Here is a 56,807-nt window from a genome sequence, read left to right on the forward strand (position 1 = left end):
CCCCCTACCGCCGAGTGGATACCTGATTGCGCTATAGGTGCGAACAGCGCAACTGGGGATCCACTCGGCGGTAGGGGGAGGGGTCAGCCGAGCGGGGAGGCCTGGTCGTGCGGGGTGCTCGCGCGGTCCGGGGTGAGCGGATCGCCGCCGGCGGTGCCGCGCCACAGGGCGATCCCGCGCATGCCGTGGAAGACCACCAGGGTGGCCGCGGTGCCCAGGGCGATGCCCGCGAACTGGATCCCGAACGCATCCCACGTGTAGTCGGCGATGCCGATGATCATGGCCACGGCCGCCGTCGTGAGATTCACCGGGTGGGAGAAGTCCACGCGGTTCTGCACCCAGATGCGCACGCCGAGCATGCCGATCATGCCGTAGAGCACCGTCGCGGCACCGCCCAGCACGCCCGGCGGAACCGTGGCGATCGCGGCGCCGAAGACCGGGAAGAACGACAGCAGCAGGGCCACGATCGCCGCGACCCAGTAGGCGGCCGTCGAGTAGACCTTGGTCGCGGCCATGACGCCGATGTTCTCGGCGTACGTGGTGGTGCCGGAGCCGCCGCCGGAGCCGGCCAGGATGGTCGCGAGGCCGTCGGACATGATCGTGCGCCCCAGCACGGGATCCAGGTCCTGACCGGTCATCAAGGCCACCGACTTCACGTGCCCGATGTTCTCGGCCACGAGCACCAGGATCACCGGCACGAACAGCCCGATCAGCGAGACGTGGAACTCCGGGGCGTGGAACTGCGGCAGCCCCAGCAGGCCCTCGGCCTCCCAGGCGGCGCTGATCGCTGAGAAGTCGACCTCCCCGCGCACCACCGCCGTGAGATACCCGATCACCACGCCCACCAGGATGGACAGCCGGCCCAGGATCCCGCGGAAGAGCACGGACGTGAGGATGATCGCCAGCAGGGTCACCAGCGCCGTGGTGGGCGCGAGCATGAAGTTGTCCTTGGCCGCAGGGGCCAGGTTGAAGCCGATCAGCGCCACGATCGTGCCCGTGACCAGCGGGGGCATCAGCGCTGAGAGCCAGCCGGTGCCGGCCACCTGCACGATCACGCCGATCAGGAACAGGGCGGCGCCCGCCATGACCACGCCGCCCAGCGCGCCGCCGGGGCCGTACTGGCCGATGGCCGCAGAGATCGGGGCGATGAACGCGAACGACGAGCCCAGGTACGACGGGACCAGCCCGCGCGTGATCACCAGGAACAGGATCGTGCCCAGCCCGGAGAAGAACAGGGTGGTCGACGGAGGGAAGCCCGTGATCAGCGGGACCAGGAAGGTCGCCCCGAACATGGCCACCACGTGCTGGGCACCGATGCCGATGGTGCGCGGCCAGGACAGCCGCTGCTGCGGGTGCACGACGGCGCCGGCGGCCACGTTGCGGCCGTCTCCGTGCAGCGACCAGCTCAGCCCGGCGCGGGCCAGGAAGCCGTGCTCGGCAGTGGCATCACCTGCGCGGCGGGCTGTTTCGGGGTCACGAGACGAATCGGAGCTGTAGGACGAGTCGGGGCCGGAGCGGTGCTGGTCCGGCCGGGGAGCGGAGCTGCTCATGGGCGATCTCCTGGAGGAGGGAGGGAAGGCACGGGCCGCGAAGGCGCTCGCGCGATGATCGCGGATCAGAGTAGCCCGCGGCCGGGATCCGCGACGGCCCCGACCGCGACGATGCGGCGGCCGTCGGGAAGTCGTGACGTCGTCGCGGCCTGTCGGGGGAAGGCGGCTCAGCCGAGCAGGTGCACGAGCGCGGTGAGGACGAAGCCCAGGCCGACGGCGATGAAGAAGCAGCTGGCGATCACGTCGAAGCCCGAGCGGAAGCGGTCGATCACCGGGGCGAGTCGCCGCTGCGAGGCCGCCAGCGCCACGAGCCCGAACCACACGACGGTGAGCACGATCAGGGTCCCGACCACGATCGCCGTCTGGAGGCTGACGATCCTGCTGGTGAGGAACGGGGAGAAGATCGCCCCGAAGAACACGAGCGCCTTGGGGTTCGACAGGTTGGTGGCCAGGCCACGCAGATAGGCATCCGCTCCGGCAGGAGCGGCCGTGCGGTCCCGTCCGACAGCCTGCTGCTGCGCGGTCGTGGCGTCCGAGGAGGCGCCGCGTCGGCGCGCGGCCCGCCAGGACCGCAGACCGGTGGCGCCGATGAGGATCAGCATGAGCCCGCCCAGCAGCTCGAGCCAGCTCATCAGCCAGGGCAGAGCCTGCAGCAGCGCGGAGAGCCCGAACAGGGCGCCGAGCAGCCAGACGGTCGCCCCCGTCGTGATGCCGAGCGCCGCCAGCAGACCGGCCCGGCGCGAGCGCGTGATGGACTGCTGGAGCACCAGGACCATGTCCGGACCGGGTGCGGCCACGGCGACCGTCCAGATCAGTGCCAGGCCCGGCAGCTGGGCGAGCTCCATGCGATCAGCCTCTCGAGCGCTCGCGCAGCAGCCACTGCGCCAGGGTGTCCAGCGCGATGCCGATCAGCCCGATGAGGAGGATGACCACGAGCATCTCGTCGTAGGCCAGGCGATCGCGAGCATTGAGGATCTCATAGCCGAGTCCCGAGGACACGCCGAGCATCTCGGCCGGGACGATCACGACCCACGCGATGCCCAGCGCCAGGCGCACGCCCGTCATGGTGAAGGGGCGGATGCTCGGCAGCACCACGGTGCGCAGGATCTCCGGGCGGGTGGCCCCCAGAGTCCGGGCCACTCGCACATGCAGCGGATCCAGCGCGGCCACGCCGGAGGCGGTGTTCAGCGCGACTGGCCAGACCGCCGCGATCGCCAGTCCGCACAGCAGCCGCCACAGGCTCGTGGCAGCGTCCTGCAGCACCACGCAGCACACGTGATCGCGCCATGCATCGCCCAGGAAGCGCTGGATCCCGCCGACGGACTGCGCCGCCGCGGCCGCGTTGAAGGGATCGACCACCGTGTATCCGCCGATCACCCCGTTGTTCAGGGCGGGGAGCATGTCCGAGGGCGCCATGGGCAGCAGCTGCACGGTGCCCTCGTCCGCCGACGGATCTGTCGAGGTGCTGCCGCCCTGCGACGCCGTGTAGGCCGCACCAGCGCGCCCCATCGCACCTGATGGGCTGCGCTGGTGCGGCTTCAGCGCTGTCCAGCCGGCAGGCACGCCGCCCGGGCAGCCGATCCCTCGAGGGGACGCGGTTGGTGACGGATCTACACCCCATCACCGCTGAGGGGGTGCAGATCCGTCACCAACCGGGCATGCGAGGTCCAGGACGCACAAGGGCGCCCCCCTCGAGACCGAGGGGGCGCCCTTGTGCGTCGTCAGTTCCGAAGGATCAGCCGATCACGCCGTCGACCAGCGCCTTGGCCTCGCGCTGCACGAGCTTGAGGTGCTCCTCGTCCACGAAGGACTCGGCGTAGATCTTGTAGACGTCCTCGGTGCCCGACGGGCGCGCGGCGAACCAGGCGCGGTCCGTGGTGACCTTGAGCCCACCGATGGGCGCGCCGTTGCCGGGAGCCTCGGTGAGCTTGGCCGTGATGGGGTCGCCGGCCAGGGTCTCGGCGGTGACCTGCTCGGGCGACAGCTTCTTCAGCGCCGCCTTCTGCTCGCGATCGGCGGGGGCGTCGATGCGCTGGTAGACCGGTGCGCCGTACTGCTCGGTGAGCTCCGCGTAGCGCTGCGACGGGGTCTTGCCGGTCACCGCGATGATCTCCGCGGCCAGCAGCGCCAGGATGATCCCGTCCTTGTCGGTGGTCCACACGGAGCCGTCCTTGCGCAGGAACGACGCACCGGCGGACTCCTCGCCGCCGAAGCCCAGGGAGCCGTCGAGCAGGCCCGGCACGAACCACTTGAAGCCCACGGGGACCTCGACCAGACGGCGGCCCAGGGACTCGGCCACGCGGTCGATGATCGTCGAGGACACCAGCGTCTTGCCGATCCCGGCGTCGGCGCGCCAGCCGTCGCGGTGGGCGAAGAGGTAGTCGATCGCCACGGCCAGGTAGTGGTTGGGGTTCATCAGCCCGGCGTCCGGGGTGACGATGCCGTGACGGTCGGAGTCGGCGTCGTTGCCGGTGGCGATGTCGTACTTGTCGCGCTGCTGGATGAGCGAGGCCATGGCGCTGGGGGAGGAGCAGTCCATGCGGATCTTGCCGTCCCAGTCCAGGGTCATGAACGCCCACTGGGGGTCGACCTCCGGATTGACCACGGTGAGGTCCAGCCCGAAGCGCTCGCCGATCTCCTTCCAGTACGCGACCGAGGCCGAGCCCATGGGGTCCGCGCCGATGCGCACGCCGGCGCGCTTGATGGCCTCGAGGTCGATGATCTCCGGCAGCGCGGAGACGTAGCTGTCCAGGTAGTCGAACGACTGGGTGGTCTCCGCGGCACGCGCCTCCTCGAGCGGAATGCGCTTGACGTCTGCGTTGCCGCCCTCGAGCAGCTCATTGGCGCGATCGGCGATCCAGCCGGTGGCGTCGGTGTCGGCGGGGCCGCCGTGGGTGGGGTTGTACTTGAAGCCGCCGTCGGCCGGCGGGTTGTGCGACGGAGTGATCACGATGCCGTCGGCGAGATCGCGCTCGCGGTCCTTGTTGTAGGTCAGGATCGCGTGCGACAGCGCCGGGGTGGGCGTGTAGCCGTCGCGGGAGTCCAGCAGGACGGTCACGCCGTTGGCGGCCAGCACCTGCAGGGCGGTGTCCTGGGCCACGGCGGAGAGCGCATGCGTGTCCTGGCCCATGAACAGCGGGCCGGTGGTGCCCTCCTGCGCGCGGTACTCCACGATGGCCTGCGTGATGGCGGCGATGTGGGTGTCGTTGAACGAGGACTTCAGGGAGGACCCGCGGTGCCCGGAGGTGCCGAAGGCGACCCGCTGGCCGGGATCCGAGAGATCCGGGGTGCGCGAGGCGTAGGCCTCGAGCAGCTCGGAGAGGTCGACGAGGTCTTCGGGAAGGGCGACGGTGCCCGCGCGATCAGTCATGCCTCTCAGAGTAGTCAGCCCACGTGGGGCCGGTCACGCGATTGACCGAGTTGTGGTCAGTTCGTCCGGTACCGCTCAGAGCTCGTCCAGCTGCGCCCGGGACGGGTACGACGGCTGCGCGCCCTCGCTGCGCGTGGCGATCGCGCCCACGCGCATGGCCAGCTCGACGGCCGCCGGGAGCTCGGTGCCGGCGGCCAGCGCTGCGGCCAGCGTTCCCGTCACGGAGTCGCCTGCGCCCGTGGTGTCGACCGCCTGCACCCGATGACCGGCGACCCGCTGCGCCTGCGTCCGCCCGTCGCGGGTGCGCAGCAGGACCGCGCCGTCCGGGCCCAGGGTCACGACGGCATCCGCCACTCCGGTGGTCTCGGCCAGGCGCTGCCCGGCGCGCTGCCACTGCGAGTCGTCGTCGGGGATCTCGGTGCCGCTGAGCTGCGTCATCTCGTGGGCGTTGACCACGAGCAGGTCGGTGCGCTCTAGCAGCTCGGGCTCGGGCTGGCGGAAGGGGGAGGGGTTGAGCACGACCGTCACGCCGGCGTCGTGCGCTGCGCGGGCGGCGGCGATCACGGTCCCGGCCGGGATCTCGAAGGTCAGCGCGAGCGTGCGCACACCGTCGAAGAGCTCCGGGGTGATGCGCTCCGGGGCGACCTCTCCGTTGGCGCCGGGGGAGATGACGATCGTGTTCTCGCCGTCCTCGGAGACGGTGATGACGGCGGTGCCGGTGGCGGTGTCTGACAGGGATGCGACGTGGGCGGTGTCCACGCCGTGGCCCTCGAGCGACTCCAGGAGCATCTGGCCGTGGGGGTCATCGCCCACCGCGCCGACCATCCGCACACGGGCGCCGAGCCGAGCCGCCGCGACGGCCTGGTTGGCCGACTTGCCGCCGGGAGCCGTGCTCAGCGGGCCGCCCTGGACGGTCTCGCCCGGCTCGGGATGGCACTGGGTGCGCACCACCAGATCGGCGTTCAGCGAGCCGATGATGACGACGTCGCCGTCGGTAGCAGGGTAGCGGTCGGTCATCGTGCGGCTCCTGGCTGGTGGCTGTCGTCGGTGTCCTGCGTTCCGTCGTCGGAGGTCTCGACCATCTCAGGGATGCGCCGATGGGCTTCCGGCACGGCGCCGTCGCGGACCTGCAGCCGAGCCGTGGCCTCCAGGACGAGCTCCCAGAAGCCGTCGACGTCCAGGCCCGTGGCGGCGGCGGTGAGCAGGTCCGGGTCCTCCGGGCCGCGCCGGTCGACGACGGTCATGCCGGTGGTCAGCTCGCCCGAGCACTCGATGTCGATCGGCGCGCGGCGCAGCGTCAGCAGCTCGGGGCGGATCACGGCGGCGACGGCCACGGGGTCGTGGCAGGGCGGATCCGAGAAGTCCTGGTTGTCCTGATAGGCCGCCCGGTAGCTGGAGATGAGGTCCACGGCGATCTGTCCTGCGTCGGTGCCGAGATCCGCGAACGATCGTTCGACGTCCTGCGTGGCCACGGCCTGGTGCGTGACGTCCAGGCCCACCATGGTCACCGGCCAGCCTGCGGCGAAGACGATGCGCGCGGCCTCCGGATCCACGGCGATGTTGAACTCGGCCACGGGCGTGATGTTGCCGTCGGCGATCGCCCCGCCCATGAGCACGACCTCGCGGACGCGCTCGACGACCTCCGGGGCCTTCTGCGCCGCCAGCGCCAGATTCGTCAGCGGGCCCAGGGCGATCAGCGTCAGCGTGCCCGGCTCGGCCGCCCGGAGCTCGCGGATGATGAGGTCCACCGCGTGCTCGTCCGACAGCTGCGCCTGCGGCTCGGCCAGTACGAGCTGTCCCAGGCCGGTGTCGCCGTGCACGTGGCCGGCGGTCTGCGGCTGGCGCTCGAGCGGATCCGCGGCCCCGGCTGCCACCGGCGCGCCCAGGCCGATGGCCTCCGTCAGCGCCAGTGCGTTGCGGGTGACCTTCTCGAGGGTCTGGTTGCCGCCCACCACGGTCACCGCGGTCACGTCCAGCTCCGAGCTGCCGTGGGCGAGCATGAGGGCCAGGGCGTCATCCACGCCCGGATCGCAGTCGATGATCACGCGTCGTCGAGTCATGCCCTCAGTATCCAACTCGGCACCGACGCCCGCATCTGCTCTCGTCGTCCGGCCCCTGGCCCCTCGCCCCGATGCACATCCGCCCACCCGCGAGCGGCCGATTCCTCACCGTCTCGACGCGCAATCGGTGCAGAATCTCCCGCTCGATGAGGGAAGGGTGCGGAATCGACCGGTCGCGGGGAGATGAGTGAGGTATGAGGGCCTCGGGGAGCGCGTCGCTGCGGGGCCGCTCGAGGAGCGGGTGCCCGTGGCAAGTGCCCGCCGCGACGACGGCAGCCGTCAGCGGCGGGATTCGGGGCTGCGGCTCGGGTCGCTGGGGATCACGCGGTTCACGATGGCAGTCACGATCAGCGCGATCACGATGACGGCGGCGATGCGCAGGAACGAGTTCTGCACTCCGCCGAGCAGGAGGTTGGCCACCACCAGGGTGATGACGATGGTGACCAGGGTCGACAGGATTCTCATGCCATCACTGTCTCATGATCGCCCTCGGCCGCACAGGGCTGCCCACACGCGGTCGGATGCCGACGCTGCGGCCGGATCAGCGCGCGAGCGCCTCGCGGATGGGGGTGTCCCCACGGCCGTACTCGATGAACTTCCCGACGGTCTCCGTCATGTCCAGGGCGTCGACGATCGTCTGGGCGACGTCGCTGCGGGAGATGTTCCGCTCCCCGTTCGGTCCGGCGGACTCGCGGTCGCCGCCGAACTCCTCGAGGGGGCCGAGTCCGATCGTGCCGGTCGGCTCGTCGTCGGTGAGGAAGCCGGGGCCCAGGATGGTCCAGTCCAGGTCGGAGCGGCGCAGGGTCTCATCCGCCTCCGCCTTGGCCTGAACGTAGGGGTAGAACCCGTGGTCCTCGCTCAGGCCGTGCTCGAGCGTGGAGCCCTGGTAGGAGACCATCACGTAGCGCTTGACGCCTGCGCGCTGCGCGGCGTCGATCGAGCGCTGGGCGGCATCGCGGTCCACGGCGAACGTGGTCTCCGGGCCAGCCCCGCCTGCTCCGGCGGCCCACACGACGGCGTCGTGGCCGGCGATCGCGGCATCGAGCTGCTCGGTGCTCGCCTCCTGCAGGTCGAGGACGAGCGGCGTGGCGCCGATGGCTTCGATCCCCGTCTTCTGGTCGGCGGAGCGGATCACCGAGGTGACCTGGTGCCCTGCCTCGACCAGCTTGCGCCCGGCGATCATGGCGACGGCTCCGTGGCCGCCCAGGATGACGATCTTCGACATGGCTCCTCCTCAAGGATGCGTGTGTCCAGGACAACGGAGTCCTTCAGCGCACTCCACGGGGCCAGCCGATGCAGGCGACGGGGTCGGCTCAGCTCAGCAGGCGCCGCCGATCATGCCGAGGCCGCAGAAGGCATGGACCACGCAGAGCAGGAGCACGAGCGCGGCCGAAGCGCGGCAGGCTCAGAGTACGCCCCTGTGATGCACATCACTCCGCATGACGGCGTGGGTCAGTCGACCTTGATCTCGCCCATCTCGCCCCAGCCGTCGGCGCTGATCTGCTCGGAGATGATCTGCGGGGTGGCGGTGAGGTACTGCGGGAACTCCTGCTGCATCTTCTTGAAGTGATCGGAGTTCACGTGGGCCTCGGCGGCGTCGTCGTCGAAGCCCTCGACCAGGACGAACTCGTTGGTGTCCGCCACCGAGCGCGACCAGTCGAAGAACCGGTTGCCGGGCTCGGCGCGGGTGGCCTCGGTGAACTCGCGGGAGATCTCCGGCCAATGGGCCGAGTGCTCGGGCTTCACGGGGAACTTCACGACGATGAAGATCATGGGGGTCTCCTTCTGCGGTGGGACGGGTTCGGGGATCACGCTATCGCACGGAAGCGCTCCTGGGGCGGGGCGGCCAGGCACTCGCGGAGGGCTGGGTCGAGCCCGGAGGTGATCCGGTCGGCGAGCACGAGCAGTCCGATCTCCGCACCGGGCCGGCCGATGAGCTGGATCCCCATGGGCACCTGAGCGTTGGTGACCTCCGAGCGCACGATCGTCGTGGGGACGACGACGGCGGGCAGTCCGATCACATTGATCAGCGAGGTCCAGGGGGTGTAGCGGCACTGGCGCTCGTAGTCCTGATCGGCGGAGGCGGGATCGGTGGGCTGGAAGCCCTCCCACCACCAGCCGTGGGGCCTGGGCGTCTGGGCCAGCGCCGGCGTCATCACGACATCCCAGCGGTCCCAGTCCTGCAGCGCGCGGCGCTCCATGTCCCGCAGCGTGCGGATGGCTCTCACCAGATCAGATGCCGTGCGCTGGCCCGCGCGGCGGCGGTACTCCTGCGCCAGCCCGGTGAGCAGCGGCTCCTGCTCGGGACTCAGCGGCGCAGCGCCCACGGAGGCGGTCCACAGCTGGAAGAAGGCCTCCGGGTAGGCGGGGTCGTGGCGGATGTCGGCGTCCTGGACGTCGTGGCCCGCTGCGCGCAGGACGTCGACGCCCGCCTGCAGAGCCTCGGCGGCCTGCGGGGACACCGGCGTGGGGTGCGCGGCCTCGAAGGCCGAGGAGATGCTCACGCCGATCGACAGCGACCGGCTGCCCCACGGCGGCTCGCCCTGCTGCGCAAGCCGCACGGCCTGCTCCGCCGGCCCCGGCCTGGCAGGAAGGTCCGACGGCGGCCCCCACGGATCCCGCGCAGCCGCAGCCCCCGGCGAGCAGACGGGTCGGAAGCTGCGATTGTCCCCGACGGCTCCGGGTGCGGGCTGGGTGAGGCCGTCGAAGACCAGTGCGGCATCCAGGGCCGTGCGTGCGATCGGCCCGTTGACGGCGAGCATCCCGTGATCGCGCAGACCGTCTCCGGTGGGCACCGTGCCGCGGCCGGGCTTGAGCCCGATCAGCCCGCAGGCGGCCGCGGGGATGCGGATGGAGCCGCCGCCGTCGGAGCCCACGGCAGCGGGGATGATCCCGGCGGCCACCGCGGCGGCCTGCCCGCCGGAGGAGCCCCCGGGGTCGGCCTGCAGGTCCCACGGATTGCGGGTCACCGGTCCCAGCAGGTTCTGGCTGTAGCAGTTGAGCCCGAACTCGGGCACCTGGGTCTTGCCCAGCAGCTGCGCGCCCAGGGCGCGATGCAGCTGCGCGGTCTCGTCGTCGGCCTCCGCGACCGGCGCGCAGTCCCGCCCCTCCGCGGCCACGGCGCGGGAGCCCGAGGTCGTGGGCTGGCCCTGGACGTCGTGCAGGTCCTTGAGCGGCATGGGCATCCCGTGCCAGCGTCCGCGCTGCGCGGCAGGCAGGGCGTCCAGCGCGGTGGCGCGCTCGTCCGCCGCCTCCCCAGACTCCAGGTGCACGAAGGCGCCCAGCGCAGGGCCGTGCTGGTCCGACTCCGCGGCGCGCGCCCGACGCAGTGCGGCAGCGGCCACGTCCCGGGCAGAGGCGCGACCGCACTGCAGGGCATCCTGCAGGGCGGTCGCGTCGGTGAGCGGGAGGCTCAGCTCCACGGGTTCTCCATGCCCATGTACTGGACCTCCGTGTACTCCTCGATGCCCTCGGCTCCGCCCTCGCGGCCCATGCCGGACTGCTTGATGCCGCCGAACGGGGTGGCGGCATTGGAGATCACGCCGACGTTGAGCCCCAGCAGGCCGAAGTCCAGTCGATCACCGATGCGATGGGCGCGCTTGAGGTCCTCGGTGAAGACGTAGGAGGCCAGGCCGTACTCGGTCGAGTTGGCCAGGGCCACGGCGTCGTCCTCATCCGTGAAGGTGAGGATCGGGGCGACGGGGCCGAAGATCTCCTCGCAGGCCGCACGGGCGTCGCGGGGGACGTTCGCCAGGACGGTGGGAGCGTAGAAGTAGCCCTTCTCGCCGATGCGCTCACCGCCGGTCAGCACCGTGGCGCCGCGCTCGACGGCATCGTCCACGAACGAGGAGATGGACTCGAGCGCCTTCTTCTCGATCAGCGGACCGACCTCCGAGCCGTCCTCGGTGCCGTCGCCGACCTTCTGGGCGCCGATGGCCTCGGCCAGGCGTCGGCCGAACTCCTCGGCCACGGACTCGTGGACCAGCATGCGGTTGGCGGAGGTGCAGGCCTCTCCCATGTTGCGCATCTTGGCGGCCAGGGCACCTGCCACGGCCTTGTCCAGGTCAGCGTCCTCGAAGACCAGGAAGGGCCCGTTGCCGCCGAGCTCCATGGAGGTGCGCAGCACGTTGTCCGCGGCGGCCTTGAGCAGGTTCTTGCCCACGCCGGTGGAGCCGGTGAACGAGACCTTGCGCAGGCGCTCGTCCTGCATCAGCGGCTCGGAGATGGAGGAGGCCGAGGCCGAGGGCACGACGCTGAGCACGCCGGCGGGCAGACCAGCATCCAGCATGATCTGCGCGAAGTACAGCGAGGTCAGCGGGGTCAGGCGCGCGGGCTTGAGCACCATGGTGCAGCCGGCGGCGACCGCGGGGGAGATCTTGCGCGTGGCCATGGCCAGCGGGAAATTCCAGGGCGTGATCAGCAGCGCCGGGCCCACGGGCTTGTGGCGCACGACCATCCGCAGGTTCCCCTCCGGGGTGTCGGCGTAGCGGCCGTAGTGGCGCACGGCCTCCTCCGAGAACCACCGCAGGAACTCACCGCCGTAGGTGACCTCTCCCAGGGCCTCCGCGAAGGGCTTGCCCATCTCCAGGGTCATCAGCAGCGCCAGGTCCTCCCGGCGCTCCTGGACCAGGTCGAAGGCGCGGCGCAAGATCTCCGAGCGCTCGCGGGCCGGGGTGCGGGCCCAGTCCTCCTGTGCGGCCGAGGCCGCGTCCAGCCCGGCCAGCGCGTCCTTCTCGGTGCCCGAGGCGATGGAGGCCAGGACCTCGCCGGTGGCGGGGTTCTCGACGTCGAAGGTCTCGCCACCGGAGGCATCGCGCCAGGTGCCCTCGATCAGGATCCCCTTGGGGGTGCGCTCGAGCAGATCGCGGATGATCTCCTGGCGCTGGTCGGGCGAGGCATCGGTGAAGGAGGACTGCGAAGCGGTCATGGAGTACAGCCTTTCGACAAAGTGAGCGCGCCGGTTCGCGGGCAGTATCCCTGGGCCGTCAGCCGGTGGGCGCGGATTCAGCTGATCGCTGTGTTCTGCCTCTCAGCCTAGGGGGTCTCGCTGACAGCACAAGGCTTCCCGGAGGAGGTCTCAGCCCTTGATCTCGGAAGGATCCAGGGGCTCGGCGGCGGGGCCGTCGTCGTCGGAGTCCACGGCCTTGGGGCCCAATGAGGCGTCCTGCCAGCTCAGCGCCGTCCAGGTGCTGCCATCGCCCTCGATCACGACCACTCCGGTGTTGCCCAGTCCCTCCCGCGCAACGAACGCGGGGCTGAGGTTCCGGCATCGCGAGGCGCTCCAGGCGCGGATCATGGCGCCGTGCGAGAACAGGGCGGCCGTCTGCACACCGGAGTCCAGGACCTCCTGCACGACCTCGTCGAAGCGGCGCAGGACGTCGTGACCGTCCTCCCCGGAGCCGGGAACTGCCTCGTGCATCCGGCCCTGCCCCCAGCCGAACACCGTGCTCAGGTAGGTGTGCACGGAGGCGTCGTCGCCGGCCATCTCCAGGTCCCCGGCTCCGATCTCGCGCAGGCCCGGGCGGATGGCGGGCTCGAGGCCCAGCGCGTCGGCCAGCGGCCGAGCCGTGAGCTGGGTGCGCACGAGGCTCGAGGCGTAGAGGGCTTCGATCCCAGCGCCGGCCAGGGCCTCCGGCAGCGCCTCCGCCTGCTGCCGGCCGAGCTCGGTCAGGCCCGGGCCGGGCTCGCCCGTGTCCAGCAGGCGCTGCACGTTGGACGGGGTCTGCCCGTGGCGGATCAGGTAGAGCCTCATGGCGGGCGGGGTCCTCTCGTCGGTGGTCGTCTCCACTCTACGGAGCGGGCCCGGCCGCGGGCTCAGCCGTCGCGGCGGCGCTGCAGGGCCGCCTTGAGCTCCTCCTCGGCCTCCGGGCCCGGGCGGATGCCGCGCGGCAGGCGCAGCATCAGCACGACGCCGGCGAGGAGCCAGACGCCGAGCATGAGATACGACTGCCAGGCCAGCGTCACGGAGATCGGGGTGAGCCCGGGGATGTAGACCAGCAGCAGGGCCGCGCACAGCACGGCGGCCACGCCCCCGATCACCACGCCGCCGCGCCTCTTGCCGCCGATGCGCAGCGGGCGGTCCATCTGCGGCTGCGTGCGCCGCAGGATCACGAACGTGACCGCCACGAGACCGTAGGTCAGCACGATCAGGGGCGAGCTGGCATCGACCGCCCAGTTGAGCATGGGGGCCCCGAAGAACGGCGCGATCGCCGAGAGCACCCCGATGAACAGCAGCGCGTTGACAGGAGTGCGGTGCCTGGGGTGCATCTTCCCGAACCAGCGGGGCAGCATCCCGGAGTTCGCCATGGCCCACAGCAGCCGCGAGGCGCCCATGAGGAACGCGATCCAGGAGGTGATGATCCCGGCCAGCCCCCCGGCGATCACGACCTTGCCCCACAGGGCGCTGCCGGTCAGGGCGGCGAAGGCATCGGCGGTGACCAGCTTCAGCCCCGTGAGCTCGGAGGCCGGCAGCGCCATGGACGTGCTGACGATGATCGCGACGTAGAACGCGACCGCCATGAAGACCGAGACCACCACGAGCCGGCCGATCTTCCGCGGCGGGATGTCGATCTCCTCGGCGGACTGGGGGATGACGTCGAAGCCCACGAACAGGAACGGCACCGCGCCCAGCACGGCCACGAACCCGACGGCCCCGCCGGTGAAGTGCGGCTGCAGGTTGGCCGGGTCGCCGCCGAGCGCGCTGCCGCCCAGCAGCAGGACCGCCATGAGGATCAGGAAGCACACGACCCAGGTCTGGACCAGCCCGGCCAGCTTCACCCCGCGGATGTTGATCCACATGATCACGAGCGCTGCGATGGATCCGGTCAGCGCCCAGGTCAGGTGGACGTCGAAGCCCGTGATGCTCCACAGGCGGATCTGCTCGAGCCCGGGGAAGATGTAGGACGCGGTGGTGGGGGTCGAGACGGCCTCGAAGAGCACGACGGAGATATAGCCCCCGGCGATGGCCCAGGAGCCGATCATCGAGGCTCGGGGGCCCAGGCCGCGCAGGAGGTAGTTGTGCTCGCCCCCGGCCTGCGGCATGGCGGCGACGAGCTCGGAGTAGACCAGCCCCACGAGCGCCATCAGGATGCCGCCGCAGATCATGGCCAGCAGCGCGCCCACCGTGCCGGCGCTGTCGATCCAGCCGCCCGTCAGGGTGATCCAGCCGAAACCGATCATGGCGCCGAAGCCGATGAACAGCGCATCCAGGGAGCCCAGCGCCTTGACGAAGGCCCCCTCCTGCTCCGGGGCGTCGTCTCGGTCCTTCGTCATCGACGTCCTCCTGGACTCGGGTGATCGTGAACTGGAGCACATCCTATGTTCAGCCGACTGCGAATCCTGCCTCGGCTCCATGGACCGAGCCCCAGGCCGCTCCCTAGGTTGAACCCATGACTGATTACGCCGTAGTGAATCCGGCCGACAACCAGAAGGTGCGCGAGTTCGAGGCGCACACCGACGATCAGATCCGCCAGATGCTCGACCGCGCCCATGCGGCGCAGCAGGCCTGGCGAGAGACCCCCATGCGCGAGCGTGCGGAGACCATGGCCGCGCTGGCCTCGCTCTACCGCAGCCGCAGCCGGGACCTGGCCTCGACCCAGGCCCGCGAGATGGGCAAGCCGCTGAGCCAGGGCATGGCGGAGATGGAGCTCGTGGCGAGCATCTACGACTACTACGCCGAGAATGCGGAGTCGTTCACGAAGCCCGAGGAGTACCAGGCCAGCACCGGCGGCACCGCCAGCGTGGAGCTGCAGCCCACGGGCACGATCCTGGGCATCATGCCGTGGAACTACCCGCACTACCAGGTGGCCCGCCTGGCGGCGCCGAACCTGATGCTGGGCAACACGATCCTGCTCAAGCACGCGGCCATGGTCCCCGAGTCCGCCCAGGTCCAGGAGGACCTCATGCGGGAGGCCGGGTTCCCGGAGGGCGTCTACCAGAACGTCTTCGCCTCGAATGAGCAGATCTCCGAGATCGTCATCCCGTCGCCGGTCATCCACGGCGTCTCCGTGACCGGCTCCGAGCGGGCGGGCAAGTCGGTGGCCGCGACCGCGGGCGCGAATCTCAAGAAGGTCGTGCTCGAGCTGGGCGGCTCCGATGCCTTCATCGTCCTGGACGACAAGGACATCGACCGCGTGGCCAAGGAGGCCGTGTTCGCCCGCGTGAGCAACAACGGCCAGGCCTGCACGAACTCCAAGCGCTTCATCGTGGTGGAGGAGGCCTACGACGCCTTCGTGGAGGCCTTCGCCCGCCGGGTGTCGGAGATCGAGCTCGGCGATCCGCAGGACGAGGGCTTCTTCCTGGGCCCGCTGGTCACCACCTCGCAGCGCGACGAGCTCGCCGAGCAGCTGAAGGACGCCGTGGACAAGGGCGCCAAGGTCGAGGCCGGCGGCACCGTCCCGGACCGCGACGGCGCCTGGATCGAGGCCACCGTCCTCACCGGCGTCACCCCGGACATGCGCGCTTACTCCGAGGAGCTCTTCGGCCCGATCGGCGTGGTCTACAAGGTCCCGGACGCCAACGCCGCGATCGAGCTGGCCAACGACTCCTCGTTCGGGCTGGGCGGCATCGTCTTCGGATCCGACGTCGAGCAGGCCACCGAGGTCGCCCGGCAGATCGAGTCCGGCATGGTCTACGTCAACGGCCAGGCCGAGACCGCCCCGGACCTGCCCTTCGGCGGCGTGAAGCGCTCCGGCGTGGGCCGCGAGCTCGGCCCCTGGGGCATGCGCGAGTTCGCCAACACCAGGCTGGTGCACACGCCGAAGGCCTGATCCTCTCGGCCCTCACTGCGGCCCCCGCCCGGCTCGTGCCGGGCGGGGGCCGCTGTGTCGTCGGGGACCCCGATTAGGGTGAGGGGACGACGCCGGGGCCGTGCGCGGCTCCCGCAGCCACCGCGCCGCAGGGGATAGGCCCCGGGCGCCGAGATGAACTGGAGGATCGCCATGGACAACGTGGACAACCTGCCCAGCGCCGATGTCACCGATGTCCCCGAGGACGCCAAGGTCCTCGACGTCCGCGAGGACTTCGAGTGGGAGGCCGGGCACATCGAGGGTGCGCAGCACATCCCGCTGGGCGAGCTCTCGGCCCGCTACGGCGAGGTTCCCATGGATGAGGACGTCTATGTGATCTGCCGCTCCGGCGGCCGGTCCCTGAAGGCCACGGCCTTCCTGGCACAGAGCGGCTTCGATCCGATCAACGTGCTCGGCGGCATGGGCGCATGGGCGGATGCCGAGAAGCCCATGGTCTCGGAGACCGACGACACCCCCTCGGTGAAGTGACGCCCCGGAGACCATGAGCATCGCGTTCCTGGGTCCCGCCGGGACCTTCACCGAATCGGCGCTGCGGCAGATCGAGCCGGATCCCGCTCATCACCTCCCGGTCGCCTCGGTCCCCGCGGCCCTGGCGGCGGTGCGCGACGGGCGGGCCGCCTCGGCGGTCGTGCCGATCGAGAACTCCGTCGAGGGCGGCGTGACCGCCACGCTGGATGCGCTCGCCGAGGGCACCGAGCTGCGGATCTGCGCGGAGATGCTCGTGCCGATCCGCTTCGCGCTCGTGGCGCTGAGGCCCATGGAGCTGGCCCAGGTCCGGGCCGTGGCCACGCACTCGCATGCGTGGGCCCAGGTCAGAGGCTGGGTGCAAGAGAACATGCCGGAGGTGGAATACATTCCGGCATCGTCCACCGCGGCCGGCGCCCTGGGGCTGCTGGCCTCGGGGGAGTCCGCGGGCTATGACGCCGCGATCTGCTCCCCGGCGATCCTCGCGGCCCATCCCGAGCTGACCGTGCTGGCCGATGACATCGGGGACAACCGGGCCGCCGTCACCCGCTTCGTGCAGGTGGCCGAGCCGGGCGAGCAGCTGCCGGAGCGCACGGGCTCGGATCGCACCACGCTCGTCATCCCTCTGTGGAGCGACCGCGCCGGCGCCCTGCTGGAGATCCTGGAGCAGTTCTCCACCCGCGGGGTGAACCTCTCGCGCATCGAGTCCCGGCCCACCGGCGCCTCGCTGGGGGACTACTTCTTCTCGGTCGATCTGGACGGTCACATCCTGGACGAGCGGGTCTCGGAGGCCGTGGTGGGCCTGCGGCGGATCTGTCCGACCACCCGGTTCCTGGGCTCGTACCCCAGGGCGGAGCAGGGCGTGACGGAGGTCGAGGGCCGGCACACGGACGGAGCCTTCCGCCAGGCGAGGGACTGGGTCCAGCAGCTGCGCGAAGGGCGCTGAGCCGACTCCCTTCCACCGGCCGGCAGGCGGATACGCTGAGCCCTTCGGTGCTCGATGACGAGCGCCCCGACATACGCAAGGAGCCGAGACATGGTCGAGGAGCTCGAGGGCTGGGAGCAGACCCTCACCGCAGGTCCGCTGCTGCTGATCGCCGCCGCGGCGATCGCCGCCCTGCTGGTGCTGATCATCAAGCTGAAGATGCACGCCTTCGTGGCGCTGATCGTCATCAGCTTCCTCACGGCGGTCGCCGCGGGCATCCCGTTCGGCGCGGTCGTGCCCGTGATGCTCGACGGCTTCGGCGGCACGCTGGCCAGCGTGGCGCTGCTGGTGGGCCTGGGCGCCATGCTCGGACGGCTGCTCGAGACCTCCGGCGGCGCCCAGGTGCTGGCCGAGAAGCTGATCTCGATCTTCGGCGAGAAGCGGGCCCCGCTGGCGCTGGGAGTGGCCTCCCTGCTGTTCGGCTTCCCGATCTTCTTCGACGCCGGCCTGGTCGTCATGCTGCCCGTGGTCTTCGCCGTGGCCCGACGACTCGGCGGCTCCGTGCTGCTCTACGCGCTGCCGTCGGTCGGCGCGTTCTCCGTGATGCACGTGTTCCTGCCGCCGCATCCGGGGCCGGTCACCGCCTCCACGTTCTTCGAGGCGAACGTCGGCCTGGTCCTGCTCGTGGGCCTGGTGGCTGCGCTTCCGGCCTGGTACCTGTCGTCGTACCTCTTCGGCAAGGTCATGGGACGGCGGATCGATCTGCCTGTGCCCAGCATCCTGGGTGAGGCCGAGGCGGTGCAGAACCCGCCGAAGACGGGGACCGTGGTCCTCATCCTCCTGCTGCCCATGCTGCTGATCTTCCTCAACACGGGGCTGTCCACCCTGCTGAAGTCCGGGGCCATCCCCGAGGGCGTGGGGGAGCAGGCCTGGTTCCAGCTGCTGGTCTCCCTGGGGGCCACGCCGGTGGCGCTGACGATCTCGCTGCTGGTCGCGGCCCTGCTCGTGGGCAAGGCCCGCGGGGTCAGCGGCAGCGCGATCGAGAAGACCTTCGAATCGGCTCTGGGCCCCGTCTGCTCGGTCATCCTCATCACGGGAGCCGGCGGCATGTTCGGCGGCGTGCTGCGCAGCTCGGGCATCGGCGACGCCCTGGCCGACGCCCTCACCGACCTCGGCATCCCGATCATCCTGGCCGGGTTCATCATCGCCGTGATCATGCGCGTGGCCCAGGGTTCCGCGACCGTCGCGCTGACGACCGCCGCGGGCCTCATCGCGCCCGCGGTGATGGCCGCCGAACTCGGCGGGCTGCAGGTCGCAGCGCTCGTGGTCGCGGTGGCCGCCGGCTCCGTGGCGCTGTCCCACGTCAACGACTCCGGCTTCTGGCTCGTGGGCCGCTTCCTGGAGATGGACGTGCGCACGACCTTCAGGACCTGGACGGTGCTGGAGACGATCATCGCCGTGGTCGGCTTCCTGATCGCCGCGGCCGTCTACGGCCTGGCCGGTCTCCTGTAGCCCGCCCCGGCGTTCTGCGGAAGGCTCAGCGCTCGTCGTCGGCGCTGCGGCGGCGGTGGAAGTCCGCCTGGATCGCAGGCTCATGCTCGGGGTGGCGAGCCTGGGTGTCGTCGTCGATCAGATCCAGGGACTCGCGCACCATGGTGGGCGGAACCCGCAGCTTCAGGGCCGCGGGAAGGGTCTCGGCCTCGAAGGCCACCACATGGCCCACGGAGTCGCCGTCGAGCTCGCCGCTGGTCGGCTCGGCGAACTCGGCGCGCACCTTCCGGCACTCGTAGTGATCGAGCTCGGGCAGCGGATGGCGGTGCTGGGTGATCACCTTGCCGGCCAGCCGCGCCCAGCCGAGCAGGTGGCGCGGGGCGATCACCACCACATCCATCTTGCCGTCGTCCAGCTTGGCGCCGGGGACGAGCACGAGCCCGCCGGTCAGGGTCCCGCAGTTCGCGGCCATGATCGAGCGCACGCGCCGCGACTGCCAGGGGCCGTCGTCCAGGCTGAAGCGCGCCCACGCCGGGGACATGAGCACCCGGCGCATCCCTGCCTCGCCGTAGGCCATCCATCCGATCCTCTTCTTGAGGCGGTCGCTCGTGTGCTCCATGATCTCGGCGTCGAACCCGACCCCGCCCATGACGCACAGCAGCTTCTCGTCCATGGTTCCGTCGTCCGATTCGGTGCGGAAGGCGACCATGTCGAGGGCCTTGTCCTCCCCGAACAGGGCGACATCCACGGAGTGGTGGATGTCATCCAGGTGGGCGCCCAGGTTGCGGGCCAGGAGGTTGCCGGTGCCCATGGGGATCAGCCCCAGCGGCGTCCCGGTGCCGGCCAGGACCTCGGCCACGGTGCGCACGGTGCCGTCGCCGCCGGCGGCGAGCACCACATCGGCGCCCCATTCGAGGGCCTCGCGGGTCATGGACGTTCCGGGGTCATCGGCCCGGGTCTCGAAGAACCGGGGCTGCGGCCATCCCGCTTTGCGGCAGGCCAGCGTGGTGTGGTTGATGGCATCGTCCGCCCCGGCCTTGATGGGGTTGACGACGACGGCCACGTGCTGGACGTGGGGCTGGTCCAGGGACTCGGACACGGCAGGGGCTCCTGAGCTTCGCAGTGGTGGCGGATCGGGACGGCGCACGGCCTGCGATCGACTGAGAGCGACCACCGTAGCGCGCAGCTATGACAGCCAGCCGGGAAAGGCCGACTCCGCTACCCTGGCCCGGTGATCGATATCAACATGCTCCGCGAGAATCCCGACAAGTTCCGCGCCTCGCAGGCCGCCCGCGGCGCCGACGAGTCCGTGGTGGACCGCGTGCTCGAGGCCGACTCCGCCCGCCGCTCGGCCATCACCGAGTACGAGACGCTGCGCGCCGAGCAGAAGAGCTTCGGCAAGACGGTCGCCCAGGCTCAGGGCGAGCAGAAGCAGCAGCTGCTGGCCGAGGTCAAGGACCTCTCCGATCGCGTCAAGGACGCAGATTCCCGGGCCGATGCCGCCCAGGCCACGATCGACGACCTGCTCAAGGCCCTGCCGAACCTGATCATCGACGGCATCCCGGCAGGCGGCGAGGACGACTTCGCCGTGCTCAAACACGTGGGTCAGCCCCGGGACTTCGCAGCCGAGGGCTTCGAGCCGCGCGATCACCTGGAGATCGGCGAGCTCGTGGACGGGCTCGACATGGCCCGCGGCGCCAAGGTCGGAGGCTCGCGCTTCTACTTCCTCAAGCGCGACATCGCGCGTCTGGAGACCGCTCTGCTGCGCATGGGCCAGGACCTGGCCATGGACAACGACTTCATCGCGCTGACCACCCCCACCCTGGTGCGCCCGGAGATCATGGCCGGCACCGGCTTCGACGTCGAGCACGACGACGAGATCTACCGCCTCGAGAAGGACGACCTCTACCTGGTCGGCACCTCCGAGGTCGCGATCGCCGGCTACCACGCCGATGAGATCATCGACCTGTCCGACGGCCCGCTGCGCTATGCCGGATGGTCGACCTGCTACCGCCGGGAGGCCGGCTCGGCGGGCAAGGACACCCGCGGCATCATCCGCGTCCACCAGTTCAACAAGCTGGAGATGTTCGTCTACTGCACCCAGGATCAGGCCGAGGCGGAGCACGCCCGCCTGCTCGAGTGGGAGGAGCAGATGCTGCAGGCCTGCGGGCTGTCCTACCGGGTGATCGACACCGCCGCAGGCGATCTCGGCACCTCCGCTGCGCGCAAGTTCGACTGCGAGGCCTGGGTCCCCACCCAGGGCCGCTATCGCGAGCTGTCCTCGACCTCGAACTGCACCACCTACCAGGCCCGTCGCCTCAACATCCGCGAGCGCCTGGCCGACACCACGACGGCCGACGGGAAGGCCAAAAAGGGAGGGACGCAGATGGTCGCCACCCTCAACGGCACGCTGGCCACCACGCGCTGGCTCGTGGCGATCCTGGAGACGCATCAGCAGGCCGACGGCTCCGTCGTGATCCCGGAGCCGCTGCGCCCGTACATGCGCGGCCAGGAGGTCATCCAGGTGCGCTGAGCCCCTCAGGCGCCTGCTGGGTGAACGTCCCGTGAAGCGGCGGGTCGTCGTGGTGTCGGCCACGGCGGCCCGCCGTCGTGCTGTGGCAGGCTCGGGGGATGACTCAGACGCAGCGCCCCGACACCGACGATCGGGCTCACGAGAAGCCGCACGACGCCGATGGCACCCTTCCCCAGCCCCAGGACCCTCAGCAGGATCCGCCCCACGCCCCGGATCACGGGACGGCGCCGTTCCCCGAGCCCGACCGCGAGCCGGTCGGCAGCGACTGGCGGCTGCAGGAGGGCGTGCGCTACCTCGTGTGCCTGGACGTGGACGGCACGCTCGTGGATCACGACGGACGCATGTCGCAGGCGGTGCTGGACTCGGCGCGCGCCGCGGCCGCAGCGGGGCACCATCTGGTGATCGCCACCGGGCGCTCGCGCGGAGCCACTCTGCCCGTGTGCGAGAAGCTCGGGCTGGAGTCCGGCTACGCCGTGTCCTCCAACGGGGGCATCACCATGCACCTGTCGAGCGAGCACGAGGACTGGTACCGCGTGATCGACGCGGTGACCTTCAACCCCGAGAAGGCGCTGCAGGCGCTGCGGGAGGTCCTGCCCGCGGCCAAGTACGCGATCGAGACCGCCGACGGCAGCTTCTACTCGACCGAGCGCTTCCAGGACGGGTCCTTCGGCATCGAGGCGATCCCCACGGACATGCGCGGGCTCGCCGAGCTCGACGCCGTGCGGCTCGTGGTCAGCAGCTCTGCGGAGGAGCCGGAGGACTTCGCCGAGGCCATCGACCGCTCGGGCCTGCACGGCGTGGCCTACTCCGTGGGCTGGACCTCATGGCTGGATGTGGCGGCCAACGGCGTCTCCAAGGCCAGCGCGCTGGAGCAGGTCCGTCGCCGCCTGGACGTCGATCCCGCCCACACGGTCGCGATCGGCGACGGGCACAACGACATCGAGATGCTCGAGTGGGCGGCCCGCGGAGTGGCCATGGGCCAGGCCCCGGACGAGGTCGTGGAGGCGGCGCGGGAGGTCACCACGAGCGTGTACCAGGACGGCGCCGCCCGCATCCTGCGCTCCCTGCTGCCGCAGGGCTGAGCCGCAGCCCGGGCTCCGGGCGAGCCGCTGCGATGGGGCTGCCGCTCGCCCGCGGCGGCCGGATCAATCAGCTCGACGGCTCGGGCGCCGGAAGCGCCAGCTCCGGCAGCAGGCGGGCCAGGACATCCCGCATGGCGGTCTCGGGGCGCCGGGCCTGGGCCATCCAGGGGGTCTGCGAGCTGACCGACGTGCTGCCGTCGGCTGACCACACGGTGGCCTGGGCGATCAGTGCGGCGCGAGACGGTGCGCGGGCCGGGGCGCCCGGCGGCCGCAGCATCGTACCCGAAGCTCTGAGATGCGGATCACAGGTCAGCGCGCTGATGAGCCAATCCGCGCAGATGAGCATTCACCCGCCTATGGTGAACGGGTAAGAGGGGCCCAGCCCATCTGCCGGTTCCGCCCCGGCAGCTCCCAGTCTCCGGAGGGACCGACCCGTGTCCGACTATCTCGCTGAGCGCTGGCAGGTGATCCTGTTCTCCAGCTGGCAGCACCTGTGGCTGGTGATCCAGTGCCTGGCGCTGGCCACCGTGCTGGCCGTCGCGATCGCGCTGCTGTGCTACCGCTCCCAGCGCCTGTCCGAGCTGGCCAACAGCGTCACCGCGATCGGTCTGACCATCCCCTCGTTCGCCCTGATCGGTCTGCTGGTCGCCCCGCTGGGCTTCGGCATCGCCCCGGCCATCGTCGTGATCACCTTCTACGCCGCGCTGCCGATCCTGCGCAACGCGGTCGTGGGCCTGGCCGGCGTCCCGGACACCGTCGTGGAATCCGCCCGCGGCATCGGCATGAGCCGGCTGTCCACCCTGCTGCGCGTCGAGCTGCCCATGGCCTGGCCGGTCATCCTCACCGGAATGCGCGTCTCGGGTCAGATGGTCATGGGCGTCGCCGCGATCGCGGCCTGGGTCCTGGGCCCCGGCCTGGGCGGCTTCATCTTCTCAGGGCTCTCCCGGCTGGGCGGAGCCAACGCTCTGGCCTCGGTGCTCACCGGCGTCATCGCTGTGATCGTCGTGGCCTTCATCCTCGATCTCCTCCTCGCCCTGCTGGGGCGCCTGACCACCTCGAGAGGTCTCCGTGTCTGATCCGCGCAGCTCCGCCCAGAACACCGCCCCCGAAGCCCGCTCCGAGGTCACCGGCGTCCCGATCCTGCTCGACGGCGTGACCAAGCAGTACGGCACGCGCGCCAAGCCGGCGGTCGACCACCTGACCCTCGAGATCCCGGCAGGCTCGACCGTGATGTTCGTGGGCCCGTCCGGCTGCGGCAAGACCACGACGCTGAAGATGATCAACCGCCTGATCGAGCCCAGCCAGGGCCGGATCGTGATCGACGGCGAGGACGTCACGACCATGAACGGCGATGAGCTGCGTCGGCGCATGGGCTACGTCATCCAGGCCGGCGGCCTGTTCCCGCACATGACCGTGGCCGCGAACATCGGACTGGTCCCCAAGATGCTGGGGTGGGACAAGCAGCGGGTGGCCGAGCGCGTGGACGAGCTGCTCGATCTGGTCTCCCTGGACCCGGCGCTGTACCGGGACCGCTACCCCAAGCAGCTCTCCGGCGGGCAGCAGCAGCGCGTGGGAGTGGCCCGGGCCCTGGCCGCGGATCCGCCCGTGCTGCTCATGGACGAGCCGTTCGGCGCGGTCGATCCGATCACGCGCGCTCGTCTGCAGGAGGAGATGATCTCCATCCAGCGGGAGCTGCGCAAGACGATCGTGATCGTCACCCATGACATCGACGAGGCCGTGAAGCTCGGCGACTGGGTGGTCGTGTTCGACGAGGGTGCGCACATCCAGCAGTACGACCGCCCCGAGCGGATCCTGGCCGAGCCCGCCAACGACTTCGTGGCCGACTTCGTGGGCCGCGGCGCCGGTCTCAAGGCGCTGGGGCTGTCCCGCGTGCGGGACATGCCGCGCCGCGAGGCCGTGACGCTGACCCCCGAGGACTCCGTGCAGAGAGCTCTCGAGCGCGCCGGCAGCGCGGGCCACGGGCACGTGGTGATCGTGGACGGCTCCGGGCGCCCGCTGGCCTGGCCGTCGCTCGAGCAGCTGAGCCGGGCTCAGCAGCTGCCCAGCCGCCTGGATCCGGACCTGCCGATCGTGGGCGAGGACGCGACCCTCGAGGACGCGCTGAACACCATGCTCGTCTCCCGGGTGGGCGCGGGCCTGGTGGTCGGCGCCCGCGGGCGCTTCGAGGGCGTCGTCGACCTGGACGCGGTCATGGAGTCGCTGCAGTCCCAGCGCACCGCGACCGGCTCGGGAGCGGCCCCCGTGGGCTCGAACGACGCCGACATCCGCGTCTCGCGCGACGACGACACCGGCGAGATCCGGGTCATCACCGAGGAGGACCCGCATGGCGGCTCGAGCGCGGCCGAGCCGGAGGAGGCTCGACGATGACGGCCGCGGCAGATCTGGGCAGCGCCTCCGGGATTCAGGCCGACCGGGGCCGGCTGCGCTCGCTGATCATCTACCCGGTCGTGCTGCTGGCGGCCCTGGGCGTGCTGATCCTTTGGCTGAGCCAGGCGGATCTCACGGAGACCGAGCTGGTCACGCTCGCACCGGGACCGCTGCTGAACGCGACCCTCGAGCACCTGCGCCTCACCGCGATCGCCACCGTCGTCGTGCTCGTGATCGCGATCCCGCTGGGCATCCTGCTGACCCGAGGGCCCATGCGGCGCTGGACCGGGGTGATCATGGCGATCGCCAACATCGGCCAGGCGGCCCCGGCGGTGGGCCTGATCGTGCTCTTCGCCATGTGGATGGGCTTCGGCTCCACGGCCGCGATCGTGGCGCTCGTGGTCTACGCGGTGCTTCCCGTGCTGCGCAACACCATGGTCGGACTCGACTCGGTGGATCAGTCGCTGGTCGAGGCGGGCAGGGGCATGGGCATGTCCGCGCTGTCCGTGCTGTGGCGCATCGAGCTGCCGCTGGCGGTGCCGCTGATGCTCGCCGGCATCCGGACCGCGCTCGTGCTGGTGGTCGGCACAGCCACCCTCGCCACCTTCGTCAGCGCCGGCGGCCTGGGCGTGGCGATCACGACCGGTGTGAACCTGGACCTGCCCCGAGTCCTGATCACTGGATCGGTGCTCGTCTCGCTGCTGGCGCTGGCCATCGACTGGCTGGGACGGGTGGTCGAGCACATCGCCCGTCCCCGGGGGCTGTGAGGCCGCCGTGGGCGATGTCAGCAAGCAGCACCAGAATCGGAGCACGGAGGCCAGGATGACCACGACCACCACCAGCGGATCGAGGACGCGAGCCGGGCTCCGCTCGCCGCGTCGCCGTCGGGCCCTGTCCGCGGCATCGCTGGCCGCGGCGGCCGCCATGGCTCTGTCCGGCTGTGGTCTGTCCCCGTCGGCCTCCTACGTCCCGCAGTTCGAGGAGGGCTCCATCACCCCGGTCGAGGGCGCCGAGGACGTCCCGGTCACGGTGGTCTCCAAGAACTTCACCGAGCAGCTCATTCTGGGCAAGATCCTGGTCCTGGCCGCGGAGGCCGCCGGGTACCAGGTCACCGACCAGACCAATGTGCCGGGCTCGCAGCCGGTGCGCCGCATGATGGCGGAGGGCGAGGGCGATCTCACCGTCGAGTACACCGGCACCGCCTGGATCACCTACATGGGCCATGAGGAGGGGATCCCCGATCCCCAGGAGCAGTGGCAGGCCGTGGCCGACGAGGACCGGAGCAACGAACTGATCTGGGGCCCGCCGGCCGAGTTCAACAACACGTACGCCCTGGCGGTGCGCTCGGAGTTCGCGCAGGAGCACGGGCTCACGACGATCTCCGACCTGCGCAGCCTGCCCGTCGAGGACCGGACGCTGTGCGTGGAGGCCGAGTTCAACTCCCGTCCGGACGGGCTGAATCCCCTGCTCGAGCACTATGACCTGGCACGGGACAGCGACCAGATGCCCGAGGGCAACATCGGCCTCTACGACACCGGGGCGATCTACACGGCCACGGACCACGGCGACTGCAACGTGGGCGAGGTGTTCGCCACCGACGGTCGAATCCTCTCGCTGGATCTCACCGTTCTCGAGGACGACCGGAAGTACTTCCCGGCCTACAACGGCTCGGCGGTCTACAACGAGCAGACGCTCGCGGAGTCCCCGGAGCTGGCAGAGGTCATGGACAGCATCATGGCCGAGCTCGACAACGAGACGCTGCAGGAGCTCAACGCCCAGGTGGACGTGGAGGGCCGCGAGCCGGTCGACGTGGCCTTCGACTGGATGGTCTCCGAGGGCTTCATCTCCGAGCCGGCCGGCTGAGCCGGTGGCGCGGTCGGCTCTGCCGGCTCAGTCGTCGCCGGGGGGCCAGAACCGCGGCTCGATGTCGATCGAGCGGGCGATCAGCTCGTCCTCCAGCACCTCCCGGCAGATCAGGGGCAGGCACAGGGAGCCGATGCGGTCGGTCTCGTCGAAGCACACGCGCATCTGCGGGAAGCCGCGCCGGTAGCGCTGCAGGTCCCTGGCCAGCTCCACGATCTCGATCAGGGCGTCCTGTCCGGCGAGCACCCAGAAGCTCTCCCGGTCCATGAGCTGGAACAGCCCCACCGCGCCGCCGTGGCGGGCGGAGTCCAGCCCCCCGAACGAGGGTCGAGCCACCCAGCCGCCGGAGTGCGGCATCTGGGGGTCCTGCGCCGAGCCTCCCATGAGCGGGGCGATGGGGTCGTACTCCCAGCACCGGGCCTCTCGCAGCCACTGCGGGGGCTCGGGCACCAGGACGTCCGCGTCCTGGTCGCGCCAGTCGACGGAGTCGTCGTCGAACGCGGCGAGGTGCAGGGTCTCCCAGAAGCGGTGCAGGGGCAGGTCCGCCCTCACGCTGTTGAGCAGGACGCCCTCCAGGTTCATGCCGCCGGTGGCCGAGACGGTCGTGGCGGTCTGGACGTGCATCCGCTGGAGCATGCGATCGATCTCCGCCAGGTGCAGCGGCTCGCCGAGCACGACCGTGGTGCCCTGGTGCTCGAGCACGTAGGGCACCCGCTGGGGGACCTCATCCGATCGGCTCATCACGGGTTCATGCAACCACAGCGCACCGACAGCACAAGGGGCGACGACGGCCGACGTCGGGCTCCCTCAGCAAGAGGACAGGCCCCGCCTCCCGTCGCGACGGGAGGCGGGGCCTGTGCGCTGGGCGCGAATGGACTCAGTTCTGCTCGGCCTCGGCGGCGGAGTCGTAGTGCGAGGCCTCGAAGCGCTCCTGCGCCTCGCGGACCAGGCGCTCGGCCTCGTCCTTGCCGGACCAGCCCTCGCCCTTGACCCACTTGTTGGGCTCGAGATCCTTGTAGCGCTCGAAGAAGTGCTGGATCTCCTTCTGCTTGAAATCCATGATGTCATCCAGGCCCTGGATGTGGTCGTAGCGCTTGTCCGTGGACACGCACAGGACCTTGGCGTCGCCGCCGGCCTCGTCGTTCATGTTGAACACAGCGACCGGGCGGGCCTCCACGATCACGCCGGGCATGATGTCGACGTCGAGCAGGACCATGGCGTCCAGCGGATCGCCGTCCTCGCCCAGGGTGTCCTCGAAGTAGCCGTAGTGCTCCGGGTATCCCATCGACGTGAACAGCACGCGGTCCAGGCGGATGCGCCCCGTCTCGTGGTCGATCTCGTACTTGACGCGCGATCCCTTGGGGATCTCGATGGTGACGTCCAGCTCCATGGCTGCTCCTCGTGCTCCGTCGGGGTTCTCTGACTCGTTCGCCTCTCAGGGTAGCGGCCCGTGCGCCCGCCGCGCAGGTCGGGCCTCGGCGGCGCGCGGGCGGGATCGGCACAATAGGGGGCGTGAGCACCCCACAGGATCCCCGCCGCGACCGCCCTGTGCCCGGCGACGAGCCCCAGGACGGCCCCTCCCGACGCCGCAGCCCCGTCGCCGCGGTGATCGCCGCCCTCGTGGTGCTGGCGATCGCGGCCTCGCTGATCGTCTCCGTCCCCGGGGCCTTCGGCGGCCAGGACGACGCCGACGCAGATGTCACCGTGCCGGACCCGGCCGCGCCGCGGCAGGACCAGCCGGGAGGCTATCTGTCGCAGCAGACCGAGGACGGGATCCGGGCGGCGATCGAGGACTCCACCGCGGGGTCTGCAGGAGTCATGGTCATCGATCCCGGCTCGCACGACGTCCTGTTCTCGGACGGGGAGGCCGAGGCACTGGTGCCGGCATCCAACCAGAAGATCCTGACCCACTTCTCGCTGCTGGCGCACACCGGTCCGGACCAGCGCCTGGCCACGACCGCAGTAGCCGGCCAGAGCCCCAACGAAGTGGTCCTCGTGGCCGGCGGGGACACCCTGCTGGCGCCCGGGGACGGCGATCCGGAGGCCGTCACGGGTCGGGCGGGGATCGCCGATCTCGCCGAGTCCACCGCGCAGGCCATGGCAGGGGAGGTGGATCCCGAGAAGCCCGTGCGGGTGGCGGTGGACACGAGCATCTTCTCGGGCCCGTCCCTGAACCCCGCCTGGGAGGACGGCGACATCGAGTCCCAGGAGATCGGGCCGATCAGCCCCATGGCCTTCGGCTCCCATCAGGTGCCCGGGAAGGAAGGGGTCTACGACGAGGACCCGGTCGCCTCGGTGACCGAGGCCTTCGAGCGCGAGCTCGGCTCGCAGCTCGAGGAGCAGGTGGGCCAGGAGGTCCGCGTCGAGTCGGCCGGGGAGCAGGACACGTCCGCGGACCCGCTGCTGCCGTCCGAACAGCAGGAGGGCGTCACGGAGCTGGGCCGCGTGGAGTCGGCCACCGTGCAGGAGCAGGCCGGGCGCATGATGGGCGAGTCCGACAACCGCCTGGCGGAGGTGCTGGGCCGGGTGGCGGCCCGCTCGGCCGGTCACGACGGCAGCATCGAGGGGGCCCAGCAGGCCGCGCGGGAGGCCGTGCTCGAGACGCTGCCGGAGGAGGAGGCCTCCAAAGCGGACGGTCTGCGCATCGTCGACGCCTCCGGGATGACCATGGACGACCGCGTGAGCGCCGACGTCCTGGGCCGCCTGCTGCTGACGGCCGCCGCCGATGATTCGGGGCGGTTCGCTCCCATGATCGAGGCCTTCCCCGTGGGCGGGGCCACCGGCACGCTGGCCGAGCGCTTCGACGACCCCGACGAGTCCGAGGCGCGCGGTGTGACCCGCGCCAAGACCGGGACCCTCAACGTGGTCACGGCGCTGTCCGGGCAGACGATCCGGGCGGACGGCAGCCCGGCCGTGGTGGTCGTCCTCTTCGACGACGTCGAGGACACCGACGCCGCCCGCGATGCCGCCGACCGGATCCACGCGATCGTCGCCGCCGACGGCTCCTGAGCCGCGCCGCCCCCGCGCCCAGCGCTGTCGGGCGCCTGTGATCCCATAGCGCCATGAGCACCTCCGAGTCGTCGTCGAGCACGCAGCGCTCCGGGCTGATCCACTGGCCGAGCGCGGCCCGGATCGCGGCGCGCACCGCCCCGCCGGGGCCCACCCCGGAGCCCGAGCAGCTGCGGACCGCGGTGGACTCGATCCGCGGGCACGCCGAGGCCTCGGTCGATCACGTCCACGCGATCTCCGGTCTGGCGGCGGCGCGCGGGCTGGATGACGCCCCGGTGGTCGTCGTGGACCGCGCCGGCTGGTCCCGGGCGAACACGGCGACCTTCGAGCTGCTGCTCGAGCCGGCGCTGAGCGAGCTGCGGCGGGCGCGGGCCGACCGCCTGGACCGGGGCATGAACGCCGAGCTGATCCAGTCGGTCGCCGCCCGGGCGGCCGCGGCGGAGGCCGGCGGGCTGATGGCCTACCTGTCCACCAAGGTCCTGGGCCAGTACGACCCCTATGCGGGGATGGTCTCGGAGGACGCCGCTCGGCGCTTCCCGGGCGGGCGGCTCATGGTCGTGGCCCCGAACGTGCTGCAGATCGAGCGGGAGCTGAACGTGGATCCCGACGACTTCCGCCTGTGGGTGTGCCTGCACGAGCAGACGCACCGGGTCCAGTTCGCGGCCGCCCCGTGGCTGCGCGAGCAGATGATCCGGGACATGCGGGAGCTGACGGTCTCGCTGTCCGGGGACGCCGACGCCTTCGGGCGCAGGCTGTCCGCCGTGGGCTCCTCAGCCGGGGCCGCCGTGAAGCGCATGCGCCGTGGCCGCGGGCAGGAGGCGCAGGATCCGGACTCGCTGCTCGGTCCCCTCAGCGCGGCGCTGGATGAGCGGGAGCGGGAGATGCTCGAGCGGACCACCGCCGTCATGAGCCTGCTCGAGGGCCACGCCAACTGGGTCATGGACGGGGTGGACTCCTCGATCGTCTCGTCGGTGAAGACCATCCGCCGGCGCTTCGAGCGCCGCGCCGATCTGCGCGGGCCCCTGGACCGGGCCGTGCGCCGGCTGCTGGGCCTGGAGGCCAAGGCCGCGCAGTACGTGCAGGGCCAGCGCTTCGTGACGGAGGTCGTGGAGGCCGTGGGCCGCGACGGCTTCAACCGGGTCTGGCTCGGCTCGCAGAACCTGCCCTCGGCTCGGGAGATCCGCCACCCGCAGGAGTGGGTCGATCGGGTCGCCTTCTGAGGTCTCAGAAGGCCGATCGAGTCCCGTTCGTGACCTGACTGTGACATAATTGCAAAAGTGAGCACCGAGAACATCGACCAGCAGATCAAGCTGTACGGCCAGCCGCTCTCCGAGCGATTCGGGGCGGTCGTGGGCGCGTACGGCATCACCCAGCGCCGCCTCGCGGAGGTCCTGGGGCTGTCCGCTCCCATGCTCTCGCAGCTGAACTCCGGACGCCGCATCAAGATCGGCAACCCGGCGGTCTACGAGCGCCTGGTGATGCTCGAGCAGCGCGCCGGCACCTCGGACATCGAAGAGGTGCTCAGCACGGTCGAGAAGTCCCAGCCGGTGCTGACCACCACCCAGATCCAGACCGGGATCCACGGCGAGTCCAACGCCGTGTCCGCCCTGGCCTCGGTGGTTCCGGTCGCCGAGCTCGAATCCGCGCTGAGCGCCCTCGGCGAGACCACGCCCACGCTGTCCAAGGTGCTCGAGCTCGCCCTGCGGGAGGCCCGCCACCACGAGTCGGCGGCGGGGCTGAACTGACCCAGAGGGGACGGCGCGGCCGACTGTCGCAGGACGTCGCCCTCGCCCGCCGAGCCGTGCTCAGCACGGTCGAGACCGCCTTCCCGCCCGCGCCGGCCCCAGTCGCAACGCAGAGCCCGGATCGCGCGGAGGCCCCGGGCCTGCTGCTCGTGGGCCTGTCCGGCGGACCCGACTCTTTGGCCCTGTCCGCCGCCGCCGCCCACTGGGCGCGCAGGGGCCGACTGCGCGTGGGGGCCGCGGTGATCGATCACGGCATGCAGGAGGGCTCCGCCCTGGTCGCCGAGCGCGCCGCTGAGCAGGCCCGCGAGCTCGGGCTGGATCCCGTGGAGATCCGAGCGGTCGAGGTCCGCGAACGCGGCGAGGGGCCCGAGGCCGCCGCGCGCGCGGCCCGCTACACGGCCCTGCACGAGATCGCCGCCGCCCACGGCGCCCGAGCGATCCTGCTGGGGCACACCCTCGACGACCAGGCCGAGTCGGTGCTGCTCGGGCTGGCCCGCGGCTCCGGGCCGCGCTCGCTGTCCGGCATGCCGCGCGTGCGCGACGACGGCCCCGTCCCCGTGCTGCGCCCGCTGCTCGAGCTGCGCCGCCGCCAGACGGAGGCGATCTGCGCGGCCGAGCAGCTCGAGCCCTGGCACGATCCCGCGAACGCCGACGAGACGATGCTGCGCGCCCGCGTCCGGGCCGCGGTGCTTCCCGAGCTCGAGCGCCAGCTGGGTCCCGGGGTGGCCGAGGCCCTGGCCCGCACCGCAGCCATCCTCGGTCCGGATGCCGAGCTGCTCGAGCAGCTGTCCCTGCAGGTGCTCGAGCGCGCCGTCGTCGTCCCGGACGAGCCGCCGCACAGAGGCTCGGAGGTCGGGCCGCAGCGCGACGGGGCGGCCGTCGTCGTCCTGTCCCTGGCGGTCCTGCAGTCCGAGCCGCAGCCGCTGGTGCGCCGCGCCCTGGCGCAGGCCTGCATGCGCGCCGGAGGGGAGCGGCCCACGCACGAGCGGCTCACCGCCCTGCACGAGCTCGCCTCGGGGCACGGGGAGGCCGGACCCGTGCAGATGGCGGGTAGGGTGGCCGCGTACAGGCGCCGACCCAGCTGCGGCGGCGGCCGAGCAGGGACGCTCGAGCTGGTCCTCCAGCCGCGCTGAGCGGCATGCGGCCGCAGGCTTCCGCGTCTCCCGCACCGGCCCCGACCGCACGACGGCCCGGCCACAGGCCTGCCGCTGCGTTCCTCGACGACAGCGGCACGGAGGCGGACAAGGAGAGCCGTGAAGCCCGAGCATGCGCAGGGGGACCTCACCGAGGTCCTGCACACCAAGGAGGAGATCGATCAGCGGGTGGCCGAGCTGGCCGCGCAGATCGATGCCGACTACGGAGACAGCGACGTCCTGCTCGTGGGCGTCCTCAAGGGCGCCGTGATGATCATGGCCGATCTGTCCCGCGCCCTGGCCGGGCAGTACCCCATGGACTGGATGGCCGTGTCGTCCTACGGCTCCGGCACCAAGTCCTCGGGAGTGGTGCGGATCCTCAAGGACCTCGACACCGACCTCACCGACCGCCACGTCCTGATCGTCGAGGACGTCATCGACTCCGGGCTGACCCTGTCCTGGCTGCTTGCCAACCTCAAGTCCCGGGGCGCCGCCTCGGTCGAGATCTGCACCCTCCTGCGCAAGCCGGAGGCCGCCAAGGTCGAGATCGACGTCCGCTACGTCGGGTGGGACATCCCCAACGAGTTCGTGGTCGGCTACGGCCTGGACTGGAACGAGAAGTACCGCAACCTGGAATGCATCGCGGTGCTCTCCCCGGACGTCTACTCCTGAGGGTGTCCGCCGAGGGGTGAACGCCCGGTCCGCCGCACGATGCCGTGCGGACCGGGCGATACCCTTGCACATCAGGCTCCGGCACGTCCGGCGGCCTCGCGACGCATCGCGGACGGGAAATGCGAAGAGAGGACCCACGGCCTTGGCCACTGAGAAGAAGAAGAAGAGCTTCCTGAGGGGACCCTTCATCTGGGTCCTGCTGGCTCTGCTCGTCCTGATCCCCGTCTTGTCCACACTGACCTCCGGCGGAGGCAGCCGGGTGGACACCAACGTGGGCCTGGAGCTGCTGCAGGACGACAAGGCCACCGAGGCCAAGATCTACGACGGCGATCAGAAGGTCGAGCTGACGCTGGCGGAGGACTACTCCGCGGACGGACGCGACTACGGGCGAAACGTCGAGTTCTTCTACGTCGAGCCGCGCGGCGAGCAGGTCGTGCAGGCCATCGACGACGCCGGGCTCGAGGGCTACACCGATCAGCCGGTGCAGACCAACTGGTTCCTGTCCCTGCTGCAGTTCCTGCTGCCGTTCCTGATCATCCTGGCGATCTTCTGGTTCGTGTTCGCCCGCATGCAGGGCGGCGGCTCCCAGGTCATGAAGTTCGGCCGCTCCAAGGCCAAGAAGTTCGATATGGACAACCCGCAGGTCACGTTCAAGGACGTGGCCGGCGCGGACGAGGCCGTGCAGGAGCTCGACGAGATCAAGCAGTTCCTGGTCGACCGCGATCGCTACACCGCCCTGGGTGCCAAGGTCCCCAAGGGCGTGCTGCTCTACGGCCCTCCCGGAACCGGCAAGACCCTGCTGGCCAAGGCCGTGGCGGGGGAGGCCAGCGTCCCGTTCTTCTCGATCTCCGGCTCGGACTTCGTGGAGATGTTCGTGGGCGTGGGCGCCTCGCGAGTCCGCGACCTGTTCCAGACCGCCAAGGAGTCGGCGCCGGCGATCATCTTCGTGGACGAGATCGACGCCGTCGGCCGCCAGCGCGGGGCCGGCATGGGCGGCGGCAACGACGAGCGCGAGCAGACCCTGAACCAGCTGCTCGTGGAGATGGACGGCTTCGAGGCCGGGACCAACGTCATCCTGATCGCCGCGACCAACCGCCCGGACGTACTGGACCCCGCCCTGCTGCGCCCGGGCCGCTTCGACCGCCAGATCGGCGTGGACGCCCCGGACATGAAGGGCCGCGAGCAGATCCTGCGTGTGCACGCGCAGGACAAGCCGCTGCACGAGTCGGTCGACCTGCGCTCGGTGGCCAAGCGGACGCCGGGCTTCACCGGCGCCGAGCTCGCCAACGTCATGAACGAGGCCGCGCTTCTCACCGCGCGCTCGCACGCCCAGCTGATCGACGACCGCGCCGTGGACGAGGCGATCGACCGCGTGATCGCCGGACCGCAGAAGCACTCGCGGCTCATGAAGGAGCACGAGCGCAAGGTCACCGCCTACCACGAGGGCGGCCACGCCCTGGTGGCGGCGGCGCTGCGCAACACCGATCCGGTCACCAAGATCACGATCCTGCCGCGCGGCCGGGCCCTGGGCTACACCATGGTCATGCCGGCGGACGACAAGTACTCGACCACCCGCCACGAGCTGCTCGATCAGATGGCCTATGCCATGGGCGGGCGCGCCGCGGAGGAGGTCGTGTTCAAGGACCCGTCCTCGGGCGCGGCCAACGACATCCAGAAGGCCACCGACACGGCCCGCAAGATGGTCACGCAGTACGGCATGAGCTCGCGCGTGGGCTCCATGAAGCTCGGCGGCGACGACAGCCAGCCGTTCATGGGCCGCGGCGGCTCGGAGGAGCGCGGCTACTCGGAGGCCACGGCGGCGATCGTCGACGCCGAGGTCCGCGCGCTGCTGGAGAACGCGCAGAACGAGGCCCATCAGATCCTGGTGGCCAACCGCGAGATCCTGGACCGCCTGGCCCTGGAGCTGCTCGAGCGCGAGACCCTCCTCGAGGCGGACATCGCCGAGATCTTCGCCGAGCTGGTCCGCCAGCCCGAGCGGCAGCAGTGGATCTCCGCCGAGGGCCGCCCGCAGTCGGACCTGCCCCCGGTGACCACATCCCGCGAGAAGGAGGAGCTGGCCGAGGCATCCCCCGAGGAGCGCGAGCGCTTCGAGGCCATGCCCGGCGAGGGCGAGGACCCCAAGCAGCGTCAGGCCGGGCACCGCCACGACGACGAGCCGGGCGCCGAGCACCCCGATCGCGACGGGCGCGACAACCGCTCCGAGTCCGGCGACGGGCAGGCGCCCTCCGGGCGCGCCGGCTCCACCGCGGCGGGCTCGGACGACGCCCCCTGGGACCAGGACGCCCCCGATGACAGGGAGCGTGGCTGAGCGATGCAGCAGCAGGACCACCACGAGGTCGGCGGCGGCCCCGGCGATCTCGCCCCGGTCGATCAGCCGCGCATCCGGGACGCGGTCCGGGAGATTCTGTCCGCGATCGGGGAGGACCCCGATCGCGAGGGCCTGAGAGAGACCCCGGACCGGGTGGCCCGCGCCTACGCCGAGATGTTCTCCGGGCTCGCCCAGGATCCGTCGGAGGTGCTCAGCGCCTCGTTCGACATCGGGCACTCCGAGCTGGTGCTGGTCAAGGACATCTCGTTCTACTCGACCTGCGAGCACCACCTCGTGCCCTTCCACGGCAGTGCGCACGTGGGCTACATCCCGGGGCCCTCGGGCCGGGTCACGGGCCTGTCCAAGATCGCCCGGCTCGTGGAGGTCTACGCCCGCCGCCCGCAGGTCCAGGAGCGGCTGACCACCCAGATCGCCGACGCCCTCATGGACGAGCTCAGCGCCGCCGGGGCGATCGTGGTGGTGCAGTGCGAGCACCTGTGCATGTCCATGCGCGGGGTGCGCAAGCCCGGCGCGTCCACCGTGACCTCCGCGGTGCGCGGCCAGCTGCGCGAGGCCGCCACCCGCTCCGAGGCCATGAGCCTGATCCTGGGAGGCTGAGACGACCATGCAGCCCACCCCTCCGGAGGCCGTCGCCCCGCAGCCCGCTGCCGTCCGCGGCGAGCTGGGCTGGGGGGACTGGGCGGGGCTGCCCTCCGGTCGCACGCTCGTCATGGGCATCCTCAACGTCACGCCGGACTCCTTCTCCGACGGCGGCCGGCACGACTCCCACCGGGCCGCGATCGCCCACGGGCACGAGCTCGCCTCCCAGGGCGCGGATCTGATCGACGTCGGCGGCGAGTCCACCCGCCCCGGTTCGCAGCGCGTGGATCCGGAGGAGGAGCGCCGGCGCATCCTGCCGGTGATCCGCGAGCTGTCGGATGCCGGAATCGTGCTGTCCGTGGACACCTTCAACCCGTCGACCGCAGAGGCCGCCCTGGACGCCGGGGCGCACTGCGTCAACGACGTCTCCGGCGTGGCTGTGCGCGACGGCATGGTCCCGCTGGTCGTCGAGCGGCAGGCACCGTACATCTGCATGCACTCCCGCGGCACCCCCGGGACCATGGACTCGCTGGCGGTCTACGACGACCTCGTGGGCGATGTGCTGCGCGAGATCCATGAGGTCGCCCAGCGCTTCCTCGATGCCGGGTTGGATCCCTCCAAGCTGGTGCTGGATCCGGGGCTCGGCTTCGCCAAGGGAGGGCGGCAGGACTGGCAGCTGCTGGAGGCCCTGCCGCGGTTCGTGGCCACCGGCTATCCGATCCTGGTGGCGGCCTCGCGCAAGCGCTTCATCGGCCATCTGCTCGGCAACGGCACCGCGCCGCGTCCAGCGGATCAGCGAGATATCGCCACGGCGGCCATCTCGGCGCTGTCTGCCGATCGCGGGGCGTGGGCGGTGCGCGTGCACGACGTCGCCTCGAGCGTCGACGCCATCGCCGTGGCCGGGGCCTGGAACCGCCCCGTCGGCAAGGAGGGGATCGCATGAGCGCAGATCGGATCGCGCTGAACGGACTCACCGAGGTGGGCCATCACGGGGTGTTCGACCACGAGCGCCGCGACGGCCAGGAGTTCTCGGTCGACCTGGTGCTGCACCTGGACCTGCGTCCTGCGGGCAGCTCGGACGAGCTGACCCGCACTGTGCACTACGGAGAGGTCGCCGAGGCCGTCCACGAGGAGATCGTCGGCCCGCCGGTGGATCTCATCGAGGCTCTGGCCGAGCGGATCGCGGCCCGGCTGCTGCGGGAGCAGGCCCTTCTGGAGGCTGTCGAGGTCACCGTGCACAAGCCGCACGCCCCGATCGAGGTGGCCTTCCGGGACGTGGCCGTGACGGTGCTGAGGGGGCGGTCCTGATGCCGCGGGCGCTGATCGGCATGGGCTCCAACCTCGGGGACCGCGGGCAGCTGCTGCGCTCGGCGGTCGAGCAGCTGCGCGCCGCCCCCGGGGTGAGCGTGGAGGCGGTCTCCCCGATCGCGATCACCGATCCGGTGGGCGGGCCGCCCGGCCAGCCGCAGTTCCTCAACGGCGTGGTGCGGCTGAGCACCGAGCTCTCGCCCAGGGAACTGCTCGCACTGTGCCAGCGCATCGAGGCGGATCACGACCGCGTGCGCCTGGAGCGGTGGGGTCCGCGCACCCTGGATCTGGACATCATCGACTTCGACGGCGCGGTGATGGATGATCCCGAGCTGACCATCCCGCACCCGCGGGCCCACGAGCGGGCCTTCGTGCTCTTCCCCTGGGCGCTGCTCGAGCCCCAGGCCGAGCTCGCCGGGAGCAGGATCGCCGAGCTGGCGGCGCAGGCCTCGGATGCCCGGGGCGTACGGGCGCAGACCTTCCGCCTCGAGGACGCCCCCGGCGAGGACGAGACCGCGGACGACTGAGCCGGCGGCGGACAGGATCGAGGACGGAGGCAGGAACATGGTGAAGGGGCTGACGGTGCGGCTGCTCGCGGTGCTCGCGGCGGTCGCCTTCATGGGCGGCTGGATCGCCCAGCTGGTCTCCGAGAGCTTGCACGGGCCCCTGCTGGCCCTGCCGGTGGCCTCCGGGATCGCGCTGCTGGTCTTCGCCGCGATCCTGCTGGTCGCCGGACTGCGCGTGCGCAGGCTGCGCGACGGTGACCGCGAGATCCGCATGGACCGCACCTGGGGCACCGTGATCGCCGCCCTGGCGCAGGCCGTGGCCGTGCTGGGCGCCCTGTGCCTGGGCTGGCACGCCATGCTCGCCGTGGACCAGGCCGCGCTGATCTCCCTGCGCACGGATCAGGGGCCGCTGTGGCGCTGCCTGTTCCAGGTGGGCGTGGGGGTCGCGCTGGCCGTCGTCGGGTGGATCGTCGAGCGCTTCTGCCGCATCCCGCCGGAGGACCCGGACGCGGAGGCCGACGGCGCCGCCGAGCGCGGTCGGGGCCGCACGGCCGAGGAGGGCGGGCTCGCCCGCTGGCGCGACTGAGCCTCGTGCCTCCGGAGGGCAGGGATCCCTCGCACGGAGGATGTGCGTGCGCTGGCAGGCCCCTTACTGTGGGGTGCTGATCCGTCATCTTCTCGATCAGGAGCATCTCGATCATGACCCATGAGCCCGACGGCGCTCCGAGGCTGCGCGCTGATGATCCTGCCACCCTGCCGGCCCCCGGCCCCCAGGACGGACAGTGGAAGGGGCTGGACCCCAGGTACATCCGAGTGCGCGTGATCTCGGAGGTGATCGGCTATCTGATCTTCGCGGCGGCGGTGGGCTGGCCGCTCGTGCTCAAGCTCGTGGGCGTGTGGGGCGAGGCCTCGTGGTGGGCCGTGCTGCCGTGGCCCCTCGGGGTCGCGGTGCTGTGCCTCGTGCAGGTCCTGCTGACCCCGCGGCGCGTGCGCTCCTACGGCTACCGCGAGGACGCGGATGACTTCATGGTCCGCAAGGGCCTTCTGGTCCGCACGCTGGTCGTGGTGCCCTACGGCCGCATGCAGTACGTGGACGTCAGCAGCGGACCGATCCTGCGGATGTTCGGGCTGTCGTCGATCACCCTGCACACCGCCTCGGCGGAGACCGACGCCGAGCTGCCGGGGATCACCGCCGAAGAGGCCAGGCGGCTGCGCGAGAGGCTCACCGAGCGCGGGGAAGCCCGCCTGATCGAGCTGTGAGGGGCGAGCAGATGTCCGATCGCAGCCCTGCGCAGCGTTCGGAGGCCCAGCCGACGGGCGCCTCCCCGGAGGCGGAGGCGCATCAGCCGGACTCGGCCGAGGACTGGCACCGCCTCCACCCGCTCTCGCCGCTGATCCGCGGCTGGATCGTGGTGCTCGCGGTCCTGGGAGTGCTGCTGTCCAACGTCATGGACGGCTTCTTCCGCGGCGACGGCCCCGGTCTCAACGACTCCGCGGAGGGCCTGCCGGGCTGGGCCTCGATGCTCGAGGGCACCGTCCTGTGGCTCGTACTGCTGCTGGTGGGCGTGGTGGTCGTCGTGGGCCTGCTGGTGGTCGTGGCCCTGTTCTCGCTGGTCGCCTGGTGGTTCACCACGTATCAGATCACCGGCACCCACGTGCGTCTGCGCCAGGGCGCCCTGGCCCGCCAGGAGCGCCAGACCCGCCTGGATCGCGTCCAGGCCCTCGACATCCGGCGGCCCCTGGGCGCGCGGATCTTCGGCCTGGCCGAGCTGAGCTTCGAGGTCGCCGATGCCGGCGAGTCGGCCGTCGTGCTGCGCTACCTGACCCATGCCCACGCACGACGGCTGCGCTCCCAGCTGCTCTCGCGCAGCCGTCCGCAGCCGGAGGCCCCTGCGGAGGCCGGCGATGCCGAGGCGGCGCTGCCCTGGGCGCGAGCCGCTGTCCCGGCCGCGGCTCAGGACCACGGCGCAGAGCAGCTGCTGCTGCGCGTTCCCGTGAGCCGCGTCCTGCTGTCCTGGGCCCTGAGCCCGTCCATGGTGATGCTGGTGGTCGTCGGGGCGGCGGCGCTCGCGGCGCTGATCTTCTTCCCCGAGTTCATGGGCGCGGCCTTCGCGGGCTGGATCCCGGTCGTCGTGGGACTGGTGGTCTCGCTCTTCCAGCGCCTCGAGAAGACCTGGGGCTTCAGCGCCTACCGCACCGACAGCGGTCTGCGGCTGCGCTACGGGCTGCTCAGCACGGTCTCCCAGACCGTGCCCACGGGCCGGATCCAGGCGCTGAAGGTGAACCGCCCCATGCTGTGGCGGCGCCCGGGCTGGAGCCGCGTGGCGATCAACGTGGCCGGCTACGGCGATCCCGCCGAGGAGATGAACGGCTCGGGGCGCACCACGCTGATCCCGGTGGCGACCGACGAGCACCTGGCGATCATGCTCGCCGAGGCGCTGGGCGCCGACGAGTCGCGCGAGGCCTTCGAGACGGCGTGCTACGGCCTCACGGCCGATCTCGTAGAGGATCCCGAGTGCCGGTTCACGATCTCGCCGCGCCGAGCGGCGCGCATCTCCTGGGTCGTGCGCCGTCGTCGGGGCTTCTCGGTGACGCGGCGTGAGGTCGTCACGATCGACGGCAGGCTCTCCCGCACCGCCTGCCTGGTCCCGCACGGGAAGATCCAGTCGATGGAGATCTCGCGAGGGCCGCTGGCGCGCTGGCTGGATCTCTCGGACGTCAGCCTGCATTCGATCCAGGGACCGGTCAGCCCCATGATCATGGCCATGGACCGGGAGGTCGCCGAGCGCTTCGTGTCCGAGCAGTCGCTGCGGGCGCATGAGAAGCACACCCTCGTGGGCGCCAGGGGCTGAGCGTGCGCGCGAGCGCACCGCCCGTCATAGGGTGGTGGCGCTGCGCCGGAGCGTCGCAGCAGCACCGTCGCAGGAGCCGTCGGGACCGTCGCAAGCGGGCGTCGGCCCAGAGACCCGAGAGCACACAGGAGAAGACCGTGAGCGAAGCCGCCAACCGCCCCGGGCGCCTGGGAGTGGGCGTGATCGGCGCCGGGCGAGTGGGGGCGGTGCTGGGAGCCGCGCTGCGTGCCGCCGGGCACGGGGTGGTGGGGGTCGCCGCCGTCTCGGAGGCCTCCCGGGAGCGTGCCGAGCTGCTGCTGCCCGAGGTCCCGATCCTCACCCCGCAGCAGATCGTGGAGCGCGCGGAGCTCGTGCTGCTGGCCGTTCCCGACGATCAGCTGGCCGACCTGGTGAGCGGACTGGCCGCGACCGGGCACTGGCAGGCCGGGCAGCTCGTGGCACACACCGCCGGCCGCTGGGGCGTGGAGGTCCTGGAGCCGGCGCGGCAGGCCGGAGCCATCGGGCTGGCGATCCACCCGTCCATGACGTTCACCGGGCTGAGTCTGGACCTGCCGCGACTCAGCGGCTGCGCGTTCGGTGTCACCGCCCCGGCGGCGGTGCTGCCGATCGCGCAGGCGCTGGTCATGGAGATGGGCGGCGAGCCCGTGGTCATCGCCGAGGCCGACCGCCCGATCTACCACGCGGCCCTGGCCCACGGCGCCAACCACCTCACCACGATCACCGGCCAGGCCCTGCAGCTGCTGGGCGAGCTGGGACTCGAGCAGCCGGAGCGCGTGCTCGGACCCCTGGCGCGGGCCGCCCTGGACAATGCGCTGTCGGCAGGGGAGTCGGCGCTGACCGGCCCGGTGGCCCGCGGCGACGCCGGCACCGTGGCCGAGCACCGCCAGACCCTCGCCGAGCACGCCCTGGGCACCGGTCAGCAGGACATCGACCGGGCCTACCGGGCGCTCGCGGCCCTGACGGCTGACCGAGCCCGGGACCGCGGCATGCTCACCGAGGCCCAGCACGCGCAGGTCCTCGAGGCGCTGAGCCGGAGCCGGAGCGAGGGATCCGGCAGCGCCCACGCGGCCGCCGGGCAGGGCGCCGCCGCTCTCGGCGGCTTCCCCGCGGCCGATGCCTCGGCGCCGCGCGGTTCCGCGGAATCGTCGGACCCCGTCGTAGTGCGCGAGCCGGAGAAGCTGCGCGCCGCCGTGCGGCGGGAGGTCGCCCGGCGGGGAGGGCAGCTGTCCATCGGCTTCGTGCCGACCATGGGCGCGCTGCACGAGGGGCACGCGCACCTGGTGCGCCGGGCCCGCGAGGAGAACGACCTGGTGATCGTCTCCATCTTCGTGAACCCGCTGCAGTTCGGACCGAACGAGGACTTCGAGCGCTACCCGTCGGACCTGGAGGCAGACCTGGAGCTGCTCGGGGGGCTGGGCGTCGATCTGGTCTTCGCTCCCGGGCTCGAGGACATGTACCCGGGCGGGGACCCGCTGGTGACCGTGAGCTCGGGGCGGCTCGGGACGGTGCTGGACGGAGCCTCGCGCCCCGGCCACTTCGACGGCGTAGTCACCGTCGTCAACAAGCTGCTGAGCCTGGTCTCAGGACGCACGGAGCAGCCGCTGCGCGCGTACTTCGGGCAGAAGGACGCCCAGCAGCTGCTGATCGTGCAGCGCATGGTCCGCGACACGAACCTGGACGTCGAGATCCGGCCGGTCCCGATCGTGCGGGCCCCGGACGGGCTCGCGCTGTCGTCGCGCAACGCGTACCTGGACGACGACGAGCGTCGGGCCGGGCTCGTGCTCTCCCGCACGCTGGGGGAGCTCGCCCTCGGGGAGATCGACCTGGCGGGGGCCCGCCGTCGGATCGACGAGGAGCCGATCGGCACCGGGCGCACGGTGGAGCTCGACTACCTCGTGGTCGTGGAGCCTGAGACCCTGAGCGAGATCCCGCCGCGCCCCGGAGCCCTGGCCCTGGTGGCGGCGCGGGTGGGGACCACGCGGCTGATCGACAACCGGGAGATCGAGGCCGCCCCGCGTCCGTGAGGCGGCTCTCACCGCCGGTCGGGGGCCCGGTGCCGATGCGACGACACCCCGGCCGGTGGCTATCCTGGGGGACTGTGACCACTGATCAGACGCGCGAGAACGCAGCCAGCCCCGCACCCGAGTCCTCGTCCGCCGCGGCCGAGGCCGCCCGCAGCGACGAGCAGCGGCAGTTCCGCATGGACAAGCGCGCCGCGCTGCTCGAGACGGGTCGCCAGGCCTACCCGGTCGAGGTCCCCCGGACCCACACGCTGCCCCAGGTCCGCGACGGCTGGGAGCATCTGGAGACCGGCGAGGAGACCGAGGACGTCGTCTCCGTGACCGGGCGCGTGGTGTTCGTGCGCAACACCGGCAAGCTGTGCTTCGCGGCCCTGCAGGACGGCGACGGCGTCCAGCTGCAGCTCATGCTCTCCAAGTCGGTCGTGGGCGAGGAGTCGCTGGCCGAGTGGAAGTCCCTGGTGGACCTGGGCGACTTCGTGGCCGCCACCGGCACCGTGATCCGCTCCCGCCGCGGCGAGCTCTCCGTCATGGTGGCCTCCTGGCAGATGGCCTCCAAGGCCCTGCGGCCGCTGCCCAATCTCTACGAGGGATCCGAGCTCAGCGAGGAGACCCGCGTCCGGCAGCGCTACCTGGACCTGCTCGTGCGCCAGGAGGCGCGCGACGTGGTCCGCAAGCGGGCCGCGATCATCTCCGCGGTGCGCCGCACGCTCGAGGACGAGGGCTACATCGAGATCGAGACCCCCGTGCTGCAGCTCGTGCACGGCGGCGCCACGGCCCGTCCGTTCGCCACGCACCTCAATGCGTTCGATCAGGACATGACCCTGCGCATCGCCACGGAGCTCTACCTCAAGCGCGCCGTCGTGGGCGGGGTGGAGCGGGTCTTCGAGATCGGGCGGGTGTTCCGCAACGAGGGCGTGGACTCCACGCACTCCCCGGAGTTCACCACCCTGGAGGTCTACGAGGCCTGGGGCGATCAGTTCTCGCAGGCCGAGCTCATGCAGCGCATGATCGTGGCCGCCGCCGACGCCCTGGGGATCGACGGCCCGCTGCGCACCGCCAAGGGCGAGATCGACCTGCGCGGCGAGTGGCCGTGGCTGAGCGTCTACCCGGGGCTCTCGGAGGCCGTGGGACAGGAGATCACGCCCGAGACCCCCGCCGAGGCGCTGCGGGCGATCGCCGCCGAGCACGACGTCTCGGTGGATCCCGCCTGGGGTGCCGAGAAGCTCGTGATCGAGCTCTTCGGAGAGATCGTGGAGCCCACGCTGATCCAGCCCACGTTCGTGTGCGACTACCCGCCGGCGGCCCAGCCGCTGGCCCGGCCGCACCGCGACAAGCCGGACGTCATCGAGGCCTGGGACCTGATCATCGGCGGCATGGAGCGCGGCACCGCGTTCTCCGAGCTGATCGACCCGGTGGTGCAGCGCGAGCGGCTCACCGAGCAGTCCCGCCTGGCCGCGGCCGGCGACGACGAGGCCATGCAGCTCGATGAGGACTTCCTGCGCGCCCTCGAGCACGGCGCCCCGCCCATGGGCGGACTGGGGCTGGGCCTGGACCGTCTGATCATGCTCTTCACGGATCTGGGCATCCGCGACACGATCCTGTTCCCCTTGATGAAGCCCGAGAAGGACTGATCCGCCATGGGCGAATACATCGCTGTGCTCCTGCCCTCGATCGGGGTGGGGCTGATCTTCTGGTTCACCATGCGGGCCCTGTTCCGGGCCGATCGCGGTGAGCGCCGTGCGCAGGAGGCCGTGAATCGCGATCAGGCCGATGCCGAGAAGTGGTATCAGGATCTGAAGGCGCGGGAATCCGGCGGACGCGGTTCCGCTCGGAGCGGATCCGATGAACATCAGGATGCACCGCGCAGTTGATTCTTCTCCGATTCCCCGGCTTCTCCGAGCCGGGGAATTGCTTTCAGCGGCATCCGATATCTATAGTTGCGGGCAATAGGGGATCCTGAGTGCGCAATTCGTGGTGATCGGGCCCGGAATCGGCTCCGCGGATCTCCTGACCGCACGAGCACATCGAATCAATGCTGAAGGAGCTCCACACATGGCGCAGACCGTGAAGATCATTCTCGAGGACGACCTGGACGGCGGCCCCGCGGACGAGACCGTCCGCTTCGGCCTGGACGGCGCGCAGTACGAGATCGACCTCTCCTCCGCCAACGCGGACAAGCTGCGCGCGGCCATCCGCCCGTACGTGGGCAAGGCCCGCCGGGCTCAGGCCAAGCAGGCCGGCCGCCCCGCCGCGAAGTCCTCGGGCACCCGCGCCAATCCGGACACCCCCAAGATCCGTGCCTGGGCGAAGGAGAACAACTACAACGTCTCCGATCGCGGCCGCATCCACCAGGAGGTCCAGGACGCGTACTACGCCGCTCACAAGTGAGCGCGCGCGGCCTGAGGGATTCATCACCGAATCGAGAATCTCAGGTCGCTTCGGAAACGAACTCGTGGTGAATGCCCGCAGGTATTCGATCTGAGATTGCCGTTCCATCGCAGTGCGGATCCCCGCTCGTCCTTCCGGACGTGCGGGGATTCCTCATTCGGGGACCGCCGTGCCCTGAGCGCCGCTGCCTCCGGCCGCCTGTCAGAAGGCTCCTTCGGGGGGCAGTGCGGGGTCGTCTCGCCGGTGGCGAACAATGGCGGCGAGACCCTCCGGCGTGCGTAGCATCGGTGCCAAACATCGACTGAGGAGTATCCATGTTCGAACGATTCACCGATCGGGCCCGACGGGTCGTGGTCCTGGCCCAGGAGGAGGCCAGGATGCTCAACCACAACTACATCGGCACCGAGCACCTGCTGCTGGGCCTCATCCACGAGAACGAGGGCGTGGCCGCCAAGGCCCTGGACTCGCTGGGCATCACCCTCAACGGGGCCCGCGAGCAGGTCCAGGACATCATCGGCCCGGGCCAGCAGGCCCCCTCCGGGCACATCCCCTTCACGCCGCGGGCCAAGAAGGTCCTGGAGCTCTCCCTGCGCGAGGCGCTGCAGCTCGGGCACAACTACATCGGCACCGAGCACATCCTGCTGGGCATCATCCGCGCAGGCGAGGGCGTGGCCGCCCAGGTGCTCACCAAGCTCGGCACCGAGCCGCAGAAGGTCCGCTCGACCGTCCTGGACCTGATCTCGGGCTACCAGTCCGGCGGCGAGGAGAAGGAGACCGCCGGCGCAGGCGCTCGCACCTCCGGCGAGGGCACCCCCGCGGGCTCGGCTGTGCTCGACCAGTTCGGGCGCAACCTGACGGCAGCGGCCCGCGAGAGCCAGCTCGACCCCGTGATCGGGCGCGCCCGCGAGATGGAGCGCGTCATGCAGGTCCTGTCGCGGCGCACCAAGAACAACCCGGTGCTGATCGGCGAGCCGGGCGTCGGCAAGACCGCCGTGGTCGAGGGTCTGGCCCAGGCCATCGTGCGCGGCGACGTCCCGGAGACGCTCAAGGACAAGCACCTCTACACGCTGGACCTCGGCTCGCTCGTGGCCGGCTCTCGCTACCGCGGCGATTTCGAGGAGCGCCTCAAGAAGGTGCTCAAGGAGATCAAGTCCCGCGGCGACATCATCCTGTTCATCGACGAGATCCACACGCTCGTCGGCGCGGGTGCCGCAGAGGGCGCGATCGACGCCGCCTCGATCCTCAAGCCCATGCTGGCCCGCGGCGAGCTGCAGACCATCGGCGCCACCACGCTGGATGAGTACCGCAAGCACATCGAGAAGGACGCAGCGCTCGAGCGCCGCTTCCAGCCGATCCAGGTCGACGAGCCCTCCGAGGCGCACTCGATCGAGATCCTCAAGGGCCTGCGCGACAAGTACGAGGCGCACCACCGCGTGTCGATCTCGGACGAGGCCCTCGAGGCCGCCGTGCACCAGTCGGCCCGCTACATCTCGGACCGCTTCCTGCCGGACAAGGCGATCGACCTGATCGACGAGGCCGGTGCCCGCCTGCGCATCAAGCGCATGACGGCCCCGCCGGAGATCAAGGAGCTCGACGAGCGCATCGCCAAGGTCAAGCAGGCCAAGGAGGATGCGATCGAGGGCCAGGACTACGAGAAGGCCGCCTCGCTGCGCGATCAGGAGCAGAAGCTGCTGTCCGAGCGCGATGACAAGGACACCGCCTGGCGCGAGGGCGGCGACCAGGTCGCCGAGGTCACCCCAGAGGTCATCTCGGACGTGCTCTCCGCGGCCACGGGCGTGCCGCTGTACCGCCTGACCGACGAGGAGTCCGGCCGCCTCATCCGCATGGAGGAGGAGCTGCACAAGCGCGTCGTGGGCCAGGAGGAGGCCATCAAGGCTCTCTCCCGCTCCATCCGACGCACGCGTGCGGGCCTCAAGGACCCCAAGCGCCCCGGCGGGTCGTTCATCTTCGCCGGCCCCACGGGCGTCGGCAAGACGGAGCTGGCCAAGTCGCTGGCGGAGTTCCTGTTCGGCGATGAGGACTCCCTCATCACGCTGGACATGTCCGAGTACCAGGAGAAGCACACGGTCTCGCGGCTGTTCGGTGCCCCTCCCGGCTACGTCGGCTTCGAGGAGGGCGGCCAGCTGACCGAGAAGGTCCGCCGCAAGCCGTTCTCCGTCGTGCTCTTCGACGAGGTCGAGAAGGCGCACCAGGACCTGTTCAACTCGCTGCTGCAGATCCTCGAGGACGGTCGACTGACCGACTCGCAGGGCCGCGTGGTGGACTTCAAGAACACCGTGATCATCATGACCACGAACCTGGGCACCAAGGACATCTCGCGCAGCGTCCCCATGGGCTTCCAGGCGGGCAACGACTCGACCACGAACTACGAGCGCATGCAGCAGCGCGTCAACGACGAGCTCAAGGAGCACTTCCGCCCCGAGTTCCTCAACCGCGTGGACGAGATCGTCGTGTTCCCGCAGCTGGAGGAGAAGGAGATCGTCCAGATCGTCGATCTGTTCGTCGCCCGTCTCCAGGAGCGCCTGCGCGAGCAGGACATGTCGATCGTGGTCTCGGACGCCGCCAAGAAGGTGCTGGCCAAGCGGGGCTACGACCCAACCATGGGCGCCCGTCCGCTGCGCCGCACGATCCAGCGCGAGATCGAGGACACGCTCTCGGAGAAGATCCTCTTCGGCGACATCAAGGAGGGCGAGCGCGTCTCCGTGGATGTGGACGGAGACGGCGACGACGCCAAGCTGACGTTCTCGTCGGTGGCCATGTCGGAGCTGCCGGACACGGAGTTCTCCGACGACGACCAGGACGGCTCCGCTCAGGATCCGGATCTGGTGCCCGGTGAGGTGCCGTCCGGGACCAACGTCCCGCACAGCACCGACGGCGACACCGGATCGGCCGGCGCCGAGGCTCCCGAGCCCGGCCACGGCCCGGAGTCGGGTCCGACCACGGCCTGATCCTCCGGCACGGGGCCGATCCGCTGCGGCACCTGTCATCGACGCCCTCCCCGAGCTCAGCTCGGGGAGGGCGTCGGCGTCTGCGCTCTCCGGGCTCGGCCGGGGCCCCGGCGAGGGCGAGGGTCGCGGGCGGTCGTACACTTTCCGGATGACTCTCGAGCTGCGCCTGCGCCCTGCCACCACGGGCGACGTCCACGCGATCAAGGCCCTCGTGGGTCCGCTGGCGCAGGAGGGCGTGCTGGTGATCAAGGAGACCGTCGCGTACTACGAGGGCATCCAGGAGTTCCTCATCGCCGAGCTCGTGGACGACGACCCCTCCGGCGCCGGCCTGGTCGACGAGTCCGGGATCGCCTACGGGCAGCCGTCGCCCAGCGGGACCTCGGCCCGGATCGTGGGCTGCGGGGCCCTGCACGTGATGTGGCAGGACCTCGCCGAGATCCGCACCCTGGCCGCCGACCCGCGGGTGCGCGGGCAGGGCGTGGGGTGGCGGCTCGTGGAGGCCCTGCTGGAGCGGGCGCGCAGGCTGGGGGTGGACCGGGTCTTCTGCCTGACCTTCGAGGTGGAGTTCTTCCAGCGCCAGGGCTTCCGGGTCATGGCCGATCAGCGCCCGATCGACCCGGACGTCTTCGCGGAGCTGCTGCGCTCCCATGACGAGGGCGTGGCCGAGTTCCTGGACCTCGCCCGGGTGAAGCCCAACACGCTGGGCAACACCCGGATGATCCTCACGCTCTGACGGGGGCCGCGCAGACCGGTCGGGATCAGCCGGGCAGAGCGATCCTGTCGCCGCGGCGGTGGGCCAAGCCATCGGAGACCAGGCCGTCGACCGCGCGCTGTCGCTGCTCGACGGGGGATTCGAGCGTCAGCAGGGCCTCGAGGGGGCGGGCCAGATCCGCACTCGCGCCGCGCGGCAGGGTGACCTGCTGGTCCCGCGTCAGCCAGCTCTCCGGGACCGGCTGATCCGCGGCGCGCAGCACCGCCATGACCGCGCCGCGCACCTGCCGGTCGGTGCCCTTCCAGGACTGTCCCCGCGGGGCCTCCTCCGGCTCCGGGCGACCGGCTGCGATCCAGGCGCAGAGATCCTGCACGGGGCACTGGTCGCAGCGCGGAGACCGAGCCGTGCAGATCAGGGCGCCGAGCTCCATCACGGACTGGTTCCACACCACCGAGGCCGCGCGCTGCTCGGGCAGCAGCGCGCGGGCCAGACGGGTCTCGGCTGCCGTCAGGGACCGGCTCGGCAGCCCCTTGCCGGAGAAGAGGCGAGCGTGCACGCGTCGGATGTTGGTGTCGATCACGCACTGGCGCTCGCCGAAGGCGAAGGCCGAGACCGCCGCGGCCGTGTAGGCCCCGATGCCCGGCAGCGCCAGCAGCTGGTCGTGCTCGCGCGGCACGCGGCCGCCGTGGTCCGCGACGATCGCCTGTGCGGCGGCCTGCAGCCGCAGGGCCCGTCGGGGATAGCCCAGGCGGTCCCAGGCGCGCAGGACGTCGGCGGTCGGCGCCGCGGCAAGGTCGGCGGGGGAGGGCCAGCGCCGCATCCAGTCGAGCCAGCGGGGCAGCACGCGCACCACGGGAGTCTGCTGGAGCATGATCTCCGAGACCAGCACGCCCCAGGCGGTGCGCTCGGGGCAGCGCCAGGGGAGGTCGCGGCCGTCGCTGGCGTACCAGGCGGCGATCCGGTCGCGGATCTGCGCGAGTCGCTGAGCATCCTGAGGTGAGGGATCGGCGATGTGCGGGCTGGGCATCGCGCCACTGTAGCCTGGAGGCCATGGCACGGGACGACGCGGATGACGGGCGCAGGGACGCCCCCTGGGACTTCGATCTGCCGGATCTCGGAGCCTCCACGACCCCCGAGCATCACCGGCGCCGCCGCCGTGCCGAGCAGCAGGAGGCGCCGCAGACCCCGTCCGAGGAACGATCGCAGCCCCGGACGCGCTCGAGCTCCGAGCCCGCGACGCGGTTTTCGCCGCAGCGCACGGGTCGCAGACGGTCCTCCGAGGACCCGCTGGATTTCGAGGGCCTCGACGACGACCCCATCGATCAGGACGACCACGACCTGATCCCGCACTCCGCCGAGGAGCTGTCCACGGTGGGCCCGGGCCCGCGCGGTCCCCAGCTGCCGGACGACGATGACGTCCCCGACGACTTCGGGGCCCCTCAGCCGTACTCCTCTGCTCCGCGCAGCTCAGCCGGTGCAGGGTCCCGCGACGGGGCTGCTTCGTCTTCTTCCGGTGCGCGCTCCTCGCGCGCAGCCTCCGCACCGGAGGACGACCTGCTGCCTGCTTGGGCCACCGGCAAGCCTGCGCGACGGCGCCCGGGCCGCGCCGCCGGGGCGGCTTCATCGAGGGAGCAGGCCGCTCCCGGCGATGCGCTTGAGCACCAGCGCCGAGCCCAGAGCGGTCGTGTCGAGGAGCTGAGCGGTGGGGACCTGGACCGTGAGGAGCGGCGCGGCTCAGCGGGACGTCGTCACGGCCGGCCCGCAGGCGGTGCGCGCCCTGACCGCAGGCGGCACGACGACCACGATCGCGACGCCTGGGGCGACGAGCACGGCTATCCCGAGGACTGGGACGACGAGCGCGGATATGCCGAAGACTGGGACGACGAGGACTGGGCGGAGGCACCGGAGGCTCGGCAGTCGCGGTGGCGCAGCTGGATCGGTGATCCGCAGCGGCTGACCCGCCTGCTGGTCCCGGCAGCTGTGGTGCTGCTGCTGATCGCGGTGGGCATCTGGTCGGTGAACGCGCTCACCGGCGGCTCGGAGACGGCCGAGGACCCCGAGGCGGCGGCCACCGAGGCGGCGCAGTCGGAGGATCCCTTCGACGGCTTCTCCGCGCGCCCGCAGGACGAGACCACCGACGGCGCCAGCGGCCCGGCCGCACAGGCCTGCGGCGATGCCCTGAAGATCACGGGGTCCACGGACCACGAGACCTATGCCGAGGACGCGGACCCGATCCTGATCATGACCATCGAGAACACGGGCGAGGACCCCTGCATGGTCAATGCGGGCACCGCGCGCATGGACTACACGGTCACCTCCGGCTCCGACACGGTCTTCGACTCGAAGCACTGCCAGATCGACGGCCAGGACCGTCCGATCGAGCTCGAGGCCGGGGGCAAGGAGAGCGCCCGGATGCAGTGGAACCGCCAGCGCTCGGCGGAAGGGTGCGCCGAGGATCTCGAGGACGCCGCGGCCGGAGGCTATGAGCTGGAGGTCTCGCTGGGCGAGGACTCCGCGGAGCCGGTCGAGTTCACCCTGAAGTGAGACAGGTCAGGACGGCGGGAAGAAGATCTGCAGGGCCTCCACCAGGCTGGTGACCTCGCGGACGCGGAAGCCGTCGGGGATGCTGCTGAGCCCCTGCGGGCTGGCCGGGACCACGGCGTGGGTGAAGCCCAGCCTGGCGACTTCCCGGATGCGCTGCTCGATCCCCGGAACGGGCCGGACCTCACCGGCCAGGCCGACCTCGCCGAAGCACACGAGGCGCTGGGGCAGGGGCTTGTCCTGTGCGGCCGAGGCCAGTGCCAGCGCGGTGGCCAGGTCCGCGGCGGGCTCGCCGAGGCGCACACCGCCCACGGTCGAGACATAGGCGTCCATGGAGGCCAGTCCCACACCCGCTCGGCGCTGCAGGACGGCCAGCAGCATGGCCACCCGCGAGCTGTCCAGACCGGAGGTGGCGCGGCGCGGCTGGGCGGTCGAGGACTGGTCCAGCAGCGCCTGGACCTCCGCCAGCAGGGGGCGCCGCCCCTCCATGGTCACGGTGAGGCAGGTCCCGGACACCGGATGCGCGGTGCGCGAGACGAACAGCCCGGAGGGATCCGAGACCGAGCGGATGCCGCTGTCCACGAGCTCGAAGCAGCCGACGTCGTCGGTGGGGCCGTAGCGGTTCTTGACCGCGCGCAGCAGCCGGATGCTCGAGTGCTTCTGGCCCTCGAACTGGCAGACCACGTCCACCAGGTGCTCGAGCAGCCGGGGTCCGGCGATGGTCCCCTCCTTGGTCACGTGCCCCACGAGCAGCACGGTCATGCCCCGCGACTTGGCCGCGGCGATCAGGGAGGCGGCGACCTCCCGCACCTGGGTCACGCCGCCGGCGGAGCCGTCGACCTCGGCGCTGGCCAGGGTCTGGACGGAGTCCACGACCAGGACCTCCGGCGACAGTGCCTCCACCTGTCCCAGTGCGGTGGACAGATCCGTCTCCGAGGTGAGGTAGAGGGAATCAGCCAGCGCGCCCACGCGGTCGGCGCGCAGCTTCACCTGGGCCGCGGATTCCTCACCCGTGATGTACAGGACCGAGCGCGGACCGCGCGGTGCGGTGCCCTGGGCCACGCGAGCCGCGACGTCCAGCAGGAGGGTGGACTTGCCGACGCCCGGCTCCCCGGCCAGCAGGATCACCGCGCCGGGCACGAGCCCGCCGCCCAGGACGCGATCGAGCTCTCCGACGCCGGTGGGGACGCTGGTGGCCTGGGTGGCGTCCACCTGGGCGATGGGCTTGGCGGGATCGGCGATCGAGCGGGCCGGGGTGGTGCGGGCCTTGTGCTCGCCGACCTCCTCCATGGTCCCCCAGGCCTGGCATTCGGCGCAGCGGCCCACCCACTTGACGGTGCTCCACCCGCATTCCGTGCAGCGGTATCCCGAGGAGCTGCGCTTGGACCTGGTGCTCATGCCGTCGACCTCATGGCTCACACGCTAGGAACCGGGTCCGACAGCACAGCGGGTGCTCACATGCGGTCCCAGTCGTCGAGGGCCGGCAGGTGGGCGATGGCGTCCTCGTGGTCCATGTTGGTGGCCTCGAGGAGGTCCACCGCCAGCGGCCGCATGAGCAGCACAAGGGTCTGGCCCTCGAGGGTCTGCACGCCCATGTCCTGGGGGTTCAGGCGCTCGGCCACGGTGATCAGCTCGTTGCGCGCCTGGCGCAGGAACGATTCGCGCGACTCCCGCTGAGGGACGGCCAGGGCGCGGCCCACCGTGTCGGTCGAATCCGCCATGTCCCTCAGGCATTCGGAGATCGACTCGATGGCAGCCGGTGCCAGGGTGACGTGGTTGATGACCCCGGCCACCCGGCGCACCAGCACCCGGCTGTCGCGCGCGGCCAGGTCCAGGTAGTGCGCCGAGATCGCGATCTGCTCGATCTCCGAGCGGTGGCGCCGATGCACGGGCGCTGCCGCGGCGATCTCCTGGGAGGCCTGCAGCGCGGTCTTCACGGAATCGATCTCGGACTGGGTGCGCCGGGCGCGCACCAGGCAGTGCCATGCGGCCGTGGAGTCGTCCTCGGTGATGGCCTGGGCGGCCTCGCGCAGCACGGCGGAGAGCTCATCGGTCAGCCGGCGCACGTGCACACGCGGCTGGCGGCGGGGGTCTGAGGGGACCAGGTAGGCCATGAGCAGGGCGAAGACCCCGCCCACCATGGCATCGGTCGAGCGGGCGAACGCGCCGTCGGACGACGGCGGCAGCATGACGACCAGCAGCGACTGCAGGGCCATCTGCGTGGTGAACAGGACGCCGCTGTCCAGGAACCGGGCCAGCAGGATGGACACCAGCATGACGACGCCGCCCTGCCACGTCCCGACGCCGATGAAGTGGATCAGCACCTCGGCCAGCGCGATGCCGAGCGTGCAGCCGATGGCGACCTCGAGCACGCGCCGGTAGCGCTGCCCGCCCTTGGAGAAGCCGAGGGCCACGGTGGCCGCCGTGGCCGCGAAGATCGGCCCCGTGTGCCCGAGCACGTTCTCGGCGAAGACGAAGGCGCCGATCGCGGCGACCGTGAGCTGCAGGGCCTGCAGGATGTCGCCGCGCAGGCGAGCCCCGCCGGCGCGGGCGCGCTCGCTGAACTCCCTGCCGGCGCGGTGCACCAGCCCGGGACTCTGCTCGGCTTCGCTCATGCGAGCCATCCTAGGTGCATCTGGCCCCCTCGCCGGTGGCACCGAGGGTGCCTCGATGCTGGCCGCTCGGGAGCTTGCGGTCCGCATGACGACGCTCACGCCATCAAAAAATATGTGCTCAGCAATACATAAAGACCGCCGAAGGGTCGGGGAAGTTCACCTTCCGTTCACGGCCTGAGCGGAGTCCGGCTACGTGCCGATCCTAGAGTCGGTGAGCGTTGGGTGGGCTTGGCCGGGAATTCGGGGCCTTCGTCCAGCGCCGCCGGACCTCACCGGCACGTCAGCTTCAGCAGAACCACAGGAACAGGGGCACCACGTGAAGGCTTCTCGCATCGGCCAGAGCGCCGCGATTCTCTCCATCGGCGCTATCGCACTGACCGCTTGCGGCGGCGGCGGCGGCACGACCACGCTGCAGGGCGCGGGCGCGTCCTCGCAGGAGGCGGCCATGAACGCCTGGTCGGATGGCGCCGGCGAGCTGGATCCGGCCGTCGAGGTCCGCTACTCGCCGGATGGCTCCGGCGCCGGCCGCGAGGCCTTCCTGGCCGGCGGCGCGAGCTTCGCCGGCTCGGATGCCGCCATGGACGAGGAGGAGTTCGAGTCCTCCAAGGAGCAGTGCGGCGACAAGGGTGCGTTCAACGTCCCCGCCTACATCTCCCCGATCGCGGTCGGCTTCAACCTCGAGGGCATCGACTCCCTGAACCTCGACGCCGAGACCATCGCGGGCATCTTCTCCGGCGAGATCACCACCTGGAACGATCCGGCCATCGCCCAGCAGAACCCGGATGCCGATCTGCCGGACACGAACATCACCGTGGTGCACCGCTCGGATGAGTCCGGCACCACCGAGAACTTCACCGACTACCTGCATGCGGCCGCCCCCGAGGCCTGGTCGGACGAGGCCTCCGAGTCCTGGCCGATCTCCGGCCAGGAGAACTCCCAGGGCACCTCCGGCGTGGTCTCCACCGCCTCTGACACGGACGGCGCCATCACTTACGCCGATGCCTCCGCCATCGGCGATCTGGGCACCGTGGCCGTGGGCGTGGGCGAAGACTACGTCGAGTACAGCCCCGACGCTGCCGCTGCGGCCGTCGACGCCTCCCAGCGCGTCGAGGGCGGCGCCGAGAACAACATGGCGCTCGAGCTCGACCGCGACACCGAGGCCGACGGGGCCTACCCGATCATCCTGGTCTCGTACCACATCTACTGCAACGAGTACCAGGATCAGGACACCGCCGACGCGGCCAAGGCCTTCGGCCAGTACGTGGTCTCGGAGGAGGGCCAGCAGGCCTCTGCCGACGCCGCGCACTCCGCTCCGCTGAGCGAGGGAATGCGCCAGGAGGCGCACGACGCGATCGACCAGATCACCGCCGCCGGCTGATCCGCTGCGCGCAGGCCGACCCAGTCGGCATGCGCGCCCCGCGACGGGCCCGTCCGGGCCTCCCTGAGGAGAGATCCCGGGCACGGGCGGGCCCGTCGCTGTGGCCGCTGGCCGCGCAACCACGAGCGGCCCGACGGCCCGCCGACGAAAGCATCTACACCCGAAGGGGTCGAGAATGTCCACCAATGTCTCTGAGAAGAGGCGGCCGGAGCAGAAGCCGGAGGGCTCCCGGGCCTTCGATTCCGGCTCGAAGGGCGGGCGCTTCGGCGACCAGCTCTTCTCCGGTCTGAGCCTGGCCGCAGGCATCCTGATCTTCGTGATCCTGCTTGCGGTCTTCACCTTCCTCGGCTGGAAGTCCGCCGACATCCTGACGATCCCGGGCTCCGCCATCACCGGCGGCGAGGGGTTCTTCGCCTACGTCTACCCGATCGTCCTGGGCACCCTGATGGCGGCCGTGATCGCGCTGCTGATCGCGACCCCGCTGGGCATCCTCGTGGCTCTGTACATCTCACACTTCGCCCCGCCCAAGGTCGCCAAGCCGGTCGGCTACGTGATCGACCTGCTCGCGGCCATCCCCTCGGTCGTCTACGGCGCCTGGGGCATGACGGTGCTGGCTCCGGCGCTGGTGCCGTTCTACAACTGGCTCGCCGAGAGCTTCGGGTGGATCCCGCTGCTCGAGGGGCCGGCCTCGAACACCGGGCGCACCATGCTCACCGCGGGTGTGGTGCTGGCGATCATGATCCTGCCGATCATCACCGCCATGTCCCGCGAGCTGTTCGTCCAGACGCCCAAGCTGCACGAGGAGGCCTCGCTGGCCCTCGGCGCCACCCGACTCGAGATGATCGGCCAGGCCGTCATGCCGTTCGCCCGGGCGGGCATCGTCTCCTCCGTCATGCTGGCCCTGGGCCGTGCACTCGGCGAGACCATGGCCGTGGCGCTGGTGCTCTCCACCGGCGGCTTGCAGTGGTCGCTGATCCGCACGGGCAACAACACCATCGCCGCGGAGATCGCGCTGAACTACCCGGAGGCCTTCGGCAACCGGTTCACCGAGCTCATCGCCGCCGGCTTCGTGCTCTTCATCATCACGCTGATCGTGAACCTCGCAGCACGCGCGATCACCGCCCGCTACAAGGAATTCTCGGGGGCAAACTGATGTCGACCAACACCACTGAGCAGCGCTCCGAGACCCGGAGCCCCAAGAATCAGAACTCGCTCACGTCGGGTCAGCGCCCCAAGTGGCTGATCCCGGCCATCCTCGTCGGCTCGATCGTCGTCGGAGCCGCCCTGGCCGCCCTCGTGAGCTTCAGCGTCGCACTGTGGGCCCTGTTCGCGGCCGTGGTCTTCCTGATCGCCGCTCCGATCGCGGTCACCTCGATCGAGGGCTCCCGTCAGGGCAAGAATGCGGCCCTGACCTATCTGGTCTACGGCGCCTTCATCGTGGCGGTCATCCCGCTGATCTCGGTGATCTGGACCGTGCTCTTCCGCGGTATCCCCA

The 56,807-nt window shown here is 71.1% G+C and carries 52 protein-coding genes and 2 pseudogenes (1 of these 54 running past the window's edge); 34 read left to right on the forward strand and 20 right to left on the reverse strand.

The annotated features are described in order from the left end of the window. Positions 1–83: 83 nt before the first annotated feature. The 13 genes from FFS25_RS09330 to FFS25_RS09390 all read right to left on the reverse strand — a co-directional run bounded on the left by FFS25_RS09330 (position 84) and on the right by FFS25_RS09390 (position 14,252). Entirely contained in the window at positions 84–1,424 is a 1,341-nt protein-coding gene (locus tag FFS25_RS09330) for a uracil-xanthine permease family protein (RefSeq protein ID WP_040560410.1), read from the reverse strand. Positions 1,425–1,717: 293 nt separating this feature from the next. Then, on the reverse strand, positions 1,718–2,395 hold the full coding sequence (locus FFS25_RS09335) for a LysE family translocator (protein WP_137802715.1): 678 nt from the start codon (positions 2,393–2,395) through the stop codon (positions 1,718–1,720). A gap of 4 nt (positions 2,396–2,399) precedes the next feature. Continuing rightward, entirely contained in the window at positions 2,400–3,059 is a 660-nt protein-coding gene (locus FFS25_RS09340) for an ABC transporter permease subunit (protein ID WP_249933849.1), read from the reverse strand. A 226-nt stretch (positions 3,060–3,285) separates the two neighbouring features. Beyond that, positions 3,286–4,920, reverse strand: a complete 1,635-nt coding sequence (pgm, locus tag FFS25_RS09345; protein ID WP_137802716.1) for a phosphoglucomutase (alpha-D-glucose-1,6-bisphosphate-dependent) — start codon at positions 4,918–4,920, stop codon at positions 3,286–3,288. A gap of 75 nt (positions 4,921–4,995) precedes the next feature. Continuing rightward, a complete protein-coding gene (locus FFS25_RS09350) occupies positions 4,996–5,937 on the reverse strand; it encodes a ribokinase (RefSeq protein ID WP_137802717.1) in 942 nt (313 codons plus the stop codon). Continuing rightward, entirely contained in the window at positions 5,934–6,980 is a 1,047-nt protein-coding gene (locus tag FFS25_RS09355) for a nucleoside hydrolase (RefSeq protein WP_137802718.1), read from the reverse strand. Before FFS25_RS09355 ends, FFS25_RS09350 begins: the two co-directional genes overlap by 4 nt. Positions 6,981–7,259: 279 nt before the next feature. After that, positions 7,260–7,445: a hypothetical protein gene (locus FFS25_RS09360; RefSeq protein ID WP_137802719.1), complete on the reverse strand. Its 186-nt coding sequence runs from the start codon at positions 7,443–7,445 to the stop codon at positions 7,260–7,262. Between the two features lie 76 nt (positions 7,446–7,521). Next, on the reverse strand, positions 7,522–8,205 hold the full coding sequence (locus FFS25_RS09365) for an SDR family oxidoreductase (RefSeq protein ID WP_058872109.1): 684 nt from the start codon (positions 8,203–8,205) through the stop codon (positions 7,522–7,524). A 227-nt stretch (positions 8,206–8,432) separates the two neighbouring features. Beyond that, positions 8,433–8,753, reverse strand: a complete 321-nt coding sequence (locus FFS25_RS09370; RefSeq protein ID WP_137802720.1) for a putative quinol monooxygenase — start codon at positions 8,751–8,753, stop codon at positions 8,433–8,435. 35 nt (positions 8,754–8,788) lie between these two features. Next, on the reverse strand, positions 8,789–10,402 hold the full coding sequence (locus FFS25_RS09375) for an amidase (protein WP_137802721.1): 1,614 nt from the start codon (positions 10,400–10,402) through the stop codon (positions 8,789–8,791). Then, positions 10,393–11,907, reverse strand: a complete 1,515-nt coding sequence (locus FFS25_RS09380; protein ID WP_171004158.1) for an NAD-dependent succinate-semialdehyde dehydrogenase — start codon at positions 11,905–11,907, stop codon at positions 10,393–10,395. The genes FFS25_RS09375 and FFS25_RS09380 overlap by 10 nt, the downstream gene beginning before the upstream one ends. Positions 11,908–12,057: 150 nt before the next feature. Continuing rightward, positions 12,058–12,732, reverse strand: coding sequence for a histidine phosphatase family protein (locus FFS25_RS09385; protein ID WP_137802722.1), 675 nt, complete (start codon positions 12,730–12,732; stop codon positions 12,058–12,060). A 62-nt stretch (positions 12,733–12,794) separates the two neighbouring features. Continuing rightward, complete coding sequence (locus FFS25_RS09390) at positions 12,795–14,252, reverse strand: APC family permease (RefSeq protein WP_137802723.1); 1,458 nt, start codon at positions 14,250–14,252, stop codon at positions 12,795–12,797. Between the two features lie 116 nt (positions 14,253–14,368). On the opposite strand from FFS25_RS09390, the gene FFS25_RS09395 reads away from it, so the two are divergent. The 4 genes from FFS25_RS09395 (at position 14,369) to FFS25_RS09410 (ending at position 18,689) form a co-directional block, all read left to right on the forward strand. Next, on the forward strand, positions 14,369–15,748 hold the full coding sequence (locus FFS25_RS09395) for an NAD-dependent succinate-semialdehyde dehydrogenase (protein ID WP_137802724.1): 1,380 nt from the start codon (positions 14,369–14,371) through the stop codon (positions 15,746–15,748). 171 nt (positions 15,749–15,919) lie between these two features. Further along, on the forward strand, positions 15,920–16,255 hold the full coding sequence (locus FFS25_RS09400; RefSeq protein ID WP_137802725.1) for a rhodanese-like domain-containing protein: 336 nt from the start codon (positions 15,920–15,922) through the stop codon (positions 16,253–16,255). 13 nt (positions 16,256–16,268) lie between these two features. Then, positions 16,269–17,198: a prephenate dehydratase gene (pheA, locus tag FFS25_RS09405; RefSeq protein ID WP_006213625.1), complete on the forward strand. Its 930-nt coding sequence runs from the start codon at positions 16,269–16,271 to the stop codon at positions 17,196–17,198. Positions 17,199–17,288: 90 nt separating this feature from the next. Beyond that, positions 17,289–18,689 (forward strand): GntP family permease, encoded by a 1,401-nt coding sequence (locus FFS25_RS09410; RefSeq protein WP_137802726.1) that lies wholly within the window; start codon positions 17,289–17,291, stop codon positions 18,687–18,689. A 25-nt stretch (positions 18,690–18,714) separates the two neighbouring features. On the opposite strand, the gene FFS25_RS09415 is transcribed toward FFS25_RS09410, so the two are convergent. Then, a complete protein-coding gene (locus FFS25_RS09415; protein WP_137802727.1) occupies positions 18,715–19,767 on the reverse strand; it encodes a diacylglycerol/lipid kinase family protein in 1,053 nt (350 codons plus the stop codon). A 132-nt stretch (positions 19,768–19,899) separates the two neighbouring features. On the opposite strand from FFS25_RS09415, the gene serS reads away from it, so the two are divergent. Then, on the forward strand, positions 19,900–21,201 hold the full coding sequence (serS, locus tag FFS25_RS09420) for a serine--tRNA ligase (protein ID WP_137802728.1): 1,302 nt from the start codon (positions 19,900–19,902) through the stop codon (positions 21,199–21,201). A 98-nt stretch (positions 21,202–21,299) separates the two neighbouring features. Beyond that, positions 21,300–22,283, forward strand: coding sequence for an HAD family hydrolase (locus FFS25_RS09425; protein ID WP_137802729.1), 984 nt, complete (start codon positions 21,300–21,302; stop codon positions 22,281–22,283). A 67-nt stretch (positions 22,284–22,350) separates the two neighbouring features. Here the strand turns inward: FFS25_RS09425 and FFS25_RS09430 are convergent, their stop codons facing one another. Then, positions 22,351–22,560, reverse strand: a complete 210-nt coding sequence (locus FFS25_RS09430) for a hypothetical protein (protein WP_137802730.1) — start codon at positions 22,558–22,560, stop codon at positions 22,351–22,353. A gap of 157 nt (positions 22,561–22,717) precedes the next feature. On the opposite strand from FFS25_RS09430, the gene FFS25_RS09435 reads away from it, so the two are divergent. The 4 genes from FFS25_RS09435 to FFS25_RS09450 are packed head-to-tail and all read left to right on the forward strand — an operon-like array spanning position 22,718 to position 26,534. Then, a complete protein-coding gene (locus tag FFS25_RS09435) occupies positions 22,718–23,359 on the forward strand; it encodes an ABC transporter permease (RefSeq protein WP_006213616.1) in 642 nt (213 codons plus the stop codon). After that, positions 23,352–24,671 (forward strand): ATP-binding cassette domain-containing protein, encoded by a 1,320-nt coding sequence (locus FFS25_RS09440; RefSeq protein ID WP_137802731.1) that lies wholly within the window; start codon positions 23,352–23,354, stop codon positions 24,669–24,671. The genes FFS25_RS09435 and FFS25_RS09440 overlap by 8 nt, the downstream gene beginning before the upstream one ends. Further along, positions 24,668–25,438, forward strand: a complete 771-nt coding sequence (locus FFS25_RS09445) for an ABC transporter permease (protein ID WP_006213614.1) — start codon at positions 24,668–24,670, stop codon at positions 25,436–25,438. The genes FFS25_RS09440 and FFS25_RS09445 overlap by 4 nt, the downstream gene beginning before the upstream one ends. Before the next feature lie 55 nt (positions 25,439–25,493). Next, positions 25,494–26,534, forward strand: coding sequence for a glycine betaine ABC transporter substrate-binding protein (locus FFS25_RS09450; RefSeq protein WP_081609418.1), 1,041 nt, complete (start codon positions 25,494–25,496; stop codon positions 26,532–26,534). Between the two features lie 27 nt (positions 26,535–26,561). On the opposite strand, the gene FFS25_RS09455 is transcribed toward FFS25_RS09450, so the two are convergent. Next, positions 26,562–27,275, reverse strand: coding sequence for a hypothetical protein (locus tag FFS25_RS09455; protein WP_024289217.1), 714 nt, complete (start codon positions 27,273–27,275; stop codon positions 26,562–26,564). A 136-nt stretch (positions 27,276–27,411) separates the two neighbouring features. Then, positions 27,412–27,924, reverse strand: a complete 513-nt coding sequence (locus FFS25_RS09460; RefSeq protein WP_137802732.1) for an inorganic diphosphatase — start codon at positions 27,922–27,924, stop codon at positions 27,412–27,414. Between the two features lie 122 nt (positions 27,925–28,046). Here FFS25_RS09460 and FFS25_RS09465 point away from each other — a divergent pair, with 122 nt between their 5' ends. From FFS25_RS09465 to FFS25_RS09555, 20 genes and pseudogenes are all read left to right on the forward strand, one after another. After that, the gene (locus FFS25_RS09465; protein WP_137802733.1) at positions 28,047–29,543 is read left to right on the forward strand and encodes a D-alanyl-D-alanine carboxypeptidase; all 1,497 of its coding nucleotides are present in this window, start codon (positions 28,047–28,049) and stop codon (positions 29,541–29,543) included. Positions 29,544–29,596: 53 nt separating this feature from the next. Further along, a complete protein-coding gene (locus tag FFS25_RS09470; protein ID WP_137802734.1) occupies positions 29,597–30,763 on the forward strand; it encodes an Rv3626c family coenzyme F420 biosynthesis-associated protein in 1,167 nt (388 codons plus the stop codon). A 57-nt stretch (positions 30,764–30,820) separates the two neighbouring features. Beyond that, positions 30,821–31,288, forward strand: a complete 468-nt coding sequence (locus FFS25_RS09475; RefSeq protein WP_006213606.1) for a hypothetical protein — start codon at positions 30,821–30,823, stop codon at positions 31,286–31,288. A gap of 56 nt (positions 31,289–31,344) precedes the next feature. Next, the gene (tilS, locus tag FFS25_RS09480) at positions 31,345–32,421 is read left to right on the forward strand and encodes a tRNA lysidine(34) synthetase TilS (RefSeq protein ID WP_137802735.1); all 1,077 of its coding nucleotides are present in this window, start codon (positions 31,345–31,347) and stop codon (positions 32,419–32,421) included. Positions 32,422–32,541: 120 nt separating this feature from the next. Further along, positions 32,542–33,093: a hypoxanthine phosphoribosyltransferase gene (gene hpt, locus FFS25_RS09485; RefSeq protein WP_006213604.1), complete on the forward strand. Its 552-nt coding sequence runs from the start codon at positions 32,542–32,544 to the stop codon at positions 33,091–33,093. A 142-nt stretch (positions 33,094–33,235) separates the two neighbouring features. Further along, complete coding sequence (gene ftsH, locus FFS25_RS09490) at positions 33,236–35,422, forward strand: ATP-dependent zinc metalloprotease FtsH (RefSeq protein ID WP_137802736.1); 2,187 nt, start codon at positions 33,236–33,238, stop codon at positions 35,420–35,422. Positions 35,423–35,425: 3 nt separating this feature from the next. Then, a complete protein-coding gene (folE, locus tag FFS25_RS09495) occupies positions 35,426–36,040 on the forward strand; it encodes a GTP cyclohydrolase I FolE (protein ID WP_137802737.1) in 615 nt (204 codons plus the stop codon). Between the two features lie 7 nt (positions 36,041–36,047). Then, positions 36,048–36,965 carry a dihydropteroate synthase gene (folP, locus tag FFS25_RS09500; RefSeq protein WP_137802738.1) on the forward strand — a complete coding sequence of 306 codons (918 nt, stop codon included), beginning with the start codon at positions 36,048–36,050 and terminating at the stop codon, positions 36,963–36,965. Next, on the forward strand, positions 36,962–37,330 hold the full coding sequence (gene folB, locus FFS25_RS09505) for a dihydroneopterin aldolase (protein ID WP_137802739.1): 369 nt from the start codon (positions 36,962–36,964) through the stop codon (positions 37,328–37,330). The genes folP and folB overlap by 4 nt, the downstream gene beginning before the upstream one ends. Further along, positions 37,330–37,857 carry a 2-amino-4-hydroxy-6-hydroxymethyldihydropteridine diphosphokinase gene (gene folK / locus FFS25_RS09510; protein WP_006213599.1) on the forward strand — a complete coding sequence of 176 codons (528 nt, stop codon included), beginning with the start codon at positions 37,330–37,332 and terminating at the stop codon, positions 37,855–37,857. Before folB ends, folK begins: the two co-directional genes overlap by 1 nt. Before the next feature lie 37 nt (positions 37,858–37,894). Beyond that, complete coding sequence (locus FFS25_RS09515) at positions 37,895–38,422, forward strand: DUF3180 domain-containing protein (RefSeq protein WP_051990391.1); 528 nt, start codon at positions 37,895–37,897, stop codon at positions 38,420–38,422. Between the two features lie 113 nt (positions 38,423–38,535). Beyond that, entirely contained in the window at positions 38,536–39,096 is a 561-nt protein-coding gene (locus FFS25_RS09520; RefSeq protein ID WP_006213597.1) for a PH domain-containing protein, read from the forward strand. A gap of 11 nt (positions 39,097–39,107) precedes the next feature. Beyond that, the gene (locus tag FFS25_RS09525; protein WP_137802741.1) at positions 39,108–40,688 is read left to right on the forward strand and encodes a PH domain-containing protein; all 1,581 of its coding nucleotides are present in this window, start codon (positions 39,108–39,110) and stop codon (positions 40,686–40,688) included. A gap of 137 nt (positions 40,689–40,825) precedes the next feature. Next, a pseudogene (locus FFS25_RS13800) lies at positions 40,826–41,716 on the forward strand (Rossmann-like and DUF2520 domain-containing protein); the annotation flags it as partial. A 141-nt stretch (positions 41,717–41,857) separates the two neighbouring features. After that, positions 41,858–42,712 (forward strand): annotated as a pseudogene (panC, locus tag FFS25_RS09530) (pantoate--beta-alanine ligase); the annotation flags it as partial. 176 nt (positions 42,713–42,888) lie between these two features. Then, on the forward strand, positions 42,889–44,340 hold the full coding sequence (lysS, locus tag FFS25_RS09535) for a lysine--tRNA ligase (protein WP_235444608.1): 1,452 nt from the start codon (positions 42,889–42,891) through the stop codon (positions 44,338–44,340). Between the two features lie 6 nt (positions 44,341–44,346). After that, the gene (locus FFS25_RS09540) at positions 44,347–44,580 is read left to right on the forward strand and encodes a hypothetical protein (protein WP_053446827.1); all 234 of its coding nucleotides are present in this window, start codon (positions 44,347–44,349) and stop codon (positions 44,578–44,580) included. A 181-nt stretch (positions 44,581–44,761) separates the two neighbouring features. Then, positions 44,762–45,097, forward strand: coding sequence for a histone-like nucleoid-structuring protein Lsr2 (locus FFS25_RS09545; protein WP_006213592.1), 336 nt, complete (start codon positions 44,762–44,764; stop codon positions 45,095–45,097). A 314-nt stretch (positions 45,098–45,411) separates the two neighbouring features. After that, a complete protein-coding gene (locus FFS25_RS09550) occupies positions 45,412–48,066 on the forward strand; it encodes an ATP-dependent Clp protease ATP-binding subunit (protein WP_137802742.1) in 2,655 nt (884 codons plus the stop codon). Between the two features lie 148 nt (positions 48,067–48,214). Next, positions 48,215–48,799, forward strand: a complete 585-nt coding sequence (locus tag FFS25_RS09555; RefSeq protein ID WP_024289204.1) for an amino-acid N-acetyltransferase — start codon at positions 48,215–48,217, stop codon at positions 48,797–48,799. Positions 48,800–48,824: 25 nt separating this feature from the next. On the opposite strand, the gene FFS25_RS09560 is transcribed toward FFS25_RS09555, so the two are convergent. Next, the gene (locus FFS25_RS09560) at positions 48,825–49,805 is read right to left on the reverse strand and encodes an iron-sulfur binding domain-containing protein (protein WP_137802743.1); all 981 of its coding nucleotides are present in this window, start codon (positions 49,803–49,805) and stop codon (positions 48,825–48,827) included. 23 nt (positions 49,806–49,828) lie between these two features. Between FFS25_RS09560 and FFS25_RS13805 the strand changes: the two genes are divergently transcribed. Further along, positions 49,829–51,322, forward strand: a complete 1,494-nt coding sequence (locus FFS25_RS13805) for a hypothetical protein (RefSeq protein WP_249933850.1) — start codon at positions 49,829–49,831, stop codon at positions 51,320–51,322. 6 nt (positions 51,323–51,328) lie between these two features. On the opposite strand, the gene radA is transcribed toward FFS25_RS13805, so the two are convergent. Further along, a complete protein-coding gene (gene radA, locus FFS25_RS09570) occupies positions 51,329–52,717 on the reverse strand; it encodes a DNA repair protein RadA (protein ID WP_137802744.1) in 1,389 nt (462 codons plus the stop codon). 56 nt (positions 52,718–52,773) lie between these two features. Then, a complete protein-coding gene (locus tag FFS25_RS09575; RefSeq protein WP_137802745.1) occupies positions 52,774–53,934 on the reverse strand; it encodes an FUSC family protein in 1,161 nt (386 codons plus the stop codon). 316 nt (positions 53,935–54,250) lie between these two features. Here FFS25_RS09575 and pstS point away from each other — a divergent pair, with 316 nt between their 5' ends. From pstS to pstA, 3 genes are all read left to right on the forward strand, one after another. Further along, positions 54,251–55,312, forward strand: a complete 1,062-nt coding sequence (gene pstS / locus FFS25_RS09580) for a phosphate ABC transporter substrate-binding protein PstS (protein WP_137802746.1) — start codon at positions 54,251–54,253, stop codon at positions 55,310–55,312. 175 nt (positions 55,313–55,487) lie between these two features. After that, a complete protein-coding gene (pstC, locus tag FFS25_RS09585; protein WP_137802747.1) occupies positions 55,488–56,465 on the forward strand; it encodes a phosphate ABC transporter permease subunit PstC in 978 nt (325 codons plus the stop codon). After that, a protein-coding gene (gene pstA, locus FFS25_RS09590; protein WP_137802748.1) for a phosphate ABC transporter permease PstA crosses the window boundary here: on the forward strand, positions 56,465–56,807 show its beginning. The gene runs 791 nt beyond the window's last position; 343 of the gene's 1,134 nt are visible here — the first part of the coding sequence; its start codon is at positions 56,465–56,467; its stop codon lies off the right edge, out of view. The genes pstC and pstA overlap by 1 nt, the downstream gene beginning before the upstream one ends.

This window comes from Kocuria sp. 2SI, assembly GCF_005502825.1.
Taxonomy (GTDB): Bacteria; Actinomycetota; Actinomycetes; order Actinomycetales; family Micrococcaceae; genus Kocuria; species Kocuria palustris.

Excerpts from the sequence above, each read along its gene's own strand:
- FFS25_RS09335 (WP_137802715.1), bottom strand. The coding sequence starts at position 2,395 with ATGGAGCTCGCCCAGCTGCCGGGCCTGGCACTGATCTGGACGGTCGCC.
- FFS25_RS09340 (WP_249933849.1), bottom strand. The coding sequence starts at position 3,059 with ATGGGGCGCGCTGGTGCGGCCTACACGGCGTCGCAGGGCGGCAGCACC.
- pgm (WP_137802716.1), bottom strand. The coding sequence starts at position 4,920 with ATGACTGATCGCGCGGGCACCGTCGCCCTTCCCGAAGACCTCGTCGAC.
- FFS25_RS09350 (WP_137802717.1), bottom strand. The coding sequence starts at position 5,937 with ATGACCGACCGCTACCCTGCTACCGACGGCGACGTCGTCATCATCGGC.
- FFS25_RS09355 (WP_137802718.1), bottom strand. The coding sequence starts at position 6,980 with ATGACTCGACGACGCGTGATCATCGACTGCGATCCGGGCGTGGATGAC.
- FFS25_RS09360 (WP_137802719.1), bottom strand. The coding sequence starts at position 7,445 with ATGAGAATCCTGTCGACCCTGGTCACCATCGTCATCACCCTGGTGGTG.
- FFS25_RS09365 (WP_058872109.1), bottom strand. The coding sequence starts at position 8,205 with ATGTCGAAGATCGTCATCCTGGGCGGCCACGGAGCCGTCGCCATGATC.
- FFS25_RS09370 (WP_137802720.1), bottom strand. The coding sequence starts at position 8,753 with ATGATCTTCATCGTCGTGAAGTTCCCCGTGAAGCCCGAGCACTCGGCC.
- FFS25_RS09380 (WP_171004158.1), bottom strand. The coding sequence starts at position 11,907 with ATGACCGCTTCGCAGTCCTCCTTCACCGATGCCTCGCCCGACCAGCGC.
- FFS25_RS09385 (WP_137802722.1), bottom strand. The coding sequence starts at position 12,732 with ATGAGGCTCTACCTGATCCGCCACGGGCAGACCCCGTCCAACGTGCAG.
- FFS25_RS09390 (WP_137802723.1), bottom strand. The coding sequence starts at position 14,252 with ATGACGAAGGACCGAGACGACGCCCCGGAGCAGGAGGGGGCCTTCGTC.
- FFS25_RS09395 (WP_137802724.1), top strand. The coding sequence starts at position 14,369 with ATGACTGATTACGCCGTAGTGAATCCGGCCGACAACCAGAAGGTGCGC.
- FFS25_RS09400 (WP_137802725.1), top strand. The coding sequence starts at position 15,920 with ATGGACAACGTGGACAACCTGCCCAGCGCCGATGTCACCGATGTCCCC.
- pheA (WP_006213625.1), top strand. The coding sequence starts at position 16,269 with ATGAGCATCGCGTTCCTGGGTCCCGCCGGGACCTTCACCGAATCGGCG.
- FFS25_RS09410 (WP_137802726.1), top strand. The coding sequence starts at position 17,289 with ATGGTCGAGGAGCTCGAGGGCTGGGAGCAGACCCTCACCGCAGGTCCG.
- FFS25_RS09425 (WP_137802729.1), top strand. The coding sequence starts at position 21,300 with ATGACTCAGACGCAGCGCCCCGACACCGACGATCGGGCTCACGAGAAG.
- FFS25_RS09430 (WP_137802730.1), bottom strand. The coding sequence starts at position 22,560 with ATGCTGCGGCCGCCGGGCGCCCCGGCCCGCGCACCGTCTCGCGCCGCA.
- FFS25_RS09445 (WP_006213614.1), top strand. The coding sequence starts at position 24,668 with ATGACGGCCGCGGCAGATCTGGGCAGCGCCTCCGGGATTCAGGCCGAC.
- FFS25_RS09450 (WP_081609418.1), top strand. The coding sequence starts at position 25,494 with ATGACCACGACCACCACCAGCGGATCGAGGACGCGAGCCGGGCTCCGC.
- FFS25_RS09455 (WP_024289217.1), bottom strand. The coding sequence starts at position 27,275 with ATGAGCCGATCGGATGAGGTCCCCCAGCGGGTGCCCTACGTGCTCGAG.
- FFS25_RS09460 (WP_137802732.1), bottom strand. The coding sequence starts at position 27,924 with ATGGAGCTGGACGTCACCATCGAGATCCCCAAGGGATCGCGCGTCAAG.
- FFS25_RS09470 (WP_137802734.1), top strand. The coding sequence starts at position 29,597 with ATGAGCACCTCCGAGTCGTCGTCGAGCACGCAGCGCTCCGGGCTGATC.
- folE (WP_137802737.1), top strand. The coding sequence starts at position 35,426 with ATGCAGCAGCAGGACCACCACGAGGTCGGCGGCGGCCCCGGCGATCTC.
- folP (WP_137802738.1), top strand. The coding sequence starts at position 36,048 with ATGCAGCCCACCCCTCCGGAGGCCGTCGCCCCGCAGCCCGCTGCCGTC.
- folB (WP_137802739.1), top strand. The coding sequence starts at position 36,962 with ATGAGCGCAGATCGGATCGCGCTGAACGGACTCACCGAGGTGGGCCAT.
- folK (WP_006213599.1), top strand. The coding sequence starts at position 37,330 with ATGCCGCGGGCGCTGATCGGCATGGGCTCCAACCTCGGGGACCGCGGG.
- FFS25_RS09515 (WP_051990391.1), top strand. The coding sequence starts at position 37,895 with ATGGTGAAGGGGCTGACGGTGCGGCTGCTCGCGGTGCTCGCGGCGGTC.
- FFS25_RS09520 (WP_006213597.1), top strand. The coding sequence starts at position 38,536 with ATGACCCATGAGCCCGACGGCGCTCCGAGGCTGCGCGCTGATGATCCT.
- FFS25_RS09525 (WP_137802741.1), top strand. The coding sequence starts at position 39,108 with ATGTCCGATCGCAGCCCTGCGCAGCGTTCGGAGGCCCAGCCGACGGGC.
- lysS (WP_235444608.1), top strand. The coding sequence starts at position 42,889 with ATGGACAAGCGCGCCGCGCTGCTCGAGACGGGTCGCCAGGCCTACCCG.
- FFS25_RS09540 (WP_053446827.1), top strand. The coding sequence starts at position 44,347 with ATGGGCGAATACATCGCTGTGCTCCTGCCCTCGATCGGGGTGGGGCTG.
- FFS25_RS09545 (WP_006213592.1), top strand. The coding sequence starts at position 44,762 with ATGGCGCAGACCGTGAAGATCATTCTCGAGGACGACCTGGACGGCGGC.
- FFS25_RS09550 (WP_137802742.1), top strand. The coding sequence starts at position 45,412 with ATGTTCGAACGATTCACCGATCGGGCCCGACGGGTCGTGGTCCTGGCC.
- FFS25_RS09555 (WP_024289204.1), top strand. The coding sequence starts at position 48,215 with ATGACTCTCGAGCTGCGCCTGCGCCCTGCCACCACGGGCGACGTCCAC.
- FFS25_RS09560 (WP_137802743.1), bottom strand. The coding sequence starts at position 49,805 with ATGCCCAGCCCGCACATCGCCGATCCCTCACCTCAGGATGCTCAGCGA.
- FFS25_RS13805 (WP_249933850.1), top strand. The coding sequence starts at position 49,829 with ATGGCACGGGACGACGCGGATGACGGGCGCAGGGACGCCCCCTGGGAC.
- radA (WP_137802744.1), bottom strand. The coding sequence starts at position 52,717 with ATGAGCACCAGGTCCAAGCGCAGCTCCTCGGGATACCGCTGCACGGAA.
- FFS25_RS09575 (WP_137802745.1), bottom strand. The coding sequence starts at position 53,934 with ATGAGCGAAGCCGAGCAGAGTCCCGGGCTGGTGCACCGCGCCGGCAGG.
- pstC (WP_137802747.1), top strand. The coding sequence starts at position 55,488 with ATGTCCACCAATGTCTCTGAGAAGAGGCGGCCGGAGCAGAAGCCGGAG.